We start from the raw sequence: 56257 nt of genomic DNA on the forward strand, positions 1-56257 counted from the left end.
GGGGCCACCCCCGCGCGGACCAGCCCCCACGGGGTGGCCAGCCGGTCGAACATGTCCACCCGTACGTCCAGATCCGCGTCGAGCAACGCGGCCGCGGCGTAGAAGCCCGACGGCCCGGAACCGACGATGACCACGCGGTACGGGCGGTCGGTCATCGCAGCTCCGTCCCCGCGCGGCCCAGGCGCCGCGCCATCTCCTCTTCGACCAGCTGCCGGCGTCGCCGCTTCTTGATCCGCAGCAGGATCAGCACGGTGCCGCCGTGGGCGAGACCGAGCACGACGAGGACGATGCCGAGCTTGAGCGACACGGCATAGAGCGGCGCGAAGCCCGGTAGCTCGGCCGACGCGACGAGTGCGACCGTCCCCAACGAGACGAGGTAGAACAGCACGTCGAGCAGGCGCGACACGGCATCCGCGACGCGATCGTCCTGCAACACGTCGTCGAGGAACGGGCGACCCGCGCGGCGCAGTGCCCGCCCCACGACGACGGACACCGCTACCCCCAGGACCAGCACGGCGATGACGCTCACCATGGTCGACGCCTCCCCGACCGGTGCGACCTACAGGTATGAGGTAACCCGTCGAGGAGTCTGTTACTCCCTGGCGTCCCGCGCATCCGTCGATCCGGTCGTCGCGCTCCGTGGTCGCAGCGTCAGTCGGCGCACGACGACGGCGGTCACGCCGGACAGGCTCAGGACCGCGAGCAGGCCGGGTGCGCCGACGCCGCTCTCGGCGAGCCCGTCGGCCGGCAGGGCCTGGATCTGGCTCGCTGTGGTGACCGCGCTGGCGGGCTCGCCGCCGAGGTAGGCCGGTGCCCCGGCGCGCAGACCGCCGAAAGCGGAACCGAGCAGCGTCGCCGGGTCGTACTGGGCCGGGGCGGGGCCGACGGCCGAGCGCAGGAACGACGAGGGGAGCCCGCCGAAGGCCGAGCCGAACGCGGGTGCGGCGGCCGCGGCCCGCTCGGCAGTGAGCGCCGGCGCGACGGTGGACACCGGGGTCGGGGCGACCGTGGCGGGCGCCTCGGGGCCGGGGTCGACCGCGGCGTCAGCGGTGTCGGCGGCCCGCCGCGCGGCCTCGGCGACGGGACGCAGCGGCGGTGCGGCCTGGGCGGCGGCCGCGGCGGCCGGGGCGGCGACCTCGACGTTCACGCGGCACAGGACCCCGCCCGCCGAGCGGCGGATCGGGTCCATGCCGGCTTCGACCGGCACGAGGAAGGGCAGTCCGAGCGCAGGGGTCACCCGGATCTCCTGGCCGGGCTCGGCCTGGACGGTCTGGCCGCAGCGGGCGGGGACCGGCTCGTCGGCGGCCGGGTCGGGGGTGGGTGCGGGGGCGGCGACGGCGTTCCCGGCGCCGATCGCCGTCGCGCCGACCAGCAGGCCGCCCACGAGGCCGGTCATCAGGGCCGTCCGCCAGGCGCGGGGAGCACGAAGGGACATCGATGGACCTTCCTCGTCACGGGGAGCCGCAGCGTCCGCGACTCAGCCCGGCGAACGGGGGAGTCCGAACGTCGCCACGGAGTAGCTGTGTGCCCCTCCAACGACGCGCTGGCAGACAGGTGACGATTTCTGTCGTCCTGTCTCACCCGGGCGCTAGGGTGCGAACCCAGCGATCGCGCGCAGGGAGGTCGAGTGACTCACGTCGAGGTCGATGCCAGGCATCGTCGGTGCCCGGTCTGCTCCGCCTGGGGTGGGCACCGGGACGCGAGGGCGTCCGGCGACGCCGAGCGGGAGACCCTGCTTCGGGCGCTGGGTGTGATCGACGAGGCCCGGGACCGGCTCGACTCCCTCGAGGCGGAGCTGTTGGACGCCGCACGGCGATCGGGCGCCCCGTGGCGTGAGATCGCCGGAGCGCTGGGGCTGTCGACCCCGCAGGCGGCCTTACAGCGCGCCAGTCGTCACCGGCAGCGCGGCACGCCCACCTCGGACGTAGCCTAATCTACAACGTGTAGGTAATGTCGGTCCGGGTTCCGCCGAGGAGGGGAGTGGACATGGCACGCATCGCCGTGGACTACCGGAGATGCAACGGGCTCGGGATCTGCGAGTCCGTCGCACCTGACTTCTTCGAGCTGCAGGAGGACGGCAGCCTCACGCTGCTCGAGGAGAAGGTCGGGCCCGACGAGCTCGGCGAGATCCGCGAGGCCGTCGCCGGCTGCCCGACCGACGCCCTTTCGCTCGAGGACGATGAGCCGTGAGCGCCGACTCGATCCCGCGCGAGCTGCCTGCCGTCGTCGAGCGACACGGACAGGTCGTCGCCGCCGGCGATCAGCAGGCGATCCTCAACGACTTCCGGTCCGACCGGATCGGCCAGCTCGTCGCCTCGGCGGCGCTGCCGGAGGACCTGGTGTCGAGCGAGCTGCTCTCCCTGGAGCCGCAGGACGACGGGCTGTTCGCGGCCCACATCCGCTACACCGCGGCCGACGGCCGCGAGACGGTCCTGCGCTCGCGGTGGATCCGGATGCCGGAGGGCTGGCAGGTCACGCAGGTCCGCAACGTGCCCCCGACGCCGCCGCGACTGCCGGCCGAGGGCCCGGCGGCCGACGGGCTCGACGCCCCGCACTGGGAGGGCCTCGCCGCCGGCGAGCTCCGCCTCCAGCGCTGTGCCCGGTGCGAGTCGTGGATCTGGGCCCCGCGGCCGATGTGTCCGCGATGCCACAGCATGGAGTTCGCTTGGCCGACCGTCGAACCCGCCGGCACCGTCTACAGCTGGACCCGCACGTGGCAGCCGTTCGCGCCGGAGGTCAGCGGGCACCTGCCCTACCTCGTGCTGCTGGTCGAGCTGCCGCAGGCCGGCCGCCGGCGGGTCCTCGGTGTCGTCGCCGGCGGTGACGTCGAGGACGTCGCGATCGGCCGCGAGGTCAAGGGCGAGATCGACACCCCTGGCGCGGACGGGCAGTGGCCACTCCTGCGGTGGCGGCTGACGTGAGGGCGCCGCGACGAGGGACGGAGAGGCGATGACGCGGTCGATCCGGGGCGAGACGGCGGTGGTCGGCGTCGCCAACACCGCGTACCACAAGCGCGGGCAGAGCGGCCGGTCGTCGACTCAGCTGACGCTCGAGGCGATCCTCGGCGCGGCGGCCGACGCCGGCATCGACGTGCGCGACATCGACGGCTTCGTCTCCTACGCGAACGATCTGAGCGAGGGCCTGGCCGTCGGCGCCGCTCTCGGCGTTCGCGAGCTGCGCTGGTCGACGATGGTCTGGGGCGGCGGGGGTGGCGGTGTCGCCGCCGCCGTCAATGCGGCCGCGGCCGCGGTTGCGAGCGGCCAGGCGGAGTGCGTCGCGGTCTACCGAGGTCTTTCCGAGTCGGACGTCGGGCGGCAGAGCTACATCCAGGGGCACCTGCCCCCGCTCCTCTCGGCGCACGGGATCCTCGCACCGGCGCAGATCTGCGCGCTGCGGACCCAACGGATGCTCGAGGTCGACGGCGTGCCCGCGTCCGCGCTCGAGGCGCTCGTGGCCGCCGACTACCATCACGCCCAGCAGAACCCGGACGCCGTCGCGTACGGCAAGCCGCTGGACCACGAGACCTATCGCGACTGCCGCCCGGTCAGCGAGCCGCTGCGCCTGTTCGACTGCTCGCGGGAGAACGACGGCGCGGGCGCGGTCATCGTGACCACCGTGGAGCGGGCCCGCGAGCTCGCGCAGCCGCTGGTCCCGATCCTCGGCGGCGTCCAGGGCGCCGCCTCGGGCTGGAGCGAGTCGGTCGAGAACGACGAGCCCTACACGGGCGCCGGGTTCCATCCCGCGCTCGTCGCGCGGCTGTGGGACGACGCCGGGATCAAGCCCGGTGAGGTCGACGTCGTGCAGGTCTACGAGAACTTCTCCGGGCCCGCGGTCGCGTCCCTCATCGACGTCGGCCTGTGCCCGCCCGGCCCGGACGCGGGGTCGGTCATGACGCTCGAGAACCTCATCGCCCCCGGCGGGCGTCTCCCGATCAACACCGCGGGCGGCAACATCGCCGAGGGGTTCGTGCACGGCATCGGCCTGGTCGTCGAGGCCGTGCGCCAGATCCGTGGCAGCTCACCGAACCCGGTGCCCGGTGCGGACGTGTCCCTGCTGCTCGGCGGCCCGCAGGCGCCGCTGGTCGGCGCCACGCTCTTTGGCTCCGAGCGCACGCTCTAGTCCCGTTCCTCCCGAGACCAGCTCCGACCCACCTCCTGGAGGCGATGGATGACGTCCACGGCCACTGACCTCGACCGCACCCGCTTGTTCATCGGTGGGCGCTGGGTCGAGCCGCACGGCGCCGCGACCCACCAGGCTCTCGAGGCGGCCACCGGGGAACCGCTGGGCGTCGCCGCGATGGGCGACGAGGCCGACGTCCATGCTGCCGTCCACGCCGCCCGCGAGGCCCTGGATTACGGCCCCTGGGGCCACACCGACGCCGCCGAGCGGGCCACGATCATGCGCCGGTTCGCCGACGCGCTGGCGGCGCGCGCGGAGTCGACGAGCGCGCTCGTCAGCCGCGAGAACGGCATGCCGATCCGGATGTCCGCTGCGGTCAACGGCATCGCGCCGGTGGCCCTGCTCAAGCAGTACGCGAAGATCATCAAGGACCTGCCGCTGGAGTCCACGCGGCCGAGCCGGGCCGGAGCGACGATCGTCCGCCGCGCCCCGGTCGGGGTCGTCGGGGCGATCACCCCCTGGAACTATCCACAGGTCCTGGCGATGATGAAGATCGCTCCGGCCCTCGCGGCCGGGTGCAGCGTCGTGCTCAAGCCCTCACCGGAGACGGCCCTGGACTCCTATGTGCTCGCCGAGGCGGCCGAGGAGGCGGGCGTGCCGCCCGGGGTCCTCAACGTCGTGCTGGCCGGCCGGGAGGCCGGTGCCGCGCTCGTCGTGCACCCGGAGGTCGACAAGGTCGCCTTCACGGGGTCCACGGAGGCGGGCCGGTGGATCGGCGCGGAGTGCGGGCGCCTCGTGCGTCGCTGCACTCTCGAGCTCGGCGGCAAGTCGGCGGCGATCGTGCTCGACGACGCCGACCTCGACGTGTTCGTCGCCGGGTTGCCGGGGGCCTCGTTGATGAACAACAGCCAGACGTGCACCACGCAGTCCCGCATCCTGGCGCCGCGCTCACGCTACGCCGAGGTCGTCGACGCCGTCGCCTCCTTCGCGCGGGGCCTGACGGTCGGGGATCCGCTCGACCCGGCCGTCACGTGCGGACCGATGGCGAGCGAGCAGCACCGCGAGCGGGTCCTGGGCTACGTGGAGGTCGGCCGAGCGAGCGACGCCCGGCTCGTCGCGGGCGGGGGGCGCCCCGCGGGCCTCGACCGCGGATGGTTCGTGGAGCCGACCGTCTTCGCCGACGTCGACAACCGCGACCGCCTCGCCCGCGAGGAGGTCTTCGGCCCGGTGCTTGCGGTGATCCCGTACGAGGACGAGCAGGACGCCGTGGCGATCGCCAACGACTCGGAGTACGGGCTCGCCGGGTCGGTGTGGACGGCGGACGAGTCGCGCGGCATCGACGTCGCCCGCCGGGTCCGCGCCGGCACGATCGGGGTCAACTACTACGACCTCGACCTCGGGGCGCCGTTCGGCGGGATGAAGGACTCCGGGATCGGGCGCGAGCTCGGACCCGAGGCGCTCGACAACTACCTGGAGTACCAGTCGCTCTATGTGAGCGCGGCGCAGCTGCCGGCGTGAGCGAGGCGTCGCTGGTTCAGTGCCCCGACATCCCGCCGTCCACGGTGACGGTGGACCCGCTCATGTAGCTCGACGCGGGCGAGGCCAGGAAGACCACGGCGGCGTCGATCTCGGCCTGAGTCGCGAGCCGGGGGATCGGCGCCTCGCCGACGAAGCGCGCGAGCACGTCCTCGGGCATCTCCTCGGTCATCTCCGTGGCCACGAACCCCGGCGCGACCGCGTTGACGCGGATGCCCCGGCGGCGCGTCCACTGCCCGGCCAGGTCGCGGGTGAGCCCGAGCAGGCCGGCCTTGCTCGCCGAATAGCCCGCCTGGGGCAGCACCGAACCGATCAGCCCGAGCACGCTCGAGACGTTCACGATGCTCGAGCCCGGCCCCATCACCCGCGCGCACGCCCGCGCCGACCAGTAGGCGCCGGCGAGGTTCACGTCCAGTACGCCGCGGAAGCCGTCGGGCTCCTCCTTCAGCGCGGGCACGACGCTGCTCACCCCGGCGTTGTTGACGAGCACGTCGACCCGGCCGAGGCCGTCGACCGCCGCCGCGGCGAGCCGCTCGCAGTGCTCCGGGTCGGTCACGTCGGTGGGCACGGCGAGCCCCCGTCGCCCGGTCGCCCGGACGGCCTCGAGGGTCTCCTCGAGCCGGTCGACCCGCCGGGCCCCCAGCACCACGTCCGCCCCGGCCTGGGCGAGGGCGCGGGCGAACCCCGCACCGAGCCCGGAACTGGCGCCGGTCACCACCGCGACGCGGCCGTCGAGACGGAAGAGATCCAGGACGTTCACCGGCTGGTCCACACGTGCCTCCCTTGCTTGACCGCCAAAACCTATAGGAATAAGGTGACAGACGTCATCGACCATCGGTGCGCCCCTCGGTGTCCGTTGAGCGTGACACCCCGCCCGACGTCATGGCGGCGAGAGAGTTCGCCGACCGGGTGGTGCGGGGCCCACCACGTCAGAGAGGACGCCTGCGTAGATGAGGCTCGAGGGCAAAGTCGCTGTGATCACCGGCGGTGGCTCGGGGCTGGGGCGTCAGTCGTCCCAGCTCTTCGCCTCCGAGGGCGCGAAGATCGTCGTGTTCGACATCGACGGCGAGCGCGCCGACGGCACCGTCAAGCTCGTCGCCGAGCAGGGCGGCCAGGCCGTCGCCGTCGTCGGCGACGTGCGCAAGGAGGCCGACGTCAAGGGCGCGGTGGAGACCGCCGTCGCCGAGTTCGGCAAGCTCGACATCATGTTCGCCAACGCGGGCATCGTGTCCCGCGGCGGCGTGCCGACCGTGCTCGGCGGGGAGACGCTGGAGTTCCAGGACTTCCCCGAAGAGGACTGGCACAACGTCATCGACACCAACCTCACCGGTGTCTTCCTGTGCGCCAAGCACGCCGTGCCCGCGCTGCGTGCCAACGGCGGCGGGACGATCATCGCGACCTCCTCGGCGGCCTCGTTCGCGGCGTACCACAGCATCTCGCCCTACTCGGCGAGCAAGGCGGGCGTGAACGGTCTCGTGCGTGGTCTCTCGCTCGACCTCGGCAAGTACGGCATCCGCGTCAACGCCCTCGCGCCGACGCACGGCATGTCGCCGAACTTCCTCATGGGCCCCGGCACCGACGTCATCGGGAAGTCCTACGAGCAGATGCAGGAGGACATGGAGGGCAAGTGGGACCCGGGCGTCTCGCCGATCCCGCTGAAGCTCCCCCGGCCGCCGGCCATCACGGACAACGCGAACGTCGCGTTGTTCCTGGCTTCGGACGAGTCGGCGTACATGTCGGGTGTCGTCATCCCGGCGACCGACGGCGGCACGCTCGGACGTGTCGCGATCCAGTTCGAGGAAGACACCCCGCACCCCTGGTCCACCCAGGACTGAGCCGGGCCCGAACGTCCGAGGAGGCGGTCGTATGACCTCCCACCTGCAGGTCGACCGAGAGGCCTGTGCCGGTCACGGGCTCTGCTACGGCACGGCCCCCGACATCGTCGACTGCGACGACCAGGGCGATCCGATCGTCCTGGCCGACCCGGTCCCCGCCGACGAGGAGGAGGCCGCGCAGCGCGCGGTGGAGATGTGCCCGGAGCGGGCGCTGACCCTCCAGAAGGACTGACGCCTCACTGGTCACACCCGGCCCCGGGTCGGCGCCACCGTCAGGTGGTGACCGTCCCGGGGCCGACGTGTGAGGATCTCATCTGGTCAGGAGCTGTCAGTAGTTACCTTAAGATGTTAGATTCTTGGGTGTCCGGGGCACTCCCGGGGGACGGACCGGTGATCACGCCGCCCGTCCGCGAGCCGCCGGCGTCCCGTCCGGTCGGCGGCCGGCTGTCCACGTCCGGAGGTTCACGAGATGACCACCGCGAAGCGGGAGTCCCGCGACGACCGCATCCGCCGCGCGCTCGACCACCTGCGCGACGGCACCACCGACGAGTTCGCGGAGACGAACCCGTTCACGTCGGGGGAGTACACCGACCCGGAGGTCGCGCGCCAGGAGCGCGAGCACATCTTCGGTCGCGTGCCGTCGATCGTCGCGCACGGGTCGGAGGTGCCGAACGCCTACGACTTCATGACGCTCCAGATGCCGCGCAACAAGGTCATCATCGTGCGGCAGCCCGACGGCGGCGTGAAGACGTTCGTGAACCTCTGCCGGCACCGCGGTGCCCTGCTGGAGAAGGAGCAGTCCGGCAAGTGCCGGATCTTCTCGTGCCCGTACCACCGCTGGTCGTATAACCCCGACGGATCGCTGCGCACCGTCACGCTGGGCAACACGTTCGGCGAGATCGACCGCAGCAAGCAGGGGCTCATCGAGATCCCCACCGAGGAGCGGCACGGGTTCATCTGGGTGGTGGACCGCGCGGCCGAGACGATCGACGTCGCGTCCTGGCTGGGCGAGGAGATGGACCAGATCCTCGCCGAGTACAAGCTCGACGACCTCGTGTGCGTGCGCGGTGAGGGCTTCGAGGAGACCACCAACTGGAAGCTGATGCAGGACGCGTTCCTGGACGGCTACCACATCCAGTACGCCCACCCGAACACCGCAGCGAAGCACATCCACACCAACGTCATGGCGTTCGAGGACTTCGGGCGGCACTGCCGCTTCGTGGCGCCGCGCAAGACGATCGACCGGTTCCTCGAGGAGGACTCGGCCGGGGTCGACCTGTCGAACTACGTCACCGAGACGCACTTCCTGCTGCCGAACTCGACGCTGCTCAAGCAGCCCGACCACTTCGAGCTCCTGACCTTCCGGCCCCACCCGAGCGACCCGGGCCAGTGCGTGATGGAGATGCGCCTCATCGTGCCCAAGGTCGAGGACTCGGGCCTCGAGGAGGGCAAGTGGTCGAAGCTCTGGGACAAGAACTGGGAGATCCTGCTCGCGGTGCTCCACCAGGAGGACTTCCCGCTGCTGCGTGACTCGCAGTCGGGCATGTGGAGCGCCGACGCCGGGGACATGGTGCTCGGCCGCAACGAGATCGCCAACCAGGTCTTCCACCGCGAGAAGCGCCGGATGGTCGAGGCGGGAGAGCGCGGAGAGCGTCCGTGCTGACGTACTCCTGGCGCCCCGGCGGGCTGTCGCAGGCGGAGCGCGCCGAGCTCACCGAGCTCGCACGCGCGGCCGCCGAAGAGGACGCCGAGGCGGGGTTCTCCCAGCTCGACGTCGCCGAGCCGGAGGAGCGCCCGGGTGTGCGGCGCCACGAGTTGCTGGTCCGGCGTCTGCCCCGCGAGACGGGGCGCGACGTCGGGCTGGCGACCGAGATCCCCGAGGAGGATCTCCCGCTCGTGGGCTACCTGCGTCTCACGGTCTCCGAGGAGGACGGGGGCGGTGAGGTGCAGTACGCCGTGCACCCGGCGCACCGCTCCCTCGGGGTCAGCACGGCCCTGTTCGAGTCCCTGGGGCTCGAGTTCCCCGGATGGTCGGGCACGGGCGCGAACCACCTCACGGTCTGGGCCCACGGCAACCATCCGGCCACCCGCCGCATGGCGCGCCGCTTCGGCGCCGAGACCACCCGCCGGCTGTGGAAGATGACGCGGCCGTTCTGGGGCGATCTCGCCGAGGAGCTCCCCGGGGAACCGCTCCTCGAGGGGGTCACGGTGCGCGCGATGGCGCAGGACACCGACGCCGACGGCGTGAAACGGCTCGTCGAGCGCGCGCGGGGCGTGCGCGGCGTGGGCCGCTGGACGGTCACCGACGCCGACCACTTCGCCGAGGAGGGCGGCTTCGATCCCGAGGACGCCTTCGTGGCCGAGCAGGACGGCGAGGTCGCGGCGGTCGTCGTCGTCGCGCCGCCGCCCCCGCCGGACCAGCGGCGCCTCGCCACGGCGCGTGTGCGGTTCATCGGGACCGACCCCGAGCACGTCACGCCCGACGCCCACGAGGCGCTGGTCCTGCACGTGCTGCACCAGATGCGTAGCCGGGGCTTCTACGCGGCGTCGGCCTACATCGACGCGGCGGACGAGGACCTGACGAAGGTGTTGCTCGCCGCCACCGTCGAGCACGAGCACTCAGACGTCTGTTACCGCGTCGGCTGATGGGCGACGCGGCGCCGTTCCCGCTGCCGAACTCCTCGACCGACCTCACGGGCCAGGTGGCCCTGGTGACCGGCGCGTCGGGCGGCCTCGGGCGGCGTTTCGCCCGCTGTCTCGCGGCCGCCGGAGCCTCCGTGGCCGCCGTCGCGCGCCGTCGTGAGGCCCTGGACGAGCTCGCCGAGGAGATCACCGCGGCGGGCGGGCGGTGCCTCCCCGTCGTCCTCGACATCGCCGACGACGACGCCCCGGTCACCGCGCTCGACCGCGCCGAGGCGGAGCTCGGCACCGTGACGATCCTCGTCAACAACGCCGGGATCCCGGACCCCGGCCGCCCGCACAAGGTCGCGACGGACGTCGTCGACCAGGTCTGGGGCCTCAACGTGCGCGCCCCGTTCCTCTTCTCCTGCGAGTTCGCGCGACGCGTGATGGCCCTCGGCCTGCCGGGGCGGATCGTGAACCTCTCGTCGATGGGCGCCTACGACTACGACGGCTCCGCTCCGGGGGCGATGTACTCGACCTCGAAGGCCGCGGTCGTGCGTATGACCGAGACCCTCGCCGTGGAATGGGCCCGGAAGGGGATCAACGTCAACGCCATCGCGCCCGGCCTGTTCCGCAGCGAGATGAGTGACGGGATGATCGCGCGCATCGGCGATCCCTCGCCGTCCCTGCCCCGGCGCCGCATCGGCGACCCCGCGCAGCTCGACAGCACCCTGCTCTTCCTCGTCGCCCCGGCCTCGGAGGCCGTCACCGGCACCGTCGTCAAGGTCGACGACGGTCAGCACGGCCGCTGACCGGTCCCACCGTGTCGGAGCCGGGGAGCGGGTCTCAGCGCACCTTCGTGTACTGCCCGGGGATGTCGGCGTAGTCGTCGCGCAGCTGCCGCTTCGCGATCTTCCCGCTGGCCATGCGCGGCAGCGGCTCAGGGCGCTCGATGACGTAGCGCGGCACCTTGAAATCGGCGAGGTGCTCATCGCAGTGCCGGATGAGGTCGGCGACATCGAGGCCGTCGGGAGCATAGACGATCGCCGCCGGGGTCTCCCCGAACTTCTTGTCCGGGGCGCTGAGGACCGCGACCTCCGCGACGCCCTCGTAGCGCTGCACGACGTTCTCCACCTCGGAGGGGGAGAGGTTCAGACCCCCGGAGATGATGAGATCCTTGAGTCGGTCGACGTAGGTCAGCGATCCGTGCTCGTCGAGCTTGCCGAGATCGCCGGTGTGCAGCCAGCCGTCACGCAGGGTGTTGTCGGTAGCCTCGGCGTTCTGCCAGTAGCCGGTGATGACGCCCGGCCCCTTGACGACGATCTCCCCGGGCGTGTCGACGGGCTGGTCGTTGCCGTCCTCGTCGACGACTCGGATGCGGCTGAAGATGGAGCTGCCGCCACACTTGCCGGGCGCGCTCTTCGCCCCGGCGCGGGTGTTGATCGTGACCTTCCCGCCGCCCTCGGTGAGCCCGTAGATCTGGCGGAGGACGACACCCTTGTCGAGCCAGGTGTTCAACAGTTCCGGGGTGACCCGCGCGCCGCCGACCGCGGCGATGTCGAGGTGCGTGAGGTCGGCGTCGGCGAAGCCGGGCTGGGCCGCGATCTGCTCGAAGATGATCGGCGGGCCGTTGAGCACCTGCACCTGGTGCTCCGCGAGGGTCCGCAGCGCCTCGGCCGGCTCGAACTTCGGCTCCAGGTACATCGTGCCGCCGTGCATGACGGCCTTGACGATGCCCCACAGCAGGCCGGCGGCGCTGCCCAGCGGGAGGACCATGGCGAGGCGGACGCCCCCCTGGCCGTAGGTCGGCTCCATGAGCGACCACTCGTGGATCATCCCGCCGATCGTCCCGTGGGTGAACACCGCGCCCTTCGGGGCGCTCGTGGTGCCGCTGGTGTAGACGATGATCGCCGGGTCGTCGGCCTCCGCGTGGTGGGGCTCGCTGACGTCGTCGGCGCCCTGGCGCAGCGGCTCGAGGTCGGTCTCGAACGTCAGCAGCGTGAACTCGTGCCCGTCGTCGGCCACGCGCTTCATCGTGCCCGCGTGGGCCTCGTCGGTCAGCACGACGGTCGGCGCCGAGTCGCCCACGAGCTGGGTGAGCTCAGAGACGACGAGCCGGTTGTTGTACGGCGCGACGATGGCGCCCGCCTGCAGCCCGCCGAGCACGGCGGCGCAGTAGGCGAGAGTGTTGCCGGCGATGACGCCCACGCGGTCGCCCGACCGCACGCCGCGCTCCCCGAGCAGGCGCGACACGCGCGTCACCCAGCTCTCCAGGTCGCGATAGGTGACGACGTCCCCGCGCTGGTCGACGGCGGGGTGGTCGCCCGCGGTTCTCGCCCACCAGCGAAGAGCGTCGTTCACGGTTCCTGTCGTCATCGAGAGGCCTCCCCAGCAGCAACGGGTGCGATCGCCGGTCCTGGGACGTGGTGGACGCCATGCCAGCGGGACGGGACGCCCTTAATCTAAACTCTTACGGTAAGCGGAGACAAGCACCGTCGGCGGGTCCGGATCGTCCGGTTCCGCGTGGGAGGGGGTGGGCTCGTGGCGTCAGATCGTGCCGACGCCACGCACGAACGCCCGCGCGGCCTGCTCGAAGAGCTCGTCCTCGGTGAACGAATTGGCGCGGAGGGCCTCGGTGAGCCGCGGATGCGCGTCGGGCTCGACCGTGGCGAACACCTCGGTCTGGTCGGCCGGGCGCATCGAGTCGATCATGATAGTGCCCAGCGTGAGCTTCTCGAGCCCATCGAGCAGCAGCACGCGACGCTCCTTCGGGACCTGTTGGCCGCGGTCGAGCAGGACCGCGGCGTCCTCGTAGAGCGCGACCATGACGTCACGGGGCAGGAACTGCAGCAGGACGGGGGCCGCGCGCCGGTGCTCGAGGATCGCCGCCCGGAAGTTCACGGCGAGCTGGACGAACCACTCCTCCCAGCTCCCGTCGCCGTCGAGTGCGGGCAGCCGGGTGGAGCGGACCATGGCCCGGGCGACCTCGGCGAGCAGCTCGGCGCGGTCGCGGTAGTGGTAGTACAGCGAGGGCGTGCGGACGTGCAGCTCCTCGCCGAGCCGCGGCAGGCTGAAGGCCTCGAACCCGTCACGCTCCATGATGCGCAGGGCTGCCTCGACGATGTTCTCGCGGCTCAGCAGCGGTGTGGTCGGGCGAGGCATGCGATCAAGTATCACGCATCCGTCCATCACGTGACCTCAGGAGGAAGCCGATGACGCTCGACCCCCGCACCCCGGTCATCGTCGGGGTGGGCCAGATCGACGGGCGCTCCGTCGCGGTCGACGAGGGCGCCGGACTCCGGGCGCCCGAGCCCGCGGCGATGATGGCCGAGGCGGCCCGAGCCGCGGCCGGTGACGCCGGCGCCGAGAGCCTGCTCGCGCGGATCGACTCGGTGCGCGTGGTGTCGCTGCTGTCCTGGCGCTACCGCGACCCCGGCCGTCTGGTGGCGTCGCTGGTCGGCGCGCAACCGCAGCACACGATGCTCAGTGCGATCGGCGGGAACGAGCCACAGGAGCTGGTCACGGCGGCGGCCGGGGACGTGGCCGCGGGTCGGGCCGACACGGTGCTCGTCACCGGGGCGGAGTCGTGGCGCACGCGGATGGCGTGGAGAGCCCAGGGCGGCAAGCCCCCGTGGACGCGGCAGGACGACGACGTCGTACCCACCGAGCAGGGCGAGCAGACGCAGCTGGCCTCCGACGGGGAGATCGCGCTCGGGCTGACCATGCCGGTGCAGTTCTACCCGCTGTTCGAGCAGGCCCTGCGGATCGCGGGGGAGCGCTCCGTCGACGAGCAGCTCGACCACGCGGCCGGGCTCTGGTCGCGCTTCAGCGCGGTGGCCGCGCAGAACCCCCACGCGTGGACCCGCGAGGAGCGGTCCCCCGAGGAGATCCGCACACCGGGACCGGACAACCGCTGGATCGGCTGGCCCTACCCGAAGCTGATGAACTCGAACAACAACGTCGACCAGGCGTCGGCGGCGCTCGTGTGCTCGGTCGAGGCCGCCGAGCGGGCGGGCGTCCCGCGCGACCGGTGGGTCTTCCCGCTGTCGTCGGCCCGCGCCCACGACACGCTCGCGGTCACCGAGCGCCCGGCGCTGCACCGGTCACCCGCGATCCGTGCGGCCGGGCGGACCGCCCTGCAGCTCGCCGGTACCGGCCTCGACGACCTCGCCACCATCGACCTCTACTCGTGCTTCCCGTCGGCGGTGCAGGTCGCCGCCGACGAGCTGGGGCTGCCGCTCGACGACCCGGCGCGGCCCCTGACGGTGACCGGCGGCCTGACGTTCGCCGGCGGGCCCTGGAACAACTACGTCGGGCACGCGATCGCCACGACCGTCGCGCGCCTGCGCGAGGCGGGAGACGCGGTCGGGCTGGTCAGCGCCAACGGCGGGTTCCTCACCAAGCACGCGATCGGCATCTACGGCACCCGCCCGCCCGCCGACGGCTTCCGCAGCGCCGACGTGCAGGACGACGTCGACGCCGAGGGCTCCACGCCGGCCGCGTACGACCACGAGGGTCCGGCGACCGTCGAGTCCTGGACGGTGATGCACGCCCGCGAGGGCGAGCCCGAGCGCGCGTTCGTCGCCCTACGCACCCCCGAGGGCGCGCGGACCTGGGCGACGACGCAGCGCACGGAGGCCCTGGCGACGCTGCTCGGCACCGATGTCGCGGGCACCAAGGTCACCGTCGGCGCGGACCGGGACGTCGATCTCGGAGGCTAGTGCGAGGCCGGGCGACGCCGACGAGAGGGCGGCACCGGTCGCGGCGGGACGACGTCGTCCGCAAGGATCTACGTGTTGTCGGTGTGTACGTGGAGGCGAGATGTCGAGGTCGGAAGCCCCGGTACTGGTCGACGAGCGCGGCGAACGCGTGCCGCGGGCCACGGAGATGACGCCGACCGGCGAGCCGATCGACGCGGAGAAGGCACACGAGCTCACCCACAGTGAGGACGCCGAGGAGGGCCCCCGCGCCTTCGCCGAGAGGCGGGCACTCGCGTGGTCGGACCGCTGAGCGCCCGCCGCGCGGTGACCCCCGAGAAACCTCGGGTCGGCGCGGCTCACCGCGGCGGCGCCGGGGAGCCGCTCGTCCTGTTGCACGGGCTGATGATGTCGTGGCGGGCGTGGCGGTCCGTGATCCCGACACTGGAGATGCATCACCGTGTCTTCGCCCCGACGTTGCCCGCGCACCGAGGCGGACCCGACGTCGACCCGACGGCGTGGAGCGTCGCGACCATGGCCGGGCTGCTCGAGGACTGGCTCGACGCCGAGGGCATCGGGACGGCACACCTCGCGGGCAACTCCCTCGGTGGTTGGCTCGCCCTCGAACTCCTGCGTCGCGGCCGGGCCCGAAGCGTGGTCGCCTTCTCGCCCGCCGGCGGGTGGGGTGAACGCCGCGACCTCGTCGCGCTGCACGCCGCGGTGCGGGCCGGGGCGCGGCTCGGGCGCAACGCGGCCGTCCGCGCGTCGGTGGCCTCGCCGCAGACGCGCCGGCTCGTGCTGCGGACCCTCTTCGAGCACGGCGAACGCCTCACCGCGCGGCAGGCCGGGGCGGTGCTCGAGGACCTGGCGCGCTGCCGGGCGATCGAGGGGGTCATCGCGGCCGGGCGGCGGGACGGTCCGATCCGGGCCGTGCGGGGGAGCGGCGCCCGGGTGCGGGTCGCATGGGGGGAGCAGGACAGGATCCTGCCGTTCGCGCGCTACGGCCGTCCGCTGGTCGAGCGCATCCCCGAGGCCGAGGTCCTGCTGCTGCGCGGCGCGGGGCACGTCCCCATGTACGACGACGCGGACGCCGTGGCCCGGACGATCCTCGAGGTCACCGACCGGCGCAGATCCTCACCGACCGCCACGACACCACCGCCCTCGCAGGAGGCGACATGACCGAGCCGAGCTGTGTCCGCCGGGTGCTCGACACCGTCGAGCGATGGGTCGAACCACCGTTGACCACCCTCGTCAACCACGAGTCCGTGGTCGTGGGACTGGCGCTCGCCCACACCGCGCGGGCCCACGTCGAGCGCACCGCCGAGACCGCGTCACGGCGGCTGCTGCACCTGTACAACCTGCCGGCGGGCAGCGACATCACGCGCCTGCTGCAGCACATGGCCGCGGTGGAGCGCGAGGTCCGGCGCCTGAACAACCGCATCGACGACCTGCTCGAGGACCGGCTCGAGGAACGCCGATGAGCGTGCTCGACGACCTGCGGACGGGCTTCGACGAGCTCGGACGGCGAACCTGGAACGGCCTGCGCCACCTCGGCGGGCTCGACCAGCCGCCGATCGCGCCGACGCCGGCCACCGAGGTGTGGCGCCGCGACAAGGTCACCGTGTGGCGCTACGACGGCCGGTCCCCCTCGGACCGGCCCCCGGTGGTGCTCGTCATGAGCCTCGTGACCCGGTCCTACGTCTTCGATCTCATGCCGGGCGCGAGCCTCGTGGCCCGCCTGCTCGCCGCCGGCCAGGACGTGTACCTCGTCGACTGGGGCGTCCCGGACGCGGTCGAGGCTCAGAACACGTTCGCCACGTACTGCGACGAGTACCTGCCGCCCATCGTGGAGCGCATCGCCCGGGACTCGCCGACCGGGGACGTCGTGCTGTTCGGGTACTGCCTCGGCGGGCTGCTTTCGGCGCTGGCCGTCGCGGGTCACCCGGACCTGCCCGTCCGCGGCCTCACGCTGATGGCCACGCCCGTCGACTTCGCCGAGCTCGGACCGATGTCGCGCATCATGCACCAGCACCGAACCCGCCCCGCCGACCTGCTCGACGAGACCGGCAACGTGCCGGCGGCGGCCCTGCACGACGGGTTCCGGCTCACGCTGCCGACCACGCCGCTGGCCACCATGGCGAGCCTCTGGGACAGCCTCGCCGATCGCCGGGCGCTGCAGGCCCACCAGGCGTTCGTGGGGTGGTCGAGCGACCACATCCCCTTCCCCGGGGCGTTGTTGCACGAGCTCGTCGAGCACACGATCCGCGGCGACGCGCTGCTGCGCGGCGCGATGCCCGTCGGTGACGTGACCCTCGACCTGGCCGACGTGCGGGTGCCGGTGCTGATCGTCGTCGCCGACCGGGACACGCTCGCCCCCGAGGCCTCGACCCGGGAGCTCCCGGGCCTGCTCACCGGCGCGGACGTCGAGGTCGCGCGGTTCCCGGTGGGGCACGCGGGCCTGCTCGTGGGCCGTCAGGCGGTGAAGGGTGTGGTCCCGCGGGTCGTCGCGTGGCTCGACGAGCGACGCGACGACCCCGGGTGCTCGATCAGCCCACCATCTCGCCCGTCACGGCCCTGATCTCCACCGGGATCGCGTTGAGCGCCACCGTGCCCGAGAGCGGGTCGAGCACGGTGTCGTCGGAGAGCACGTTGCTGTTGGAGCCCGGGCGGCGCTTCGCCACCCGCAGCCGCGAGCGCGGCTCGTCGTGGCCCCAGCCGTGGGGCAGGGAGCACACACCGGGAGCGACGCTCTCGGTCACCGACACGTCGACCCGGACCACCCCCGCGCGCGAGGTGACGTCCGCGTCCCCGCCGTCGGCGACGCCGAGGCGTGCAGCGTCGTCGGGGTGCAGGTGCAGCGCGCTGCGCCGCTCGCCCTTGGCCAGGGACTCGATGTTGTGCAGCCAGGAGTTCTTCGACCGCAGCTCGCGGCGACCTACGAGCAGCAGGCCGGTGTGCGGTGCCTCGTCGAGCGTCGCCGCCAGGCGCGGCAGGTCGGCGAGGATCCACTCCGGCGCCAGTTCGACCGTGCCCGACGGCGTGCGCAGCGCATGCTCCAGCCGACTCTGCAGCGGGCCGAGGTCGATCCCGTGGGGCGCCTCGCGCAGCCGCTGCAGGGACAGCCCGTCGGGGACGCGGCCGTAGCGGTCGCCGTAGGGCCCGGTCCGCAGGCGCAGGTCGATCAGGCGTGACGGCCCCGTGCCCTCGAGCGCGCCGACGACCTCGTCGGGGTCGAGTTCCTGGGACCGGGCGGCCCGGCGGGCCATGTCCTCGGCCAGGGCCCGGTCGGCGGCGTCGGTGTCGACGTCCGGGCCCTCGCCGGCGGCGATCCCCGCGAGGCGCAACAGGATGCGCCATTCCTCGAGCAGGCCGTCGGGCAGCTCGCGCGCCGGCGGGGAGAAGTTCGCGACGTTGCGCAGCGCGTACTGGTAGAGCACGAGGTCGAAGTGCTCGCGGGTGAGCGCCCCCGGTGCGGGAAGCACGACGTCGGCGCGTGCGGTGGTCTCGTTGAGGTAGGGGTCGAGACAGACGAGGACGTCGAGGGCGTCGAGCGCCTCCTCCACGGCGTCGGTGTTCGGGAACGATCGGGCGGGGTTGCCGGCGAGCACGACCAGCGCGCGCACGCGGTCCTCGCCGGGCGTCAGGATCTCCTCGGCCAGGCAGGCGACCGGCAGCTCGCCCAGGATCTCGGGGAAGCCGCGCACCCGGCTGTGCCAGGCCCCGAAGGTCGCCGGCTTCCCGCGTCCCGGCGCGCGGGTCGTCGGCGAGCCCGCCGCCGGGGTCGTGAACATGGTGCCACCAGGGCGGTCCAGGTTGCCGGTGAGCACCCCGAGCAGCTGGATCGCCCAGGTCGTCAGCGTGCCGAACGACGTCAGCGAGCTGCCCAGCCGCCCGTAGACCGCGGCCGACGGGGCCGCGGCCAGCCGGTGCGCGAGGTCCTCGATGGTCGCCGCGGGCACGCCGCAGTGACCGGCGACGCGGTCGGGGGCGAACGGCGCCACCGCCTCGCGGGTCGCTTCGAGACCCGACACGCGACCCTCGGTCAGTCCGAGCGACACCAGGTCGTCACGCACCAGCACGTGCACGGCCGAGAGCAGCAGGAGGGCGTCGCTGCCCGGACGGGGGGCGACGTGCACGTCGGCCGCCTTCGCGGTGGTCGTGCGCACCGGGTCGACCACCACGAGCTGCCCGCCGCGCGCCTGCATCGCCTTGATGCGCCCGCGCCAGTCCGGGGCGGTCGCGACGCTGCCGTTGGACACCAGCGGGTTGCCGCCCACGACGAGCAGCAGGTCGGTCCGGTCGATGTCGGGCACCGGGATCGAGCCCATGTGCCCGTAGAGCAGGCGCGCGACCACCTGGACCGGCATCTGGTCCATGGTCGACGGCGCGTAGCGCTGCCGGCTGCCCAGCGCCGCGACGAACTGCCCCTGGTAGAGCGGGTAGGCCACGTTGTGGCCGGTCGGGTTGCCGATGTAGGTGGCCACCGCGTCGCGGCCGTGACGCGCCAGGATCGGCGAGAGCAGCTCGTCGACGCGGGCGAACGCGGTGTCCCAGCCGGTCGGGACGAGCTCGCCGTCGACACGGATCATCGGCGCGGTGAGGCGGTCGGGGTCGTCCTCGACCCGCCCCAGCGACGCGCCCTTCGGGCAGAGGTAGCCGTGGCTGAACACGTCGTCGGGGTCGCCGCGGACGTCGGTCACGGCGCCGTCGTCGTCGAGCTCGATCTTCAGGCCGCACGTGGCCTCGCAGAGCGGACAGGTGCGGTAGGCGGTGGTCACGGCGACTCGGGGGTGAAGACCACGGGCAGCGAGGCGAACCCGCGGACCTGGCTGGGGACCACCACCGGCGGGTTCGCGGGATCGGGACGCAGGTCGGGGAGCCGCCGCAGCAGTTCCTCGAGCGCCACCGTCAGCTCGATGCGGGCGAGGTGCGAGCCGATGCAACGGTGTGGACCGGAGCCGAAGGCGAGGTGCCGGTTCGGAGTACGCGTGACGTCGACCGTGGTCGGGTCGTCGAACTCGCGGGGGTCGCGGTTGGCCGAGCACAGCATGACCAGCAGCTGGTCGCCCGCACGTACGGTGACGCCGCCGAGCTCGACGTCTCGGGTGGCGCGCCGCCCCGCGGCCACGGCGGCCTCGATGCGGAGGATCTCCTCGACGGCCGAGGGCACGAGCGAGCGGTCGGCGAGCAGCCGGGCGCGCTGGTCGGGGTTCGCGGCGAGGTGCACGACGGCCCACCCCAGCGAGCCCTGCACCGTGTGCAGGCCGGCGATGAGGAGCAGGAAGAACATGCGGGCGAGCTCGTCGTCGCTCAGCGGCCGGGTCTCGCCCTCGAGGGTCAGCTGCGAGCCCAGGATCTCCGCGGTGACGTCGTCGCCGATCTCCCCGGAGCGCCGGGCCGCGATGACCTCCCCGAAGTAGGCGAACATCGAGTACGCCGCCTCCTGGCGGGACGCCGCCGCCTCCTCGGAGGTCGTGTCGGTGGGGCGCCCGTTCATGGCGATGTCGGTGGCCTCGGTGAACAGCGGGGCGTCCTCGAGCGGCCAGCCCATGAGCGCGAGGAACATCCGGGCGGGGAGCTCGTGGGCGAACTCGGGGATGTAGTCCGCGCGCCCGCGCCCGGCGAAGCCGTCGATCAGCTCGGTGACGATCTCCCGGATCCGGCCCTCCAGCGCCCGCATGCGGGCCGGGTTGAACAGTGGCTGGAGAGCCTGCCGATAGGCGGTGTGGTCAGGCGGATCGATCTCGATCGGGATGAACTTGCCCTGGCCGGCGTCGACGAGGTTGTTGGGGAAGCTGGAGAAGACCTCCGGGTGCCGGAGGACCTCCTGGACCTCGGCGTAACCGCAGACGAGCCAGTGCCCGCCGTGCGCGGTGGAGTAGACGACGGGCCCGCGGGCGGCGAGCGCGGCGACCTCCTCCTGCATCCGGTCCACCGGGGCCGTGACGGTCGGGTCGTAGACGTCGAAGTCGACGACGAGGTGCTCGGGCACCTCGGTGGCGGTCGTGGTGGTGGTGGTGGTCATTGGTCCTCGCCGGGCGTGGTGGTTATCTAACGAACATAGATTTCACGAGGCATGCGGAGGCACGGGAGCGAACTCCGGGCTCGCACGGGGTCAGGGGCCGCGGTCGTGGCCGTCGTGGCGGCGCCCGGCGCCCGTGGTCGTATCGGCGCTCCGTCCCCGCGCGCGGAGGACGACGACCGCACCACCGACGACCGCGGCGATCACCAGCACGGCGAGCACTGCCCAGAGCATGGCTTCGGCATGGTCGTTGACGATCGGTCGTCCCTTCTCAGGCGCGGGCGAACGGTGAGAGGACCGTCAGGTCCGGAGGCGCGGCGAGCAGGCCCTTCAGGGCCCGCCCGACGTCGGTCATCGTCTCGCTGCGCATGTGCTCGTCGAAGGCCGCGTGGTCGCGGTAGCGCTCGTAGCACCACACGACGTCGTCGTTGCCCGTGTCGAGGTGCAGGACGTATTCGAGCGTCCCGTCCTCGGCGCCCGCGGCAGTGACCGCCGGTCCGACGGCATCGACCAGCGCGCGGCGCTGGCCCGGACGGGCCTGCATCCGGGCGAGCACCGTAACGGCGTCCTCGTCGCCCATCGTCAGGCCGCCGGGGCGTCGGTCTCGGCCGTGAACGTCAGCGGCAGCGCCGCCACCCCCCGTACCTGGCTCGCGTGCGAGACCGGCGGATTGTTCGGGTCGATGCGGTAGTCGGGGATGCGACGGTGGATCTCCGAGAGTGCGATGTTGAGCTCGACGCGCGCGAGGTGGCTGCCCAGGCACCGGTGCGGACCCGCCCCGAACGAGAGGTGGCGGTTCGGCGAGCGCTCGACGTCGATGTCCGCCGCGCCGTCGAACTGCGCCGGGTCGCGGTTGACGCCGGAGAGGATCACCACGAGCTGGTCGCCCTCGCGAATCTTCACGCCGCCGAGCTCGACGTCGCGGGTCGCGCGGCGACCCATCGAGATCGCGGCCTCGATCCGCAGCAGCTCCTCGATGGCGGTCGGCAGCGACTCGGGGTCGTCGATGATCTTCTGGCGCTGCTCGGGTCGGTCGGCGAGATACATGATGCTCCACGCCAGGGTGCCCTGGACGGTGTGCAGTCCGGCGATGAGCAGCAGGAAGAACATGCTGTAGAGCTCGTCGTCGCGCAGCAGCCGGGTCTCGCCGTCGATCTCGATCGGTGTGTTGATCACGGCGGCGGTGACGTCCTCGGGGTCCTCGCCCTCGCCCGCGCCCTCCGCGCGGCGCTTCGCGATGACCTCGGCGAAGTAGCCGTAGAGCCGCTGGCCGGCCTCGGCCTTGGCCGCGTCGGACTCTTCGTCGCTCGCGCCCGGCCTGCCCATGAGCACGGTGTCGACGCTCTCGGTGAACATCGGCCCGTCCTCGATCGGCCAGCCCATGAGCGCCAGGAACATGCGTGTCGGCAGCTCGTGGGCGAACTCCGAGATGTACTCGCAGCTGCCGCGGCCCGCGAACCCGTCGAGGAGCTCGCTGGTGATCTCGCGGATCTGTGGCTCCAGGGCGCGCATCCGTTTCGGGTTGAACAGCGGCTGGAGCGCGTGGCGGTAGGCCGTGTGCAGTGGGGGGTCGATCTCCAGCGGGATGAAGCGGTCGGCCCCCTGCTGGAGGATGTTGTTCGGGTAGCTGGAGAAGGTCTCCGCGTCCCGGAGCACCTGGTGCGCCTCGTCGTAGCCGGTCACCACCCAGTGCCCACCGTGGGCGGTCGAGAAGGCGACCGGACCGACCTCGTCCCGCAGGGCCGAGACCTTCTGCGGCACGGTGTCCACCGGCATCGCGTTGGACTGGTCGTGGATGTCGAAGTCCACCACGAGGTGCTCGGGAACCTCTTCGAGCGTGGTGGCCATCGAGATGCGCTTCGACACGGGCTCTCCTCCCGACTTTACCGACAGGTCTTAGATATTTATGTCAACGGGTCACGTCGCCCATGGGTACGGGGCGGTCAGGCGTCCTGAGGGCCGAGGGAGGGGTGCAGCATCATCCCGTAGGCGGCGGCCTGCATCCCGCCCGCGCGCGACGACCACTCGCTCTTCGTCACGGTGTAGGCGAACAGGCCGTCCGGCCCGAGCTCGGTGCCGACACCCGACTCCTTCCGGCCTGCCATCGGGGTGCGCGCCACATCGATGGCGCCGGCGTCGTTGATCCACACCAAGCCGGCCTCCAGGCGGTCGGCGACGGATCGTGCCCCGTTCTCGTCCTGGCTCCACACCGAGGCCGCGAGACCGTAGCGGGAGTCGTTGGCCTTCGCGACGGCATCCTCGACGCCGTCGTACGCGATGACGGACAGCACGGGACCGAAGATCTCCTCGCGCGCCACCCGCATGTCGTTGGCGACGTCGCGCAGCACGGTCGGCCGGTAGTAGTGCCCCCCGTCGGGGACGCCGGTCGGGCGTGCTCCGCCCGCGGCGACCTTGGCGCCCTCGGTCACCGCGGACTCGACGAACGTCTCGATCTTCGCGAGCTGGTCGGCGCTGTTCACCGGACCGACGTCGGTGCCGTCGCCGAGCGCCGGACCGACCGTCAGCCCATCGGCGTAGGCCGCCGCCGCGGCGACGGCCTCGTCGTAGAGGTGAGACGGGACGAGCATCCGCGTGGTGGCCACACAGACCTGCCCGGCGTGCATCATCGACGAGAAGACGGTCCCGCGGACCGCGAGGTCGAGGTCGGCGTCGGGGAGCACCACCGCGGGCGACTTCCCGCCCAGTTCCATCATCACCGGGGTGAGGTTGGCCGCGGCACTGCGCATGATGTCGCGGGCGACCGCCGAGCTGCCGGTGAAGGTCAGGACGTCCACGTCGGCGTGCCCGGCGATCGCCCGCCCGGTCTCGGCGCCGCCGTGGACGACGTTGAGCACGCCGGGCGGGATGCCCACGGCCTCGCAGGCCCGGGCCAGTTCCTGCACGCCGACCGGCGTCGTCGGCGCCGCCTTCATGACCACGGCGTTGCCGGCGAGCGCGGCGGGCGCGAACTTCCACACCGCTTCGTACATCGGGAAGTTGTAGGGCACGAACGCGCCGACCACGCCGAGCGGCTCGCGCGTGAGGCGCCACTGGCCCGGGAGCGGTTCGTGCTGGTCGAACACCTGCGGCGCCGCCAGCAGGCCCTCCATGTCCGCGAACGAGCGCAGGTTCATGACGGGGCCGTAGACCTGCAGGGCACCGCAGAGCTTCGCGGCCGTACCGGTGTCGGTGGCCAGCGAGACCGTCAGCTCGCTCATTCGCATTTCGAGGTGCGCCGCGACCGCGCGCAGCTTCTCGGCGCGCTCCGCCACCGGCATCCGGCGCCACGGACCCTCGGCGAACGCACGCCGCGCCGCCGCCACCGCTCGGTCGACGTCTTCGGTGGAACCGTCGGCGAGCCGAGCGAATGCCGCGCCCGACGAGGGGTCCTCGACGTCGAGCCAGCGGCCGGACGCCGCCGGCTCCCAGCGCTCCCCGATCCGGTGGAGCAGGTCCTCGGTCACAGGGTTCGTCCTCCGTGGTGATCTGGGCAACACCTGAAAACTTACGGCCGAAGGTTTTCGATGGTCAAGGAGTAGCCGACCCGCTTCCTTCCGTGACCTACAACATTTAGGTTAGGCGTGTTCGAGTGGAGGGAGCCGACGATGGCCTACGTGGTGGCCGAGCCGTGTGTCGACGTGCTGGACCGGTCCTGCATCGAGGAGTGTCCGGTCGACTGTCTCTACGAGGGCGGGAGAATGATGTACATCCAGCCCGACGAGTGCGTCGACTGCGGCGCGTGTGAACCGGTGTGTCCACAGGAGGCCATCTTCTACGAGGAGGACCTCCCCGAGGGCATGGAGGCCTTCGCCGAGGCCAACGCCGACTTCTTCTCCGAGCTGGGCTCGCCCGGTGGGGCCGGGTCGGTCGGCAAGAGCGAGCGCGACGTCGCCCTGGTCGCCGACCTGCCCGCCCGCACCGAAGCCTGAGCCGATCACCGAGCCGATCACCGAGCCGATCACCGAGCCGATCACCGAGCCGATCACCGAGCCGATCACCGAGCCGATCACCGAGCCGGTCACGCCGTCGGCGGGCGGCGGCCGGCGACCCGCGTCGTGCGCTTCGGCCGCGACGCCCCCGACTTCCCGCCGACCCGTGACCCGCTGTCGCCGTTCTTCCGCACGGGCCGCAGCCGAGCGGCCCGCGCCGACGGGGCCGGCACCTCCTCCGGTGCGCCGTCCGCGGTGTCGTCCGCGGTGTCGTCCGCGGTGTCGTCCAGAGCGGTCGACGGCTCCTCGATGGCCTCGCTCGCCGTGCCCGCACGCCTGAACCCGATCGGCTCCCGGGCCTCCTCCGGGCTCTGCTCGGGGCTCTGCTCGGGGCTCTGCTCGGGGAGCGGCCGGGGACGCGGCGACGGTCGGACCGTCACTGGGCGGGCCGGCGAGATCGCCGGCAGCGGGCTGGTCTCGGGGCTCGGGTCGGGAGTCGGCTCGGGGGTGGGCGTCGGCCGTCGGAGCGGGGTCGTCGGCTCCGCAGCGGCGACCGCCGCAGGGTCCCTCGGCGCCGGGGCGTCGGGCTCCTCGTCCCGCGGCTCCTCGTCCCGCGGCTCCTCGTCCCGCCACGCGTGGCGGCCTCGCGACGGAGCCGGTGACGAGATGTCGGGCGCGTGTTCGCGCACCACCACGGCACGCTCGGGCGGCGTCGCGGGATCCGCCTCCTCGGCGACCTGCTCGGCTCGGGGCGCGCCGGTCCGCACGCTCGAACGGATGCGGCTGCGCCCCCGATCCGTGCGCCACCGCGAACCCGTCGGGCCCCCGGCGGCAGCATCGGCCACCGTTCGCGCCGCGCGGCGGCCGACGACCAGTCCGAGAGCGCCCGCGATGGTGAGGACGACGGCCGGCAGCCCATAGCTGATCACGAGCTGGGTGCGACCGGCCTCGACGAACAGCGCGGTCGCCCACGTGTAGCCGAACCCGATGGCGAGCAGGAGGCCGGAGATCGCGTTGATCGCGCGCGAACCGAGGTGGTCGGCCAGCGTGGACGTCAGGCGTTCCGTCGCCGGCCGGTGCGCCACACGGGCCGTGGCGGTCGCCCTCTCCCCAACGGTGTCCGTCATCCGAACCCCTTCCCGCCGGGCCTCGACGCCGTGGCCCGGATCACGTGGGAGCGGAGGCTAGCGGAGGCTCGAGACGATGAGACAACCGGCGTCGATTGTCACGTCTTCCGCAAGGGCTGCGCCAGGAAGCCGGGCAGCGCGAAGTCGCGGAGGAGCGTGCGGGTCTCGGCCCACTGGGTCTCGGTCGGCTCCGGGCCCAGCGTGGCGATGAAGGTGGCCTGAACGTGGATGAGCCACGACATCGCCGTGGTCATGTCGACGCCGTCCCGCAGCTCGCCACGATCCCGGGCCCGCTCCAGGACCGGCTCCCATATGCGCCGGGAGAGGCGGTGCGCCGTGTCGGAGCGCACCAGGCGCTCGGCGCCACCGCTGTCTCCTCCGGCGAGCAGCTCGATGACGACCCGGTCCTGGCGCCCGCGGTCGATGAGGAACAGCAGTCCCTCGAGCAACCGGGTCTCGAGGTCGTCGAACCGGGCCAGGTACTTCTCGGCCCGCTCCATCAATCGCTCCGAGCGGCGCATCGTCACCGCGACCGAGAGCGCGTCGCGGTCCGCGAAGTAGCGGTAGAGCGTCGGCCGGGAGAGGCCGGCGCGGCGGGCGACGTCGCCCATCGACGTCTTCGCGACGCCCCAGTCCGCGAAACACGCCTCGGCGGCGTCGAGCAGTGCGTCGCTCGTCGACCTCGTCGCGACGTCCTGCTGCGGTCTCGACACGATCAGCCGTCTCCCTCCCCGCGCTGCGACCCCCGCCGACGCGTGACCGTCCATGATGCCCACCTCCGGCCCGCCGGCGTGCACGTCAGGGCCGGTGCGGCGATGAGCCCGGTCACTCGTGCCGCGGTGTCCACGCTGCGCTCCGCATCCTCGGTGGCGAGCCTCGGGTCCGCCATCAGGAACGATGGCGAAAAACATGACCCAAGTCACAACCCGTAACGCGAGACGGATGACGTCGTTTGTCTCGATGACAAGCCACGCAGTGACGGTCCCGACACGGCCGTCCCGTCCGTCGATCAGACGCCGGCGATCCCGGCGCCGACGGACGGCGTGCGCTCAGGCAGTGCAGAAGACCCAGCGGCCGCGCGCGCGTCAGCGCCGGCCGCGAACGCCACCGGCGTGCACGGTTCACGGCCTCCTGCGGAGACGCTCCCCACCGTCTCCTCCGCGGGGGCGACCGGTCGGAAGGAGATGCGCGCGGCCATGCTGTTCCGCCAGAACCCCGAGGTGTCGTCGTGACGGCGCCCTCGGCGGTCCAGAAGGCGACGAAGCCCGTCGGCGGCTTCATCGCCTTCACCCTCGACACGTTCGTCGCGATCTTCAAGCGACCGTTCCAGTGGCGGGAGTTCATCCAGCAGACGTGGTTCGTGGCCAGCGTCAGCCTGGGTCCCGCGATCCTCCTGGGGATTCCGTTCGTCGCGCTCGTGACCTTCCAGTTCAACCTGATCCTGGTCGAGATCGGCGCGATCGACCTCTCCGGCGCGGGCTCCGGGTTCGCGACCATCACCCAGATCGGGCCGGTCGCCACCACGTTCATCATCGCCGGGGCGAGCTCCACCGCCATCTGCGCGGACATCGGCGCCCGGAAGATCCGTGAAGAGCTCGACGCCATGGAGGTGCTGGGCATCGACGTGGTGCAGCGCCTCGTCGTACCCCGCGTGCTGGCAACGGCGCTCAACGCGTTCCTGCTGAACGGCGTCATGATCCTCATCGGGCTCACCGGGGGCTACGTCTTCGGCGTCTTCCTCCAGGGCGCGAGCCCCGGGCAGTACATCGACTCGCTACGCCTGCTCGTCGGCTTCCCCGACCTGGTGCACGGCGAGATCCGCGCTGTCGTGTTCGGCGTGGTGGGGGCGCTCGTCGGCTGCTACCGCGGCATGAACTGCGCGGGCGGTCCACGCGGCGTCGGCAACGCGGTGAACGAGACGGTCGTCTACACGTTCCTCGCCCTCTTCCCGATCAACATCATCCTCACCCAGGTGCCGTACTCCCTGGGCATCGTCGGAGGCCACTAGTGAGCAACGCGACCGGCAGAGGAGTGACTGTCGCACGCCGCGTCGCCGGCGCCCCGCTGCGGCTGCTCGACGACCTCGGTCACCAGGCCGCCTTCTACGGGAGCTCGATCGGCTGGACCTACAAGGCCGTCGCCCGCTACAAGAAGGAGCAGGTCCGGCTCATCGCCGAGGTCGGCATGTCGTCCGGCGCTCTCGCGGTCATCGGCGGGTCGTCGGTCATCTCCCTGTTCATCACGCTGTTCGCCGGCGTGACCGGTGGCGTGCAGACGTTCGACGCGCTGCAGGACCTCTCGCTCGAGGCCCTCGGCGGCTTCGCGTCCGCGATCATCAATCCGCGGCTGCTGACGCCGATCGTCGCCGGGGCCGCCCTGGCCGCCACGGTCGGCAGCGGCTTCACCGCCCAACTGGGCGCGATGCGGGTCGCCGAGGAGATCGACGCTCTCGAGGTCATCGGCGTCCGGTCGCTGCCCTACCTCGTGACCACGCGCCTCGTCGCGGGGATGATCACCATCGTCCCGATCTTCGCGATGTCGATGGTCGGCGCGTGGGTCGGCTGGAAGCTCACGCAGGTCCAGTTCTTCGGGCTCTCCGAGGGCACCTTCAACCACTACATGGACACGTTCATGCAGTGGCAGGACATCCTCTACTCGTTCGCCCAGGCGGTCGGCATCGCCGTCGTGGTGATCCTGATCCACACCTACTACGGCTACACCGCGACGGGTGGCCCCGCGGGCGTGGGCGAAGCGGTCGGCAAGGCCGTCCGCACCTCCCTGATCGCGGTGCTGGGCGTCGAGCTGTGCATCTCGATGGCCCTCTACGCCGACTCCGACGCCTTCCGGATCTCCGGATGAGCGCGCCGGGCGGGACTGATGCGGGCCGGAGGATCCCGGTCCACGAGCCGTCGACCTGGGACCGGACCAAGTACAAGCTCTACGGCGTCGTCCTCCTCGTCGTCGTCGTCGGGTTCGTGTCGATCTGCGCGGCCGTGTACGCGAAGGCGTTCGAAGACGTCGACACCGTGACCCTCGACGCCGAACGCGCGGGCCTGCAGATGTACCCCGGGAATCGGGTGCAGCTGCGCGGCGTGGACGTCGGCGAGGTCGACTCCGTCGAGGCCGTCGGCACCGGCGGCGTGCGCCTGACACTGAGCATGTTCCCCGACCAGATGGCCAACATCCCGGCCAACGTCGGAGTCCAGCTCAACCAGCAGACCGCTTTCGGCGCCAAGACCGTGAACCTCCTGGACCCGGACCGGCCGGCGGGCGAGACCCTCCGGCCCGGTGCCCGGCTCGCCACCGACGCCATCACCGTGGAGGTCAACAACCTCTTCGACCGCCTCGACACGGTCCTCGCGGCCGCCCGCCCCGCTGACGTGAGCGCGATCCTCGGGGGTCTCGCCAACACCCTCGACGGGCGCGGCGGGGAGCTCGGGCAGACCGCCGAGGAGCTGTCGGCCTACCTGCGCCGCTTCAACGGGAACCTGCCGCAGCTGCAGCGCGACTTCGCCAAGGGCGCCGACGTCGCGAACCTCTACGCCGACGTCGTCCCCGACCTGCTCGGGACCCTGGAGAACGTCCGAACCCCGAGCCGCACCCTCGTCGAGCAGCAGGCCCAGCTGGACAGCTTCCTGTTCGCGCTGACCCGATTCGGGCACGTGGGCAACGCCTTCTTCGCGCGCAACGCCGACGGCATCGTCAACACCGCCGCGGATCTGCGCTCGATCACAGGCCTGCTGGGCGAGTACTCGCCACAGATCCATTGCTTCGTCAGCGGCCTCGCCGAGACCAATCGGCGCTTGCTGACCCAGCAGGGCAACACGGTGCCCGGATTCGTCGGGAACACGACGATCGAGTACGGCCAGGACGCCTACGCCTACCCGGAGCGGCGCCCGGTGGTCTCCGCCAGCGGCGGCCCGAACTGCAACGGGCTGCCCTACATCGCCGGTGACGACGTCCCCGCCTCGCTGTCCCGACCCGTGGACGGGGGCGGCGAGGAGACCGGTGGCAACCGGATCCGGACCGCACGGGACCCGCTGGTCGTGACGCTGTTCGGCCCGCAGGCCGCACTGCCCCTGACCACTCCGCCGGTCGCTCCCGGCAACGCCCAGGGCGACCCGGACGGCGTGGAACGCCCCCAGACCCCCGAGGGAGGCAACTGATGGCGCGGCAGTCCGCGCTCGCGATCCGCGGGCCGCTCACCAAGACCGTGCTGTTCGTCGTCGGCACCCTGCTGGTGCTCGGTCTCATCGCGATCGAGCTCGGCGCCGGTGGCGGCTTCCGCGGCCGGGTCGAGTACAAGGCGCTGTTCACCGACACCTCGGGGCTCGAGGCCACCGACTCGGTGCGCATCGCCGGGGTGAAGGTCGGCGAGGTCAGCGACGTCGAGGTCGTGGACAACGTGCGCGGCCTGGTCACCTTCGCGGTGGACCAGGACGTGCCGTTGCCCGGGGGGATCCAGGTGGCCATCCGGTACCTCAACCTGACCGGCGACCGCTTCCTCGAGCTCAAGGACGGCCCGGGCGAGATGCGCCCGCTCGTCGAGGACGCCGTCATCCCGCCGTCGCAGACGTCGCCGGCGCTCGACCTCGACACCCTGCTCGCCGGGTTCTCGCCGCTGTTCGAGGGCCTCGCCCCCGACCAGATCAACAGCCTCTCCACCGAGATCGTCTCGGTCCTCCAGGGGCAGGGCGGGACGATCGAGAACCTCCTGCAGCGGGTCGCGTCGCTGACGAGCACGCTGGGCGACCGCGACCGGCTGATCGGGGACGTGATCAACAACCTGAACACCGTGCTCACCACGCTCGACGAGCGCGGCCCGCAGGTGAGCGCCACGATCAAGAATCTCGACCAGCTCGTCACCGGCCTGGCCGGTCAGCGGGGGCGCCTCGGCGAGGGACTGGACTCGACGCGGAACCTCGTCAACGGCGTCGACACGCTGCTGACGCGGCTGCGCGGCCCGCTGGACGACATCGTCCCGCAGATCGACCGGCTCTCGGGCAACATCGTCGAGCAGCAGGCCGGCTTCGACGCCTCCCTCCGCGACCTGCCCGGCGGCTACCTGCGGGTCAGCCGCCTCGGCTCCCGCGGCAGCACCTACAACCTGTTCATCTGCTCGCTGCGGGTGAAGACCACCGGGCCGACCGGCGCGCCGGTCTACTCCCCGTGGTTCGGCCCCAACCCGGACCTTGAGCGCTGCCAGCCCAACGTCGCCCCGCTGGAGACGCCCGAGCAGAGCAGGGAGCTGGGCCGATGAGAGTCCGTTTCCGCGAGAAGAACCTCACGGTCATCGCGATCGTCGGCATCGTGGGCGTGCTGGCGGTGCTGTTCGGGAGCTTCCAGATCGCCGCCCTGCCGATCGTCGCGGGCACCTCCTACGAGGCGGCCTTCACCGACGCCGGCGGGCTCAAGGCCGGCGACGACGTCAAGGTGGCCGGGACGCAGATCGGCGAGGTCACCGACGTCGAGATCGAGGACGGCCTCGCCCTGGTGTCGTTCACCGCGAAGGACGTGGTGCTCGGTGACCAGACCCACGCGCGGGTCTCGACGCAGACGCTGCTCGGCGAGCGCTTCCTCGGGCTCGCCCCCCGCGGTGTCGCCGAGATGTCGAGCGGGGACCGCATCCCGCTCGAGCGCACCGAGTCGCCCTACAGCGTCAGCCAGGCCATCGAGGACCTGACGTCGCGCACCTCCCAGATCGACAACCAGCAGGTCGGCGCGGCCCTCGACGCGTTCTCCGAGACGTTCCGGGACACCCCCGACGACATCGGCCCCGCGTTCGACGGGATCCAGCAGCTCTCACGGGTGCTCTCGTCGCGCGACGAGGCCCTGCAGCAGCTGCTGGCGCGGGCGGAGAACGTCACCGGGCTGCTGCGTGACCACACGCAGAACGTCACCTCGATCATTCAGCAGGGCAACCTGTTGCTGGGCGAGCTGCAGGCTCGGCGCGAGACCATCCGCGCTCTGCTGGCGGAGACCATCCGGGCCGCCGACCAGGCCTCGGCGTTCATCACCGAGCAGCAGGACCAGCTCAAGCCGGCCCTCGACGAGCTCAACCAGGCCATCGCCGTCCTGCGCCGCAACGAGGGCAACATCGTCTCCGCGGTCCAGCGGGTCTCGTCGTTCATCACCGGCCTCGGCGAAGGTCTCTCGACGGGACCGCAGTTCAGCGGCGTCGGCGACCTCGGCGCCGTGCCCGGGACCGTGTTCAACCCCGCCCAGTTCTTCACCGGCCTGAGCCTGCCGAACGCAGCCAACCCGACCGGGGGCCTCCCGACGGGCGCGGTGCCGGACGTCGGCGGGCTCCTCGGTGGGGGACAGAGCCAGGGAGGTGGCCGGTGAGCGAGCGGCTCACGGAGCGGCTCCGCTCCACGAACCGGGTCACGACGATCGTGGCCGCCCTGGTGGTGGTGGCCCTGCTGGCCGTCACGGCCGCGGTGGTCCTGACGCTGACCTCGGACAAGACGGGCGTCGCGTACTTCCGCAACGTCAAGAACATCTACCCCGACGACCGTGTGCGGATCGTCGGCGTCGACGTCGGTCAGATCACCGCGATCGAACCCGAGCCGGACCGGGTCAAGGTGACCTTCAGCTACGACAGCAGCTATTCGCTGCCGGCCGACGTGAAGGCCGCGGTCATCTCCCCGACGCTGGTGTCGACCCGCTTCCTGCAGCTGGCGCCGGTGCTGCGCGACGACAGCGAATCCCCGGAGTTCCCCGACGGCGGGACCATCCCGCTCGAGCGCACGGCCTCGCCACTGGAGTTCGACGACCTCAAGGCGCAGATCTCGTCACTGGCGAAGTCGCTCGGGCCGACCGCGCAGGACCCCCAGGGGGCGCTGTCGCGATTCCTGGACGTGGCCGCCGCGAACGGCCGCGGGCAGGGCGCGAACTTCAACCGGACGGTGCGCGAGGCCTCGGCCGCCCTGCAGACCCTCGCGGACGGCCGGGAGGACTTCTTCGGCACCATCCGCAACCTGCAGGTCTTCGTCAGCGGGCTGGCCGCGATCGACAGCCAGATCGTCGAGTTCAACCAGCGCCTCGGCGACGTCAGCGGGCTGCTCGACGACAACAGCGGCGAGCTCGCGGCGGCGCTGGCCTCGGTCGACCGTGCGGCCGGTCTGGTGGACCAGTTCCTGCAGACCAATCGCGAACCGCTCGTCACGACGGTGGACCAGGTCGGCCAGCTCACCCGCACCCTCGCGTCTCAGCGGGACAACCTCGCCCAGGTGCTGCACGTGGGGCCGAGCACGCTGATGAACCTCTACAACATCTACAACCCACAGTCCCGGGCACTGCGCGGCACGCTCGTCGTCGACAACCTGCAGACACCCGCGGACCTCGTGTGCACGGCGATCGCGAACACCACCCAGAGCCCGCTGCAGGCACAGAACCAGTGCGGACAGACCCTCGGTCCGACGCTGAACATGCTGCGCCAGCAGCAGCCGCCGATCGGCGTCAACCCGCTGCGGAGCCCGGGTGTCTTCCCCGTCCCGCAGCCGGGCGTGCCCGAGGGCAATCCGGACCGACCCGCGACGCCGCCGGCGAACCCACTCGACGGGCCACTGATCAGTGGAGGTGGCAACTGATGCGCTGCAGGAGAACCTGCTCGCTGCTCGTCCTGTTCCTGGTCGCCGCCCTGGCCGTCACCGGCTGCCGGTACGACGGGATCAACGACCTCGCGCTGCCCGGCACACAGGGCGGCGAGGACGGCTCCTACGAGGTGTCGGTCGAGTTCGACAACGTCGGCAACCTCGTACCGAACAACCCGGTGCGTGTCGACGACATCGACGTCGGGGTCATCCGCGACATCCGGCTCGAGGGGTGGCGGGCGCTCGTCACGCTCTCGCTCAACCCCGAGGTCGAGCTCCCCGCCAACACGATCGCGCAGGTGGGGCAGGTGAGCCTCCTCGGCGCGAAGTACGTGGAGCTCTCCCGCCCTCGCGCCGAGCCGGCGCGCGGGCGCCTCGAGCGCGGTGCGCGGATCCCCGTGATGCGCACCGGGCGCTACGTCGAGACCGAGGACCTGCTGGCCACGGTCTCGACGCTGCTCAACGGCGGTGGCTTCGCCCAGCTCAAGACCATCACCACCGAGCTGAACCGGGCCCTCGACGGGCGTGCGCCCCAGTTCCGCGAGCTGATCGACCAGACGAACACCCTGATCACCGGGCTCGACCGTCAGAAGGGCGACATCATCCGGGCGATCGAGGGGCTCGACCGCCTCTCCGCCCGCGTCGCCGAGCAGGACCGCGCGCTGCGCGGCGCGCTCGAGGACATCCCGCCGGCGCTCGCGGTGCTCCACCAGGAACGCGAGAACCTGCTGCGATCCCTGGACTCGCTCGGGCGGTTCGGCACCACGTTCCGCGACGTGGTCGACCGCAGCAGCAGCGACCTCGCCGCGAACGTCCAGAACCTCGTGCCCGTCGTGCGGGGCTTCGCCGACGCCGGCGGCGACCTCGTGAAATCGCTGGACCTCCTCGGCACCCTGGTCTTCCCGCTCAGCCGGATGAAGGACATCTTCCGCGGGGACTACGTCAACTTCTGGCTCACGCTGGACCTGACCCTCGGAACGCTCGACAGGAACTTCCTGACCGGCACCCCCCTGCAGGGCAAGCTCGGCGGCCTCGAGCGGGTGCTCGCCGCGGGCACCGGGGCGTCGACGGGCACGATCAACCCCCTCGTGCCCCCGGGCTCCGGGCAGCCTGGGGCTGCGAGCACCGAGCCCGGCGCACCCCAGGGCGGCCAACCGCCGCCGCAGGGTGGGCAGGCACCCGAGGAGCAGGCCCCCGCCATGCAGGCCCCGGCCGGGCAGGGCAGCGGGCAGCCCGAGCAGCCGGACGACGACCAGGGCGGTTCCTCGCTCCTCGGACCCCTGGGGGGCGGCTCGTGACCCGTTTCGTCCGCAACCAGCTCGTCGTCTTCACCGTCCTGACCGTGGTGGCCTTCTCGCTGATCATCTTCAGCTATGTCCGGGTCCCGGCACTGCTCGGATTCGGACGGATGACGCTGACCGCGGAGCTCCCCGTGACCGGCGGGCTCTACCCGAACGCCAACGTGACCTACCGGGGTTACACGGTCGGCCGGGTGACCGACGTCAGGCTCGTTCCCGGCGGTGTGCACGCGGTGATGCAGATCGACGAGGAGTACGCACCCCAGGTCGACAGCCGCACCGAGGTCCACAGCGTGTCCGCCATCGGTGAGCAGTTCATCGACTTCGTCCCGACCGCCGGGGACGGGCCGCGCTACGCCGACGGGGACACGGTGCCGCGGGCGCGGACCTCGGTGCCGCCGTCGGTGGCGTCCGTGCTCGACAGCACGAACGGTCTGCTCACCGCCGTGCAGCCGGGCTCGTTGCAGACCGTGCTGACCGAGGGCGGTGCGGCGTTCCGCAACCTCGGGCCCGACCTCGGGAGCCTGTTGGACAACACGCGCCTGCTCGTGGAGGAGGCCCAGGCGAACTACGGGCCGACCGAGGCACTGATCCGTGACGCGGAGCCCTTCCTCGACTCACAGATCGCCAGCGGACAGGACGCCCGGTCGTGGACCCGCGATCTGCGCGGCTTCACCGCGGAGGTCCGCAACAGCGACGCCACGATCCGCAGCCTGCTCGAGACCGGGCCACCGGCGGCGAACCAGGCCACCGACCTGCTCTCCCAGCTCAGCCCGGTGACCCCGCGGCTGCTGGCCACGACCGACACGCTCGCCCGGCTCGCTGAGGCGTACAACGCGCCGATCGAGCAGGTCCTGGTCGTGTACCCCATGTTTGCCGCAGCCGGCCAGACCTTCGTCCCCGACAACCGCCTCGGGGCGTTCAACTTCAACCTGTCGACCACGGTGAACCAGCCGAACTGCACCTACGGCTGGGTTCCGCCGGGGAAGCCGGGTGGGGCCCGCGACTCCAACCAGCTCGGCGACATCCCGCTGCCCCCGAACAGCTACTGCAAGATCCCGCAGGACGACCCGCTCCAGGCACGCAGCGCACGCCAGCTGCCGTGTTTCGAGCCCGGCTCGCCCCCCGGGCGCCGGGCGGCGCTCATCCAGGAGTGCCGGGGCAGCGGCTACGACCCCGAGGGCACCGGTCCCGAGATCGCGAACGTGCCCGGCCCGAACATCACCGTCCCCGACGGATCGGGCCAGGCGATGGCAAGCCCGCTGGGCGCGCTCGGCGCCCCCGAGACACCCGCACCGGCATCGGAGGAGATGACATGGCAAGGACTGATGCTCGCTCCGACGGGAGCGTGAGCACGGTGAGCACGACCTGGGACGGGTGGGACGACGTCGCCGTCGACCTGCCGCCGCAGGGCACCGCGCGTCCCGCCGACGAGGTCGACCAGGACGACGAGGGCAGCAAGGGCAGCAAGGGCAGCAAGGGCAGCAAGGGCAGCAAGGGGGAGGAGGCCCCGACGACCTCCACCGCGACCGCGACGACCACCAAGGCCGGGCGGCGCTTCCGGCTGGTCGCGACGACCGCGGTCGTCCTCGTCGTGGCGGCCCTGGCCGCCGCGGTCACCGCGGGTGTCCTGTTCGCGCAGGGTCGGACCCTCGAGGCCAACCGTGAGGGCGCGCTGGCGGCGGGCCGCCAGGCCGCCGTGAACCTGACCTCGGTCAACTTCACCACCGCCGAGGCGGACGTCGCTCGTGTCCTCGACAGCGCGACCGGCGACTTCGCGGCGCTCTTCGAACAGAACCTCGACTCGTACACCGGGATCGTCAAGGAGGGCCGCGTCGTCTCCACCGGCGAGGTCGCCGGGGCCGCGCTGCAGACGGTCGGCGGCGACACCGCGCGGGTCCTGGCCGCGGTCAACTCCAAGGTCCAGAACAGCCAGCTCCCCGCCGGGGAGACCCGCAACTACCGCATGGCCATGGACATGGTCCTCGGCGAGGACGATGTCTGGCGCGTCGCGAAGATGGAGTTCATCCCGTGAGCACCTCGGTGACGGACCGCAACGACGAGACCGCTGACGCGGTCGACGACCAGCCGACCGCCACGAGGACCGCGTCGGGCGGCCTCAAGAGCGTCCTCGGCCGAGCCGGTGGCGCCGTGCGTGCGGCCGGCCGGCTGCCCGGCCGAACGTGGTCGGCCGCGCGGGACGAGCCGCGCCGCGCGGCGCGCCTGACCGGAGTGATCCTGCTCGTGCTGCTGGTCGCGGCCGGGACCCTCGGCTGGTTCGCGTGGCAGCAGCGCGGTCTCGACGCCGCCCGGGGCGAGGCCACGGTCGCGGCCGAGCAGGGCCTCTCCTCACTCCTGTCCTACGACTACCGGACCGTCGGACAGGACGTGGAGGCTCGCCAGGCGCTGACCACCGGGCAGTTCCGCGACGAGTACGGCGCCCTCGTGCGCGACGTCGTCACCCCGGCCGCGGCTCGGCAACAGGTCGTCACGCAGACCAGCTCGGCCGGTTCGGCGGTCGAGAGCGACGCCGGTGAGGACCGCGTCACCGTCCTGGTGTTCCTCAACCAGACCTCGACCGTGGCCGGCCAGGCCGACCCGGTGTTCAGCGGCAGCCGGGTGCGCGCCGAGATGGAGCGCATCGACGACCGCTGGCTGATCGCGCGGGTCACCCCCGTCTAGTTCCCGTGTCCCGTCGCCGGCGCCGGAGAGGGCGTCGGCGACGCGGCCCCGAGCAAGGAGGTTCCCGTGCCGGGAGTCGATGTGGAGATCGCGAACCTGTCGAAGTCGTTCGGCAGCTCCAACATCTGGTCGGACGTCACGATGACGCTGCCGGCCGGGGAGATCAGTGTGCTGCTGGGCCCGTCGGGTACGGGCAAGTCGGTGCTGCTGAAGTCCATCATCGGGCTGCTCAAACCCGAGACGGGCTCGATCCACATCCACGGCACCGAGCTGATCACCTGCAAGGCCGCCGAGCTCTACGAGATCCGCAAGCTGTTCGGGGTGCTGTTCCAGGACGGCGCGCTGTTCGGGTCCATGGACATCTTCGACAACATCGCCTTCCCGCTGCGCGAGCACACCCGCAAGGGCGAGTCCGAGATCAAGAAGATCGTCATGGAGAAGCTCGACCTCGTGGGCCTCGCCGGTGCCGAGGACAAGCTGCCCGGCGAGATCTCCGGCGGGATGAAGAAGCGCGCCGGGCTGGCCCGCGCGCTCGTGCTCGACCCCGAGATCATCCTGGTCGACGAGCCGGACTCCGGGCTGGACCCGGTGCGCACCGCGTATCTCAACCAGCTCCTGGTCGACCTCAACGCCCAGCTCGACGCCACCATCATGGTCGTGACCCACCACCTGGGCACCGCCCGCTCGTTGCCGGACAACATCGGGATGCTGTTCCGGCGCAACCTGGTCATGTTCGGCCCCCGCGAGGTGCTGCTGACCAGTGAGGAGCCGGTGGTCCAGCAGTTCCTCCAGGGCCGCCGCGTCGGGCCCATCGGCATGTCCGAGGAGAAGGACTCGGCGCAGATGGAGGCCGAGATGGAGGAGGCGCGCCGTAAGGGTGGCGTGACCGAGTCCGACGAGACCTTCATCGACCCGCAGACCCTGCCGTCCGAGGGCCTGCCCGAGCGCAAGGCGGTGCAGCGGCGCAAGGATCGTGTCATGCAGAGCCTCCACGAACTGCCGCAGAAGGCGCAGCAGGCGATCCTCGAGGACCTCACCCCGGAGGAGCAGCAGCGCTACGGGTACGCCCGTGAGGACGGCGACCTCGACGAGACCCGACCGTTCCACCGTCCTCAGATCTACTGAGCGGGCCGGTGGAGCACAGCCGCCCCGTGACCGTTCCTCCGGAACCGAGCGGCGGCGTGCAGCGTGACATCCTGTCCGCGGCACGCCGCTGCTTCGCCCGGTACGGGGCCTCACGCACGACGATGGGAGACGTCGCCCGGACCGCCGGCGTCTCCCGCCCCACCCTGTACCGCTACTTCGGCGACCGCGACGAGCTCCTCGTGTCGGTGCTGGCGCTGCAGGTCAGGGCCGCGGGCAAGCGGGTCGCCGGCATCCTGTCGTCGAGCTGTCGCCTGGAGGAGAAGCTGACCGAGGGCCTCGGCGAACTGGTGGAGCGCGGACGCCGCGACCCGGTCCTCGCCGGGATGATGCGTGACGACGGCACCTCGCCGTCGCCGGGCGTCGAGCACCTCTGGCAGGTGGCGCTCGGCCTGACCGCCGAGATCTGGTTCGAGACGCTCGACGCGGCCCAGCGCCGCGGCGAGATGCGCGCCGACCTCTCCGTCGACGACGCCTGCCGCTGGCTGGCCGAGGTGCAGTTCATGATGGTGCAGACCCAGGACGGCGAGCGGCCGCTCGGCCGCGACGCCCGCGAGGTCATCGCCACCTTCATCGCCCCCGCGCTGACCCCCTGATCCCGCTCACTGCGGGGTCCACTCCTCGAGGACGCCCTCGGCGAGCAGGCGCTCGATCTCGGTGTCGTCGAGTCCCAGCACCCGGCGCGCGATGTCGCGCGTGTGCTCGCTCTGCTGCGGCGCGGGGCCCACGCGCGGCGCCGGCAGGTGCCGCGAGAGGCCCTCGGCGCCGTGCGCGGGCAGCGGCTCGTCGAACGGTGGCTGCGCCTGGGTGACGAGGAAGCCCCGCGCGGTCAGGTGCGGGTCGTCGCGGAACTCGGGCACGCGCAGCATCGGGCCCGCCGCCACGCCGTGCGCCTGCAGGCGCTCCGCCGCCTCGCCCGGCGTGAGGCCGGCGGCCCAGGCCGCGACCGCCGCGCGGAGCTCCTCGCGCGCGGCCACCCGGCACGCGGCGGTGGCGTAGCGTGGGTCGTCGCGCCACTCCGGGTGCCCGATCGCGGTCGCCAGGCCGGCGAAGGCCTCGTCGCCGTCGACGTCGACGACCAGCCAGTCGTCGTCGCCCCCGGTCGGGACGACGCCCCGCGGCGCGTCGCCGACGCGGTCGTTGCCCTCGGCGTCGACCGAGCCGGGCTGCAGGCCGGCCGCGACGAGCAGGCCCGCCATCTGCGACAGGATGATCTCGGCCTGGGCGATCTCGACGGCCCCGCCGCGGCCCGTGCGCTCCCGCTCGACGAGCTTGGCCACCGCGGCGAGGGCGGCGAGCCGGCCGGCGACGTGGTCGGGGTAGATCGTCATCGCGTCGGAGAACGATTCGCTGTCGTCCGGGTAGCGCCACAGGCCCGACAGCCCGGTGCTCGACCGCACCAGCGGCCCGTAGCCCATCCGCCGCGACCACGGTCCGCTGGCGCCGAACGCGCTGCTGGCCACGGTGACGATGCGGTCGTTGACCGCGCGCAGGGCCGCGTCGTCGAACCCGAGCGACGCCATCGTGCCGGGCTTGAAGTTCGACAGGACGAGGTCGCTGTCGGCCACGAGGCGCAGGAAGAGCTCCTTGCCCTGCGCGGAGCGCAGGTCGATGCCGATGCTGGTCTTGTTGCGGTTGCCCCACGCGAAGCTCGGGGTCATCGAGCGACCGTCGACCGACTGGCGGCTGCCGTCGGGGAACGCCGCGCTCTCCACCTTGATCACCTCGGCGCCGTGGTCGGCGAGCAGGCGGCTCACCTCGGCGCCGGCGACGATCACGCCGAGGTCGACGACGCGGATCCCGGCCAGCGGTTGGTCCGGGTCGGGGGCGCCGGACGGGACGACGGCGACGGTCGCGCGCGGCGACCACTGCGCCCGCACCTCGCCCGTGTGCTCCCCGAGCCCCGGGGCGCGCCGGCGCCGTCCGAGGCGGCCGTGCTCGTCGCCGAGCATCCCCGCGGGCACGGTCGCCTCGACCCCGGGCGCGATCTCGTCGGTGACGAACGATCCGCGGGCGGCGAAGTGGTCGAGCCCGAGGACCTCCTCGAGCGGGTAGACCCCGGCTGCGGGCACGCCGTGCTCCTCGCCCTCGGCCTCGATCTGGGCGCGGGTGCGGGACGCGAACAGCTTCTCGATCAGCGGGTCGATGCGGTCGCGGGCCTCGTAGCGGTCTTTCATGCGCCCGAAGCGCTCGTCGGCGAACTCCTCGGGCTCGCCGAGCCAGCGCCACATGCCGCGCCACTGCCGCGGGGCGAGCACGCAGTAGCGCGCCCAGCCGTCCGCGCAGCGGGCGATCGGGTAGAGGTGGCGCATGTCGGGGCGCCCGCGGTGCTTCGGCGACGAGGAGAGCCCGCCGCGTGCGCTGCCGCTGATGCCGAAGCCGGGGTCGAGGGTCTGCGCGACGCCCTCGAGCACGGAGAAGTCGACGACGTCGCCGTGCCCGCGCCGCTGCGCGGCCCAGTGGTGGAGGACCGCGAACCACGCGGCCTGCAGGGCGGCGCTCTCGAGCGCGAGGTGCTCGGGGGGCAGCAGCGGGGGGCGCCCGGGCAGGCCGGAGCGCGCGAGCACCCCGCCGACCGCGGTGTGGACGTCGGCGCTGCCCCGCCAGCGGGCGCGGGGCCCGGTGGCGCCGAAGTCGGTCACGCTCATGACGACCAGGTGCGGCGCGTGCGCCAGGAGCGCGTCCGGATCGACCGTCCCGCCGTGGAGCACGAGGTCGGCCGCGGCCGCGAGTTCGAGCAGCTCAGCGTGGTCGTCGACCACCACTCCGCGCTTGCTGCTGTTGCGCACGGCGTGGTCGATCGCGACGCCGCGGACGGCCGTCCCCGATCGCCGCGAGGCGCCGCCCTCCGGCGGTTCGACCAGCACGACATCGGCACCCAGCTCGGCGAGGACCCTCGCCGTGATCTCGACCGCGGGCCCGCCGAGGTCGAGGACGCGCAGGCCGTCGAGTGGGCCCGTCGCCGCCGCCGTCACAGCCCCCGTCACTGGGAGGAACGCCCGAGACGGCGCCGCCAGTCGTGCGCGCCGAGGAAGCGCGCGATCTTCGCCTGGGTGCGGCTCTTGCTCGCCACGTAGGGGTACCAGTGCGGCTCGGCCCTCATCCGCACCCGCTCGGAGACGACGGACTGCTCCCGGCAGTACTTGAGCAGCCCGTGGGCGCCGCCGAAGCGGGACCCGACGCCCGACTGCTTCCAGCCGCCCATCGGCAGCGGCAGCTGGAAGGCGGCCATGAGGACGTTGTTGATGTTCACCGCGCCGGCCTCGAGGCGCTCGGCCACGCGCTCGGCGCGGTCGGCGTCGCGGCTGAACACACTGGACGACAGCCCGTAGGGCGAGTCGTTGGCCAGGCGCAGCGCCTCGGCCTCGTCGTCCACCCGCATCACGGGCAACGTCGGGCCGAAGGTCTCCTCGCGCATGCAGGCCATCGTGTGGTCGACGTCGACGAGCACCGTCGGCTCGTAGAACAGGCCGTCCTCGCGGCGCTTCCCGCCGGTCAGGGCCGTCGCCCCCTTGGCGAGGGCGTCGCGGACGTGGCGCTCGACGATCTCGATCTGGTTCTCGGTGGCGATCGCCCCGATGTCGGTCTCGTAGGCCCCGGCGTCGTCCATCCCGGTGCGCACGGCCGACACGCGATCGACGAGCTTGGCGACGAACTCGTCGTACACCGCCGCCTCGACGTAGATCCGCTCGACGGAGATGCACGCCTGCCCGGCGTTGTGCAGCCCGCCCCAGACGGCCGCCCCGACGGCGCGGTCGACGTCGGCGTCGGCGAGGACGACCATCGCGTCCTTGCCGCCGAGCTCGAGGCTCGCCGGAATGAGGCGCTCGCCGGCGCGGGCGGCGATCCGCCGCCCGGTCGCCGTGGAGCCGGTGAAGCTGATCATGTCGACCTCGTCGACGACCGCGGCGCCGGTGGGGCCGTACCCGTTGACGACACCGAGCACCGGTGGGGCGCCGATCTCCTCGCGCCACGCGCGGACCAGCTCGGTCCAGGACAGCGGGGTGACCTCGGAGGGCTTGCTCAGGACCGCGGCGCCCGCGATCAGCGCGGGGATGGCGTCCATGGCCTGGGTGCCGATCGGCCCGTTCCACGGCGTGATCACGCCGACGAGCTGATGCGGGCGCGGGCGGACCTTCAGGCGCTTGGTGGCCGAGGCGGGACCGTGCGGCAGCGAGGAGCGCGGCGCGAGGAACTTCGCGGCGTGGCGCGTGTAGTAGTTGGTGATCTCGGTGGCGATCAGCGTCTCGAACGCGGCGTCGCCCCAGGACTTGCCGGACTCGAGTTGGGCGAGCGAGACCAGCCGGTCCTGATGGTCGAGGATCCAGTCCAGCCAGCGCAGGACGTACCCCGAGCGCTTCTTCGGCCCGAGCTCCTCCCACGCCGGCTGCGCCGCGCGCAGCACCGCCGCTTCGCGGGCGACGTCCTCGGCCGTCGCGACCGGCAGCGTGTCGACGACGCTGCCGTCGGCGGGGCAGTGCACCTCGAGCCGCGGCGGGCCGGCGGTTGCCGTCGAGACGATCTCCTGCTGCTCTGTCGTCACGTGTCGCCCTCCGACGGTGGTGGGACCTCCGAGCGTCGGGCACGATGTTATCTAAAGCCTTTCGGTGAGGACAAGGAGGTTGCCGCTGTGGAGAGCGATCTGCTCGATCGGGACCACGAGGACTACCGCGGTACGGTGCGCGAGTTCGTGCGCCGGGAGGTGGAGCCGCACCTCGACCGCTGGGAGGACGAGCGCCTCATCGACCGTGACGTGTGGCACGCCGCGGGCAAGCAGGGCCTGCTCGGCCTGCAGGTCCCGGAGCGCTTCGGGGGCGCGGGGGTCGACGACTTCCGGTTCCGCTTCGTCGTCTGCGCGGAGCTCGCCCGCGTCGGGGCGTCGTCGTTGCAGTCGGGATTCGCGACCAACGACGACATCGTGCTCGGCTACCTCCTCGGCCTGGCGACCGAGGAGCAGCAGGCGCGGTGGCTGCCGGGGTTCGCGACCGGCGAGACGATCGCGGCGATCGCGATGAGCGAGCCCGGCGCGGGCAGCGACCTGCGCGGCATGCGCACCTCGGCCCGCCGTGAGGGGGACGAGTGGGTCCTCAACGGCTCGAAGACGTTCATCACCAGCGGGATGCTCGCCGACCTGGTGGTCGTCGTGGCGCAGACCGATCCGGACGCGGGCGGGCGCGGCTTCACGCTCTTCGTCGTCGGGAACGACACTCCGGGCTTCCGGCGCGGGCGCAAGCTCGACAAGGTCGGGCTTGCGGCGCAGGACACCGCCGAGCTGTTCTTCGACGACGCCCGCGTCCCGGACGCCGACCGGCTCGGCGAGGTCGGCGACGGTCTGCCGTCGCTCATGCGTAACCTGCCGCGCGAGCGACTCGGCATCGCCGTCGCCGCCCAGACCTCGGCCGAGGCCGCTCTGGACTGGACGCTCGAGCACGTGCGCACCCGCGAGGCCTTCGGCGCCCCGCTGGCGGGCATGCAGACGATCTCCCACGCGGTCGCCGAGATCGCCACCGAGGTCGAGGTCTGTCGCGCGTACATCGACCGCTGCATCCGCGCGCTCGACGCGGGGACGCTCACGGCGGTCGACGCGGCCAAGGCCAAGTACTGGGCCACCGAGATGCAGTGGCGCGTGGTCGACCGCGGCGTGCAGTTGCACGGCGGGTACGGCTACATGCTCGAGTACCCCATCGCGCGCCTGTTTCGCGACGCCCGGGTGCAGCGCATCTACGGTGGCACGAACGAGGTGATGAAGGAGATCGTCGGCCGCGACCTCGCCCGCGCGGTACCGACGGCGTGATCGGCCGGCCCGCGCAGGTCGTCCAGGCCGACTCCGGCCGCGACCCGGCCGAGCTCGCGCCGGCCCTGGGCCGCCGTTCACGACCCGCCCCGCCGCGGACCGTCGCACCACCCTTCGGGCGGCTCGAGCATCGCGCGCGGTTCGACGAGGGCGTCTGACCGCCGATCTCGGGCGCAGGGCTCGACTGCCGCCGAGCCGCGGTCCCGTTGGACGGGCCCTCGCTGCGGCATCGTCACCATTGATCACTGGTCTCGTTATCAATGGCACGGAAGACGATGGCAAGGGGAGTGGGGTATGGAGGTCGACCCGCGGGACTGGCCCGAGGTCGTGAGCCACCGGCGGACGCCGCCGGGACGGCACGTGGGGCGGCGGTTCCTGCTGGTGCTGGTCCCGGCGCTGATCGCGGTGGGCGCGCTGGCGCTCGGCGCGGTCACCGGTGCGGTGCCGGTCGCGCTGGCGATGGAGGGCTCGCAGTCGCTGAAGATCACCGCCGAGCGGGTCGGTACCGAGGCGTTCGGGACGTTCCCCTCGTTCGTGCAGGACGACGACGGCACGCGGCGGCCGGTGGTCGTCGTCGACCTGCGTCGAGTCCGGCTGGCGGGGCTCTGCGCCTCGAGCAGCGTCGACACCCCGGTGGGTACCTATACGTTCCGAGCCACGACCCCATCCGACCGCGAGGTCACCGCGGACAGCTTCCAGTTCGCGCTGCAGAGCGTCGACGGGCTCGGCGCGCTGGGGCGCCGGATCGAGCTCAACCACGAGCGTGCCGCCGAGGACGGCACCCCGATCGACGCGTCGACCGGCGGGCTCCCGCTCACCGCCGAGGGCCTGGCGGTCGACCTGAGCGCGACCGCGCGGTGGGCGACGGTCGACCAGCTCGCGCTCAGCGGCGCGGACGTTCGCGTGGGGCGGGAGGAGCGCCCGTGCCCCTGACCGCCGCACACCGCTCGTCCCGCCCGGTCCGTCGGCACGGGTGGCGCAGTCGTCCGCTCGCGGGTGCGGTCCTGACGATGAGCTCGGGCGCGTGCCTGCTGCTGATCCCCGGCGGGTCGCTCGCCGTCGTGCTGCTGCCCGGTCTCGCCGGCACCTCGGGCTTCCTGTTCGGGTGCGCGCTCGTCGTGCTGGGTCTGTTCCTGCTGCTGCAGCCGCGCAGCCACGCCTTCGCCGGCGTGGCCGCCGTGCTCGTCGCGGTGGCCTCGCTGGTGACCACGAACGTCGGGGGCCTCGGTCTGGGACTCGCGCTCGGCGTGGTCGGCGGGGCGCTCGGGTTCGCGTGGTCGCCGGTCGGTATCGCGTCGGACGGGGATGCGACGCGCCCGATCGCCCGCCCCGGGCGGACTCGCCTACGGTGGCCGTCGCGATGACCGAGTACCGGATCGACGAGCTCGCGCAGGCCGCCGGCAGCACGGTGCGCAACGTGCGGTCCTACCAGGAACGCGGTTTGCTGCCCGCGCCGCGACGCGTGGGTCGCGTCGGCGTCTACGGCGATGCCCACCTGGCGCGCCTGCACCTGATCGGCCGCCTGCTCGGGCGCGGCTACACGATCAGCAACATCACGGAACTTGTCACCGCCTGGGAGCGCGGACGCGATCTCACCGGGATCCTCGGCCTCGAGCAGGCGGTCTCGGGCATCTTCACCCGCGAGCTCCCCGACACGATCACCCGCACGGAGCTCGTCGGCCTCCTGACCGGCGCGCACGGCGAGACCCCGGAGCCCGACGAGCTGGTCGAGACCGCGATCGAGATCGGCCTGGTACACGAGGGCGACGGTGAGCAGGTCTATCGGGTGCCGAGCCCACGTCTGCTCGCCGCTGCCCGCGGTCTCGTCGCCGCCGGTGCGCCGACCGGGGCACTCCTCGCGCTGGGCACCGAGATCCAGAACACCATCGACGACACCGCACGCGGGCTCGTGGAGATCATGACCGACCACCTCCTCGGCGGCCGCGACGCCGACGGGATGCCGACGACCGACGAGATCCCGGCGATGGCCGACTACCTCGACCGCATCCGCCCGCTGACCACCGAGGCCGCCCACGCCGCCCTCGACCAGGCCCTCGACCGCCACCTCGACACCGTGCTCGACGACTACATCGCCCGGCTCGCTCCGCACCTGGGCTCCGGCGACGCCGGCGCCTCGAGCGGCTGATCAGATCATCAGACCGGCGCGACCGCCAGTTCCGGGTGCGCGTCCCGGATGCGCCGACGGGCGATCTTGCCGCTCGCCATCCGCTCGAGCGGCTCGTCCTGGAACACCACGTGGCGCGGCACCTTGTACTTCGCCAGCCGTTTCTCGCACCAGGCGACGACGGCCTCGCCGGTGACCTCGGGATCGGCGTGCACCACGGCAGCCGGCGTCTCGCCGAACTTGGGGTCGGCGGCCGGGATCACGCACACCTCGCGGACGCCGGCCATGTCGGCCACGACGGCCTCGATCTCCGAGGGCGCGACGTTGTAGCCGCCGGTGATGATGATGTCCTTGACGCGGTCGACGATCCGGATGAAGCCATCCGCGTCCCGGATGCCGAGGTCGCCGCTGTGGAACCAGCCGTCGCGCATGACGTCGGCGTAGGCCTGCTCGTTGCGCCAGTATCCGGGCGTGACGCCGGGCCCGGCGACCACGATCTCGCCCGGCTCCTCGGCGTCACAGTCGGTGCCGTCGGGACGCACCACGCGGTGGCGGTTGAACACCGTGCCGCGACCGAACGACTCGGGGCGGGTCAGCGCCTGGTCGGGCGGGTTGATCGACGAGATGCCGCCGAGCTCGGTCATCCCGTAGGCCTGACGCAGTGGGATGCCCTTGTCCAGCCACGCCCGGATCGTCGTCACCTGGGCACGCGCCCCGGCGATGGTGACGAGCTCGAGGGAGGACAGGTCGGCGTCGGCGAAGTCGGGGAGGGCGGCGAGCTGTTCGAACAGCACGGGGACGCCGGCCATCACCTGGATCCGCTCCTCGGCGAGGCGGCGCAGCGCCGTGCGGGGCTCGAAGCCGCGCTCGTAGAAGATCGTGGCGCCGCGGGTCAGCGGGTGCAGGATGTGCCAGAGCAGGCCCGGCGCCCCCGACATCGACAGCAGGTAGATGATCCGCGCGCCGGGGCGCAGGGCGGGCTCGGCGACCGCGAAGTCCGCGATGAGGTTGAAGGTGCTGCGGTGGGTGAACACCACGCCCTTCGGCCGTGACGTCGTCCCGCTCGTGTAGACGATCTGGGAGACGTCGTCGGGGCCGGCGTCCGGGCGCTCGACGGGGTCGCCGGCGACGGTCCGCAGCCCGCTGAACTCCCCGAGCGCCTCGACGGTCACCGGCGTGCCCTCCGCGGCGGCGTGGATCCGGTCGCGGTGATCGACGTCGGTCAGTGCGAAGCGCGGCTCGGCGTCGGTGAGCAGGTAGCGCAGCTCGTCGGGCGTGAACCGGTTGTTCAGCGGGACGACGACCCCGCCGAGCTTGAGCGCCCCGATCGCGGCGACCACCCACTCCAGGCTGTTCGCGCCGATGATGCCGACGCGCTCACCGGCCCGGAGGCCGGCGGCGGCGTGGCGACGGGCGGCCGCGTCGGTCCAGCGATCGAGTTCGGCGTAGGTGACCGTGTCGTGGCCGTCGAAGACGATCGCGGGACGGTCCGGCGCCTGCTGCGCCCACGCGGACAGGCCGTCGGTCACGAGCTCGGTCACGGCGTTCTCCTGGATCGGTAGGCCTCGGCGCGGTCTGGCGAGGAAGAAACTTAAGGACGTAGATTTAGACGTGTCAAGCGCCACATCCGACATCCCGGACAGGCGATCTCCGGACGAGGAGGACCTCCGATGCCCCGGCCCGGCACCGCGCGCGACGAGCGCATCCGCATCACGCTCGACCATCTTCGAGCGGGCACGACAGACGAACTCGCCGACGTCGTGCGGTTCGGCCCGCGGGACTTCACCGACCCGGAGATCGCCCGCCGCGAGCGGGAGCGGGTCTTCGGGCGGGTGCCCTCGATCGCCGCGCACGCCACCGAGGTCGCGGCACCCGACGACACGTTGCGGTGCGTCATGCCGAACCACGAGGTCGTCCTGACGCGGCGCGAGGACGGCTCGCTCGACGCGCGGGCCGTGACCGGAGGAGCAGAGCTCCCGGTCGAGGAGCGCCACGGCCTGATCTGGCTGGTCGACCACCCCGGCGCGGAGATCGACGTCGCCGAGTGGCTCGGCGCGGAGATGGACGCCGTGCTCGCGGGCTACCGGCTCGAGGACCTCGTCCTCTACCGCGGGGACGGCTTCGACGAGCCCGCCAACTGGAAGCTCATGCAGGACGCGTTCATCGACAATTACCACATCCAGTACGCCCACCCGCGGACCGCGGCGAGGCACGTCCACACCAACGTCCAGACCGTCGAGGACTTCGGCCGGCACGTCCGGATGTGCAGCCCGCGCAAGTCGATCGACCGCTGGCTGGCCGAGGACCCGGGCGACCACGACCTCGCCACCGACGTCATCGACGGGCACTTCCTGCTGCCCAACAGCACCCTGCTGCGCCAGCCCGACGACCACTACGAGCTGCTGACCTTCCGCCCGCACCCGACCGAACCCGGCCGGTGCCGCATGGAGATGCGCCTGCTCGTGCCGACCCTCGAGGCCAGCGGGATGAGCCCCGAGCGCTGGACGCGGCTGTGGGAGAAGAACTGGTCGATCCTCGTGGCGGTGCTGCTCGACGAGGACTTCCCGATCTTGCGCGGTTCCCAGTCCGCGCTCGCGAGCGCGGACGCCGGTGAGATGCTCCTCGGGCGCAACGAATCGGTGAACCAGATCTTCCGCCGCGAGCTCGGAGTGCTCCTGGCGTGAACTTCGGGTGAAACAGCGATACACTCGACGTCACCTGTCTCGTCACTCGCTCGTTACCTCGACGAAGCGCCGGTGCTGAGAAAGGTCCGTCGATGGGTCGTCGTGGTCCCTGGGGGTTCGTCGTGGTCCTGCTGGGAGCGGTCCTCGCGGTGCCCCCCGCCCCGGCGGTGGCGGATCCGATCGTGCCGCCCGGGGTGTCCGAGGCGGTCGCCGCGCTCGCTGCGGCCAACGCCCGCGCGGCCGAGGCCACCGAGGCGTCGCTGGAGGCGGCCGAGCAGCTGCGGGTGCGCCGCGGCGAGGCCGACCGCACCCGCCGCGAGGCCCGCAGCGCCCGCGCGGCCGCCGACGAGGCCCGCGCCGCCCGCGAGGTCGCCTTCGTCGAGGTCGACCAGCTCGCCCGCGCCGCCTACCAGGGCGGGCAGCTCGACCCGCTCGCCGCGCTGCTGGCCAGCGAGTCCCCGCAGGCCTACCTCGAGCGCACCACCCTGCTCGACACCATCGCCACCGAGAACCAGCGCCACGTGCAGCGCTTCCTCGACGCCACCACCGCCGCCGAGACCGCCGAGCGTGACGCCGGGTCCCGCGCCCGCGACGCCGAGCGCTCCACCGCCGACGCGGCACGCACCGCCGACGACGCCGACCGACGGCAGGACGACGCCGACCGCGAGGTCGCCGCGGCCCAGGACGCGCTCGCCGACGCCGACCCGGCCACGCTGGCCGCGCTGCGCGGCGGGGGCACCACGAACTTCCCCACCACCATCCCCGGCTCGGGGATCGCGATCGAGGCGCTGCGGGTCGCGCTGACCCAGCAGGGCAAGCCCTACCTGTGGGGCGCCACCGGGCCGCGCACCTACGACTGCTCCGGGCTGGTGCAGTGGGCCTACCGGCAGGTCGGGGTCGGGCTGCCCCGGGTGAGCCGCCAGCAGGCCCTGGTCGGCATCCCGGTGTCGATGCCCGACGCCCGGCCCGGGGACCTGCTGTTCTTCAACGACCCGGTCACCCACGTCGGGTTCTACGTCGGGGACGACAAGTTCCTCGAAGCACCCCAGTCCGGCGACGTCGTCAAGGTCTCCGACGTGCGCTCCAACCTCACCGGCATCCGCCGGATCACCCTCTGACCGTCTCGCGGAAGGACCTGTGATGAGCGCACCCCCGGACCACCGGCTCTCGCCGGTCCTCAACGCCGTCCGCTTCCCGGTGCACCGCTGGGAGCTCCTCGTGGCGGCCGAGACCTACGGCGCAGACCTGCGCACCCGCGTGGCTCTGCGTCGTCTCTCGCAGACCACCTACGTCTCTCGCGAGCTGCTCCTGCGCGAGCTCGCCGCCATCACCGCCGCCGCCGAACGATCGGACCGACACCCCCGGAGCGCCTCATGACCCGCCCCTTGCGCCGCCCTCGCCGCGCACCCGTCACCTCGCACGTCTCCACGCACAGCACCACACGCGAGACCGAGGCGCGCACGTTCTGCCGTGCCTGCGGCGCGATCGTGTACCGGTGCGGCCTTCCCGACGGGTCGGTCGTGGTCCTCGACCCGCTCCCGCGCGAGGGCGGGCCGTTCCTCGTGAACCCGTACACCGCGGCGGTCGTCGCCGTCCGCACGCCGTCGCAGTGCCGCGGCGAGGGGTTCTTCCAGCACCACGCCGTCTGCGACGCGCCGTTCCTGCCTGCGCCCCGCAGCGCGTGACCCGACCGTTCCGCTTCGGTCTGGTCGAGTCCGGGAGCACGCCGTGGTCCGAGTGGCCGTCGCTCGTGCGGCGCACCGAGGACGCAGGCTATGCCGTCCTGCAGGTTGCGCACCACGCGAGCCTCCCGTCGCCGCCGCCCCTGACCGCGCTGGCCACCGCCGCCGCGTGGTCATCGGCCCTACGGCTCGGGACGCTCGTCCTCGACGCCACCGCAGTGTCGGTCCCCGAGCTCGCCCGGGAGGCGGCGTGGCTGGCCGCCATCAGCGGCGACCGCCTGGAGCTCGGGCTCGGCGCGGGCTGGATGGCCGCCGACCACGAGGTCGCCGGGCGACCCCAGCCGCCGCCGGGTGAGCGCCTCGACGTCCTCGCGGAGACCCTCGCCGCGTTGCGCGCGTGCTGGGCAGGCGAGCCCGCGACGTACCGCGGCACGGCTGTCACCGTGGAGGGGCTCGCGAACGGGGCGGGCGCCCGCGGCGTCCCGGTGCCGCTGCTGGTCGGGGGCGGGGGCCCGCGGGTGCTGCGCCTCGCCGCCGAGCACGCCGACATCGTCAGCATCGCCCCCGACATGCGTTCCGGGCGGATCGGCTCGGCCTCAGCGCGCACGGCGACCCTGCCCGCCGTCGCCGAGCGCGCCGCGGCTGTCCGGGAGCACGCCGCCGGGAGGCCCATCGAGCTGCACACCACGCTGACCGCGGTGCTCGCCGAGGACGATCCCCGCGTGCCCCGGGTCGCGCGTGCCTACGACGTCGCGCCGGAGCAGGTCCGTGAGGTCCCGAGCGTGCTGGTCGGCACACCGGACGCGATGGCCGAGCAGCTGTGCGCCCTGCGGGCGGCCACCGGGATCAGCTTCGTCAGCGTTCCCGCCGACCACCTCGACGCCGTGGCGCCCGTGGTGGGCGCCCTGGCCGGCCGTTAGAGGCGCGCGACGGCGCTGCCCGCGCCGTGGTGCAGCGTGAGGACCTCGTCGCAGCCCTCGACGAGGCACTGTCGGAACAGGTCGGGGTCGGTCACCGAGGCGCGGTCGACCGTGACGCCGATGCACCCGACGTCCTCGTACGTCACCATGACCGCCATGACGGCGCACCCCGGCAGGGGGCCGAAGCCGTACATGCGCTCGATGCGCGCTCCCGCGATGTGCGAGCCCGCGGCGACCCCGGGGACGTTGCTCGCCTGCAGGTCGTTGCTCTTGGCCATCGAGCCCGACAGCCCGGCGATGACCGGCCCGGGCAGGCGCGCGACGGCGGGGGAGAGCGTGCCGATGATGTTGGCGGCCGGCTCGTCACGCGCGGCCCGCATCACGGTGCGGACCTCCTCGATGCGCTTGGCCGGGTCGACGGTGCGCACGGGGCCCGCGACCTGGACGGTGGCGATGTTGTTGCCGGTGTCGACGTCGCCCTTGCTGCGCAGCGAGACCGGCACGGTGGTCGGGATCGCGTCCACCATGTCCGCGCCCAACCGCTCGTGGTAACGGCGGAAACCGCCGAGCACGGCGGCCAGGAAGGCGTCGTTGAACGAGCCACCGGCGGCCTTGCCGGCGGCGCGCAGGTCCGCGAACGGCACGTCGACGGCCGCCAGCGCCCACTGCCGGCTGCGGGCGGCGAGCAAGGGTGACGGGCCGCCCTCGGTGGGACCGAGCACGCGTGTCAGCGACTCGACGTAGGCGGCGCCGTCGCGGACCGACGTGACGGGGTCGGCCAGGGCCGACGCGATGCCCGCGCCCGCGTCGCGCAGCAGCGTGGGAACGGCGGTGAGGTCGTGGCGGAGCTGGGCGCCGAGCGCGCCCCACGGCGTCACGGTCTCCGGCGGGGAGGGCGGGGGCGCCGACTTGTTCGGGTCGTGTGCGCGTCTCCGGGAGTGCAGACGGGTGAGCAGGGCCATCGCGCCCATGCCGTCGGTCATGGCGTGGTGGAGCTTGAGCAGGAACATCGCGCGGCCGTCGGGCAGGCCCTCGAACAGCACCGCCTCCCAGGGCGGGCGGTGCCGGTCCAGCGGCGTCATCCCGACCTGAGCGATCGCCTCGTAGAGCTCCGGCCACCCGCCGCCGTCGGGGATCCGCTGGCGCCGCAGGTGGTAGTGCAGGTCGAAGTCGGGATCGTCGCTCCACCGTGGGGCGCCGAGGCCCAGTGGCGGTTCGACCACGCGCTGGCGCAGGCGCGGGGCGACGCGCACTGCCCACTCGTGCGCCGAGACCAGACGGTCCCAGTCGGGCACGCGGTCGAGCTGCTCGCCGACCATCGCCGTCATGCAGAGCGACGGATCGACCTCCGAGCGCCACATCGACGTCTCGAATGCGCTGAGTGGAGTACTGCCACCCCGACCCGGGATGGCGTCGCTGTCGTCTGCCGTCGTGGTCATGCTGCCGACCCCCGAGCCTGCGGTGGCGTGTCAAAAACCTTAAGGTTGTAGGGACTATGCCATGGATCATTCGGCGTGTGGAGGGCTCGTGACGGCAGGCGTGACATCGAGCGTGGGAGGGAAGAGCGCGCTGACCGTCGAGCGCCGCGGGCCGGCGAGCGCGCGGTCCCGTGTGGCCGAGCGCGCCCTGGCGCCGATGATGCGCCGGCTCTTCGAGCAGATCGGCAGCGCGGCGGCCAGTCCCGAGACCATGCGAGCGTTCGCCGCGTCCGCCGACCGGATGATCGGGCGCTTCCCCGTTCCGCGGGGCTCCCGTGTGTCACGGACGCGCGTCGGCGGGGGCGCCGCGGAGTGGGTGCGCGGTCCCGGCGTCGCCGGGACCGGCGACGCCGTCCTGCTCTACCTGCACGGCGGCGGCTGGTTCATCGGCGGCCCGTCCAGCCACCGGGCGCTCGTCGCCCGCCTCTCGTCCGCCGCGGGGAACCCGGCGCTGTCGGTCGACTACCGGATGGTCCCCGAGGTCGCCTTCGACGAGGAGATCGCCGACTGCCTCGCCGCCTACGAGGGTCTGCTCGCGCTCGGCGTCCCCGCGGGCCGGGTGGTCGTGATGGGCGACTCGGCCGGGGGGCACCTCGCGTTCGCGACGGCGCTGCGTGCCCGCGACCGGGGCCTGCCACTGCCCGCCGGCGTCGTGAGCCTGTCCGGGGCGCTCGACCTGGGTCTCGGGGGACGGGGCGGCGATCCGGACCACGACCCGCTCGGTGCCGTGGCGGCGTTCGAACGCCTCGTCGCCGGGGTCCTGGGCGGTGCCGATCCCGCCGACCCGGCCGTCTCGCCGGTGCGCGCGGACCTCACCGGTCTCCCGCCCGCGGTGCTCACGGCAGGCTCCACGGAGGTGGTCGCGCCGGACGCCGAAGCGATGGCAGGTCGGCTCGCCGACGCGGGCGTCGAGACGGTGCTGCAGCTCTGGGAGCGCCAGCAGCACGTGTTCCAGTCCTTCGCGCCCGCGATCCCCGAGGCGACCGCCTCGATCCGCGACCTCGGCCTGCGCGTGCGGTCGTTGGTGCGAGGCGCTGGTCCCACGGTGCGCGCGGCGTGAGCGCCGTGACGTCAGCGACCTCCGTCATGCTCCCCGGCGACGGCGTCCGGCTGGCGGGGGACCGGTGGGAGCCCTCCGGCGATCCCCGCGGGACGGTGCTGCTGCTGCACGGAGGCGGCCAGACCCGGCACTCCTGGCAGGACACCGGCGCGCGTCTCGGCGAGGCCGGGTGGGCGGCGGTCGCGGTCGACATCCGCGGACACGGCGACAGCGACTGGGCGCCCGACGGCGACTACAGCCTCGACGCCCTGGTCGGCGACCTGGAGGCCGTGACCGAGGACCTCGGCGAAGCCCCGGTCCTCGTCGGCGCATCCCTCGGCGGCATGACCTCGCTGCTCGCGCTCGGGGAGCACCCGGACCTCGCCCGCGCGCTCGTCCTCGTCGACGTCGCCCCGACCACCGAGCAGGCCGGCGTCGACGAGGTCACCGACTTCATGCGGTCGGGCACCGAGGGCTTCGCGTCGCTGGACGAGGCTGCCGACGCGGTCGCCGCCTACAACCCCGACCGGCCGCGGCCCCCGCGCCCGGAGGGCCTGCGTCGTAACCTGCGCCGGCGCGGCGGTCGGTGGTACTGGCACTGGGACCCGCGCCTGCTCGATGGCCGCCAGACCGACCTGGCGACGCGGGAGGAGAACGCCCGGCGGGCGTACGAGGCGGCGCGGTCCCTGCGGGTGCCGACCCTGCTCGTCCGGGGCACCCAGTCGCGGGTCGTGAGCCCCGAGGGCGCCCGCGAGCTGGTCGAGCTGGTACCCGGTGCCCGGCACGTCGACGTCGCCGGCGCCGGGCACATGGTCGCGGGCGACGACAACGACGTCTTCGCGGACGCGCTGACCGACTTCCTGGACGACAGGCTGGCCGGGTAAAACCTTAAACTGTTAGATTACGCCGAGGTGGCACGAAAGGAGCTCTCCGATGCGTGACGCGGTCATCGTCGAGGCGGTACGGACGCCGGTGGGGAAGCGGGACGGCGGCCTGTCCGGGGTGCACCCGGTCGACCTCTCGGCCCACGTCCTGGAGGGTCTGGCCACCCGGGCGGGCGTCGACCCGGCCGTGGTCGACGACGTGGTCTGGGGCTGCGTGTCGCAGGCCGGGGAGCAGACCCTCGACATCGCGCGCAATGCCGCGCTCGCGGCCGGCTGGCCCGAGACCGTGACGGGCGTGACCGTCGACCGGCAGTGCGGGTCGTCGCAGCAGTCCGTGCACTTCGCCGCGGCGGGTCTCGTCGCCGGGCAGTACGACGTCGTGGTGGCCGGCGGTGTCGAGTCGATGTCGCGGGTGCCGATGGGCAGCTCGTCGCAGGGCGCCGGCCCGTTCGGGCCGCGCTTCCACGCCCGCTACGGCGAGCAGTCGCCGAACCAGGGCGTCGGCGCTGAGATGATCGCGCAGCGGTGGGGGTTCACTCGCACCCAGCTCGACGAGTTCTCCCTCGCGTCCCACGAGAAGGCCGCCGCCGCCCAGGACGACGGCCGGTTCGACGCTCAGCTGCACCCGGTCGTGCGGCCGGACGGCACGGTCGCCGGCGCGGACGAGGGTGTCCGGCGCGGCGGCACGCTCGAGAAGCTCGCCGGTCTCAAGACCGTGTTCCGCCCCGAGGGCGGGGTGGTCACCGCGGGCAACAGCTCGCAGATCTCCGACGGCGCCGCGGCCCTGCTGATGACCACCAGCGAGAAGGCCGCGCAGCTCGGCCTGCGCCCCTTGGCCCGGGTGCACACCGCGGTCCTCGCCGGGGCCGACCCGGTGATCATGCTGACCGCCCCCATCCCGGCGACGGTGAAGGCCCTGGAGCGTTCGGGCCTGCGCCTCGACGAGATCGGCGCGTTCGAGGTCAACGAGGCGTTCGCCCCGGTCCCGCTGGCGTGGCTCGCCGAGCTCGGGGCCGACGCCAAGGCGCTGAACCCGAACGGCGGCG

The 56257-nt window shown here is 72.6% G+C and carries 57 protein-coding genes (1 of these 57 cut by a window edge); 40 read left to right on the forward strand and 17 right to left on the reverse strand.

Annotated elements, in window-relative coordinates; translation table 11 throughout:
- Positions 1-151 precede the first annotated feature (151 nt).
- Together AC2A1K_RS19265 and AC2A1K_RS19270 are read right to left on the reverse strand one after the other, a co-directional pair.
- Positions 152-532, reverse strand: coding sequence for a hypothetical protein (locus tag AC2A1K_RS19265; RefSeq protein ID WP_483897925.1), 381 nt, complete (start codon positions 530-532; stop codon positions 152-154).
- Positions 533-592: 60 nt separating this feature from the next.
- Positions 593-1396 carry a hypothetical protein gene (locus AC2A1K_RS19270; RefSeq protein ID WP_483897926.1) on the reverse strand — a complete coding sequence of 268 codons (804 nt, stop codon included), beginning with the start codon at positions 1394-1396 and terminating at the stop codon, positions 593-595.
- A gap of 590 nt (positions 1397-1986) precedes the next feature.
- Here AC2A1K_RS19270 and AC2A1K_RS19275 point away from each other — a divergent pair.
- From AC2A1K_RS19275 to AC2A1K_RS19290, 4 genes are read left to right on the forward strand one after another with little or no spacing between them, the layout of a single operon-like run.
- A complete protein-coding gene (locus AC2A1K_RS19275; RefSeq protein WP_483897927.1) occupies positions 1987-2190 on the forward strand; it encodes a ferredoxin in 204 nt (67 codons plus the stop codon).
- Positions 2187-2921: a Zn-ribbon domain-containing OB-fold protein gene (locus tag AC2A1K_RS19280; RefSeq protein ID WP_483897928.1), complete on the forward strand. Its 735-nt coding sequence runs from the start codon at positions 2187-2189 to the stop codon at positions 2919-2921. Before AC2A1K_RS19275 ends, AC2A1K_RS19280 begins: the two co-directional genes overlap by 4 nt.
- A gap of 28 nt (positions 2922-2949) precedes the next feature.
- Positions 2950-4119, forward strand: a complete 1170-nt coding sequence (locus AC2A1K_RS19285; RefSeq protein ID WP_483897929.1) for a thiolase C-terminal domain-containing protein — start codon at positions 2950-2952, stop codon at positions 4117-4119.
- 48 nt (positions 4120-4167) lie between these two features.
- Positions 4168-5637, forward strand: a complete 1470-nt coding sequence (locus AC2A1K_RS19290) for an aldehyde dehydrogenase (protein ID WP_483897930.1) — start codon at positions 4168-4170, stop codon at positions 5635-5637.
- 16 nt (positions 5638-5653) lie between these two features.
- Here AC2A1K_RS19290 and AC2A1K_RS19295 read toward each other — a convergent pair whose 3' ends face one another.
- Entirely contained in the window at positions 5654-6415 is a 762-nt protein-coding gene (locus AC2A1K_RS19295; protein ID WP_483898026.1) for an SDR family NAD(P)-dependent oxidoreductase, read from the reverse strand.
- Positions 6416-6605: 190 nt separating this feature from the next.
- On the opposite strand from AC2A1K_RS19295, the gene AC2A1K_RS19300 reads away from it, so the two are divergent.
- The 5 genes from AC2A1K_RS19300 (at position 6606) to AC2A1K_RS19320 (ending at position 10924) form a co-directional block, all read left to right on the forward strand.
- The gene (locus AC2A1K_RS19300; protein ID WP_483897931.1) at positions 6606-7490 is read left to right on the forward strand and encodes an SDR family NAD(P)-dependent oxidoreductase; all 885 of its coding nucleotides are present in this window, start codon (positions 6606-6608) and stop codon (positions 7488-7490) included.
- A gap of 31 nt (positions 7491-7521) precedes the next feature.
- The gene (locus AC2A1K_RS19305; RefSeq protein WP_483897932.1) at positions 7522-7722 is read left to right on the forward strand and encodes a ferredoxin; all 201 of its coding nucleotides are present in this window, start codon (positions 7522-7524) and stop codon (positions 7720-7722) included.
- A 237-nt stretch (positions 7723-7959) separates the two neighbouring features.
- On the forward strand, positions 7960-9153 hold the full coding sequence (locus AC2A1K_RS19310) for an aromatic ring-hydroxylating oxygenase subunit alpha (RefSeq protein WP_483897933.1): 1194 nt from the start codon (positions 7960-7962) through the stop codon (positions 9151-9153).
- The gene (locus AC2A1K_RS19315; protein WP_483897934.1) at positions 9147-10136 is read left to right on the forward strand and encodes a GNAT family N-acetyltransferase; all 990 of its coding nucleotides are present in this window, start codon (positions 9147-9149) and stop codon (positions 10134-10136) included. Before AC2A1K_RS19310 ends, AC2A1K_RS19315 begins: the two co-directional genes overlap by 7 nt.
- The gene (locus AC2A1K_RS19320) at positions 10136-10924 is read left to right on the forward strand and encodes an SDR family NAD(P)-dependent oxidoreductase (protein WP_483897935.1); all 789 of its coding nucleotides are present in this window, start codon (positions 10136-10138) and stop codon (positions 10922-10924) included. The genes AC2A1K_RS19315 and AC2A1K_RS19320 overlap by 1 nt, the downstream gene beginning before the upstream one ends.
- Before the next feature lie 34 nt (positions 10925-10958).
- On the opposite strand, the gene AC2A1K_RS19325 is transcribed toward AC2A1K_RS19320, so the two are convergent.
- A complete protein-coding gene (locus AC2A1K_RS19325; protein ID WP_483897936.1) occupies positions 10959-12488 on the reverse strand; it encodes a class I adenylate-forming enzyme family protein in 1530 nt (509 codons plus the stop codon).
- Between the two features lie 171 nt (positions 12489-12659).
- The gene (locus tag AC2A1K_RS19330) at positions 12660-13274 is read right to left on the reverse strand and encodes a TetR family transcriptional regulator (protein WP_483897937.1); all 615 of its coding nucleotides are present in this window, start codon (positions 13272-13274) and stop codon (positions 12660-12662) included.
- A gap of 50 nt (positions 13275-13324) precedes the next feature.
- Here AC2A1K_RS19330 and AC2A1K_RS19335 point away from each other — a divergent pair, with 50 nt between their 5' ends.
- The 5 genes from AC2A1K_RS19335 (at position 13325) to AC2A1K_RS19355 (ending at position 17387) form a co-directional block, all read left to right on the forward strand.
- Positions 13325-14833, forward strand: a complete 1509-nt coding sequence (locus AC2A1K_RS19335) for an acetyl-CoA acetyltransferase (protein ID WP_483897938.1) — start codon at positions 13325-13327, stop codon at positions 14831-14833.
- Between the two features lie 100 nt (positions 14834-14933).
- Positions 14934-15122 (forward strand): hypothetical protein, encoded by a 189-nt coding sequence (locus tag AC2A1K_RS19340; RefSeq protein ID WP_483897939.1) that lies wholly within the window; start codon positions 14934-14936, stop codon positions 15120-15122.
- On the forward strand, positions 15107-15988 hold the full coding sequence (locus AC2A1K_RS19345; RefSeq protein WP_483897940.1) for an alpha/beta fold hydrolase: 882 nt from the start codon (positions 15107-15109) through the stop codon (positions 15986-15988). Before AC2A1K_RS19340 ends, AC2A1K_RS19345 begins: the two co-directional genes overlap by 16 nt.
- Positions 15985-16290 carry a hypothetical protein gene (locus AC2A1K_RS19350; protein WP_483897941.1) on the forward strand — a complete coding sequence of 102 codons (306 nt, stop codon included), beginning with the start codon at positions 15985-15987 and terminating at the stop codon, positions 16288-16290. Before AC2A1K_RS19345 ends, AC2A1K_RS19350 begins: the two co-directional genes overlap by 4 nt.
- On the forward strand, positions 16287-17387 hold the full coding sequence (locus AC2A1K_RS19355; protein ID WP_483897942.1) for an alpha/beta fold hydrolase: 1101 nt from the start codon (positions 16287-16289) through the stop codon (positions 17385-17387). The genes AC2A1K_RS19350 and AC2A1K_RS19355 overlap by 4 nt, the downstream gene beginning before the upstream one ends.
- Here the strand turns inward: AC2A1K_RS19355 and AC2A1K_RS19360 are convergent.
- The 6 genes from AC2A1K_RS19360 to AC2A1K_RS19385 form a co-directional block, all read right to left on the reverse strand.
- Positions 17356-19587, reverse strand: coding sequence for a molybdopterin-dependent oxidoreductase (locus AC2A1K_RS19360; RefSeq protein ID WP_483897943.1), 2232 nt, complete (start codon positions 19585-19587; stop codon positions 17356-17358). The two genes, AC2A1K_RS19355 and AC2A1K_RS19360, sit on opposite strands and share 32 nt — an antisense overlap.
- A complete protein-coding gene (locus AC2A1K_RS19365) occupies positions 19584-20834 on the reverse strand; it encodes a cytochrome P450 (RefSeq protein ID WP_483897944.1) in 1251 nt (416 codons plus the stop codon). The genes AC2A1K_RS19360 and AC2A1K_RS19365 overlap by 4 nt, the downstream gene beginning before the upstream one ends.
- Before the next feature lie 90 nt (positions 20835-20924).
- Entirely contained in the window at positions 20925-21065 is a 141-nt protein-coding gene (locus AC2A1K_RS19370; RefSeq protein ID WP_483897945.1) for a hypothetical protein, read from the reverse strand.
- A 37-nt stretch (positions 21066-21102) separates the two neighbouring features.
- On the reverse strand, positions 21103-21411 hold the full coding sequence (locus AC2A1K_RS19375; RefSeq protein WP_483897946.1) for a putative quinol monooxygenase: 309 nt from the start codon (positions 21409-21411) through the stop codon (positions 21103-21105).
- Positions 21412-21413: 2 nt separating this feature from the next.
- Complete coding sequence (locus AC2A1K_RS19380) at positions 21414-22697, reverse strand: cytochrome P450 (RefSeq protein WP_483897947.1); 1284 nt, start codon at positions 22695-22697, stop codon at positions 21414-21416.
- Positions 22698-22774: 77 nt separating this feature from the next.
- Positions 22775-24295 (reverse strand): aldehyde dehydrogenase family protein, encoded by a 1521-nt coding sequence (locus AC2A1K_RS19385; RefSeq protein ID WP_483897948.1) that lies wholly within the window; start codon positions 24293-24295, stop codon positions 22775-22777.
- Between the two features lie 141 nt (positions 24296-24436).
- Here AC2A1K_RS19385 and fdxA point away from each other — a divergent pair, with 141 nt between their 5' ends.
- Positions 24437-24760 (forward strand): ferredoxin, encoded by a 324-nt coding sequence (gene fdxA / locus AC2A1K_RS19390; protein WP_483897949.1) that lies wholly within the window; start codon positions 24437-24439, stop codon positions 24758-24760.
- 89 nt (positions 24761-24849) lie between these two features.
- Here the strand turns inward: fdxA and AC2A1K_RS19395 are convergent, their stop codons facing one another.
- Together AC2A1K_RS19395 and AC2A1K_RS19400 are read right to left on the reverse strand one after the other, a co-directional pair.
- A complete protein-coding gene (locus AC2A1K_RS19395; RefSeq protein WP_483897950.1) occupies positions 24850-25887 on the reverse strand; it encodes a hypothetical protein in 1038 nt (345 codons plus the stop codon).
- A gap of 98 nt (positions 25888-25985) precedes the next feature.
- Positions 25986-26600, reverse strand: coding sequence for a TetR/AcrR family transcriptional regulator (locus tag AC2A1K_RS19400; protein WP_483897951.1), 615 nt, complete (start codon positions 26598-26600; stop codon positions 25986-25988).
- 515 nt (positions 26601-27115) lie between these two features.
- Here AC2A1K_RS19400 and AC2A1K_RS19405 point away from each other — a divergent pair.
- From AC2A1K_RS19405 to AC2A1K_RS19460, 12 genes are all read left to right on the forward strand, one after another.
- The gene (locus AC2A1K_RS19405) at positions 27116-27895 is read left to right on the forward strand and encodes an MlaE family ABC transporter permease (RefSeq protein ID WP_483897952.1); all 780 of its coding nucleotides are present in this window, start codon (positions 27116-27118) and stop codon (positions 27893-27895) included.
- Between the two features lie 23 nt (positions 27896-27918).
- Positions 27919-28746 (forward strand): ABC transporter permease, encoded by an 828-nt coding sequence (locus tag AC2A1K_RS19410; protein ID WP_483897953.1) that lies wholly within the window; start codon positions 27919-27921, stop codon positions 28744-28746.
- Complete coding sequence (locus tag AC2A1K_RS19415; RefSeq protein WP_483897954.1) at positions 28743-30053, forward strand: MCE family protein; 1311 nt, start codon at positions 28743-28745, stop codon at positions 30051-30053. The genes AC2A1K_RS19410 and AC2A1K_RS19415 overlap by 4 nt, the downstream gene beginning before the upstream one ends.
- Complete coding sequence (locus AC2A1K_RS19420) at positions 30053-31147, forward strand: MCE family protein (RefSeq protein ID WP_483897955.1); 1095 nt, start codon at positions 30053-30055, stop codon at positions 31145-31147. The genes AC2A1K_RS19415 and AC2A1K_RS19420 overlap by 1 nt, the downstream gene beginning before the upstream one ends.
- Complete coding sequence (locus AC2A1K_RS19425) at positions 31144-32232, forward strand: MCE family protein (protein ID WP_483897956.1); 1089 nt, start codon at positions 31144-31146, stop codon at positions 32230-32232. The genes AC2A1K_RS19420 and AC2A1K_RS19425 overlap by 4 nt, the downstream gene beginning before the upstream one ends.
- A complete protein-coding gene (locus AC2A1K_RS19430; RefSeq protein WP_483897957.1) occupies positions 32229-33479 on the forward strand; it encodes an MCE family protein in 1251 nt (416 codons plus the stop codon). The genes AC2A1K_RS19425 and AC2A1K_RS19430 overlap by 4 nt, the downstream gene beginning before the upstream one ends.
- Positions 33479-34780 (forward strand): MCE family protein, encoded by a 1302-nt coding sequence (locus tag AC2A1K_RS19435; protein WP_483897958.1) that lies wholly within the window; start codon positions 33479-33481, stop codon positions 34778-34780. Before AC2A1K_RS19430 ends, AC2A1K_RS19435 begins: the two co-directional genes overlap by 1 nt.
- Positions 34777-36132: an MCE family protein gene (locus AC2A1K_RS19440; RefSeq protein ID WP_483897959.1), complete on the forward strand. Its 1356-nt coding sequence runs from the start codon at positions 34777-34779 to the stop codon at positions 36130-36132. The genes AC2A1K_RS19435 and AC2A1K_RS19440 overlap by 4 nt, the downstream gene beginning before the upstream one ends.
- Positions 36133-36137: 5 nt before the next feature.
- A complete protein-coding gene (locus AC2A1K_RS19445) occupies positions 36138-36815 on the forward strand; it encodes a hypothetical protein (protein WP_483897960.1) in 678 nt (225 codons plus the stop codon).
- On the forward strand, positions 36812-37462 hold the full coding sequence (locus tag AC2A1K_RS19450; protein ID WP_483897961.1) for a hypothetical protein: 651 nt from the start codon (positions 36812-36814) through the stop codon (positions 37460-37462). Before AC2A1K_RS19445 ends, AC2A1K_RS19450 begins: the two co-directional genes overlap by 4 nt.
- A 66-nt stretch (positions 37463-37528) precedes the next feature.
- Positions 37529-38587, forward strand: a complete 1059-nt coding sequence (locus AC2A1K_RS19455; RefSeq protein WP_483897962.1) for an ATP-binding cassette domain-containing protein — start codon at positions 37529-37531, stop codon at positions 38585-38587.
- A 56-nt stretch (positions 38588-38643) separates the two neighbouring features.
- Positions 38644-39201 carry a TetR/AcrR family transcriptional regulator gene (locus AC2A1K_RS19460; RefSeq protein WP_483897963.1) on the forward strand — a complete coding sequence of 186 codons (558 nt, stop codon included), beginning with the start codon at positions 38644-38646 and terminating at the stop codon, positions 39199-39201.
- Positions 39202-39207: 6 nt separating this feature from the next.
- Here the strand turns inward: AC2A1K_RS19460 and AC2A1K_RS19465 are convergent, their stop codons facing one another.
- Together AC2A1K_RS19465 and AC2A1K_RS19470 are read right to left on the reverse strand one after the other, a co-directional pair.
- Positions 39208-41580, reverse strand: coding sequence for a CaiB/BaiF CoA-transferase family protein (locus tag AC2A1K_RS19465; protein ID WP_483897964.1), 2373 nt, complete (start codon positions 41578-41580; stop codon positions 39208-39210).
- 8 nt (positions 41581-41588) lie between these two features.
- Positions 41589-43148: an aldehyde dehydrogenase family protein gene (locus AC2A1K_RS19470; protein ID WP_483897965.1), complete on the reverse strand. Its 1560-nt coding sequence runs from the start codon at positions 43146-43148 to the stop codon at positions 41589-41591.
- Between the two features lie 87 nt (positions 43149-43235).
- Between AC2A1K_RS19470 and AC2A1K_RS19475 the strand changes: the two genes are divergently transcribed.
- The 5 genes from AC2A1K_RS19475 (at position 43236) to AC2A1K_RS19495 (ending at position 46545) form a co-directional block, all read left to right on the forward strand.
- A complete protein-coding gene (locus tag AC2A1K_RS19475) occupies positions 43236-44399 on the forward strand; it encodes an acyl-CoA dehydrogenase family protein (RefSeq protein ID WP_483897966.1) in 1164 nt (387 codons plus the stop codon).
- Positions 44396-44557: a hypothetical protein gene (locus AC2A1K_RS19480; protein WP_483897967.1), complete on the forward strand. Its 162-nt coding sequence runs from the start codon at positions 44396-44398 to the stop codon at positions 44555-44557. Before AC2A1K_RS19475 ends, AC2A1K_RS19480 begins: the two co-directional genes overlap by 4 nt.
- Positions 44558-44693: 136 nt before the next feature.
- Positions 44694-45332: a DUF6230 family protein gene (locus tag AC2A1K_RS19485; RefSeq protein WP_483897968.1), complete on the forward strand. Its 639-nt coding sequence runs from the start codon at positions 44694-44696 to the stop codon at positions 45330-45332.
- Positions 45323-45763, forward strand: coding sequence for a DUF6114 domain-containing protein (locus tag AC2A1K_RS19490; RefSeq protein ID WP_483897969.1), 441 nt, complete (start codon positions 45323-45325; stop codon positions 45761-45763). The genes AC2A1K_RS19485 and AC2A1K_RS19490 overlap by 10 nt, the downstream gene beginning before the upstream one ends.
- Complete coding sequence (locus tag AC2A1K_RS19495) at positions 45760-46545, forward strand: MerR family transcriptional regulator (RefSeq protein WP_483897970.1); 786 nt, start codon at positions 45760-45762, stop codon at positions 46543-46545. Before AC2A1K_RS19490 ends, AC2A1K_RS19495 begins: the two co-directional genes overlap by 4 nt.
- 8 nt (positions 46546-46553) lie before the next feature.
- Here AC2A1K_RS19495 and AC2A1K_RS19500 read toward each other — a convergent pair whose 3' ends face one another.
- Positions 46554-48065, reverse strand: a complete 1512-nt coding sequence (locus AC2A1K_RS19500; protein ID WP_483897971.1) for a class I adenylate-forming enzyme family protein — start codon at positions 48063-48065, stop codon at positions 46554-46556.
- A 129-nt stretch (positions 48066-48194) separates the two neighbouring features.
- Here AC2A1K_RS19500 and AC2A1K_RS19505 point away from each other — a divergent pair, with 129 nt between their 5' ends.
- The 5 genes from AC2A1K_RS19505 to AC2A1K_RS19525 all read left to right on the forward strand — a co-directional run bounded on the left by AC2A1K_RS19505 (position 48195) and on the right by AC2A1K_RS19525 (position 51810).
- Positions 48195-49208, forward strand: coding sequence for an SRPBCC family protein (locus tag AC2A1K_RS19505; RefSeq protein ID WP_483897972.1), 1014 nt, complete (start codon positions 48195-48197; stop codon positions 49206-49208).
- 92 nt (positions 49209-49300) lie between these two features.
- Positions 49301-50326, forward strand: a complete 1026-nt coding sequence (locus AC2A1K_RS19510) for a C40 family peptidase (protein ID WP_483897973.1) — start codon at positions 49301-49303, stop codon at positions 50324-50326.
- 22 nt (positions 50327-50348) lie between these two features.
- Positions 50349-50585, forward strand: coding sequence for a hypothetical protein (locus AC2A1K_RS19515; RefSeq protein ID WP_483897974.1), 237 nt, complete (start codon positions 50349-50351; stop codon positions 50583-50585).
- Positions 50582-50893 carry a hypothetical protein gene (locus AC2A1K_RS19520; protein ID WP_483897975.1) on the forward strand — a complete coding sequence of 104 codons (312 nt, stop codon included), beginning with the start codon at positions 50582-50584 and terminating at the stop codon, positions 50891-50893. The genes AC2A1K_RS19515 and AC2A1K_RS19520 overlap by 4 nt, the downstream gene beginning before the upstream one ends.
- Entirely contained in the window at positions 50890-51810 is a 921-nt protein-coding gene (locus tag AC2A1K_RS19525; RefSeq protein ID WP_483897976.1) for a TIGR03621 family F420-dependent LLM class oxidoreductase, read from the forward strand. Before AC2A1K_RS19520 ends, AC2A1K_RS19525 begins: the two co-directional genes overlap by 4 nt.
- Here the strand turns inward: AC2A1K_RS19525 and AC2A1K_RS19530 are convergent.
- The gene (locus tag AC2A1K_RS19530) at positions 51807-53249 is read right to left on the reverse strand and encodes a wax ester/triacylglycerol synthase domain-containing protein (RefSeq protein WP_483897977.1); all 1443 of its coding nucleotides are present in this window, start codon (positions 53247-53249) and stop codon (positions 51807-51809) included. The genes AC2A1K_RS19525 and AC2A1K_RS19530 overlap by 4 nt on opposite strands.
- A gap of 112 nt (positions 53250-53361) precedes the next feature.
- Here AC2A1K_RS19530 and AC2A1K_RS19535 point away from each other — a divergent pair, with 112 nt between their 5' ends.
- The 3 genes in view from AC2A1K_RS19535 to AC2A1K_RS19545 are tightly spaced (at most 49 nt apart) and all read left to right on the forward strand, a layout consistent with a single transcriptional unit that may run on beyond the window.
- On the forward strand, positions 53362-54348 hold the full coding sequence (locus tag AC2A1K_RS19535; protein ID WP_483897978.1) for an alpha/beta hydrolase: 987 nt from the start codon (positions 53362-53364) through the stop codon (positions 54346-54348).
- On the forward strand, positions 54345-55211 hold the full coding sequence (locus AC2A1K_RS19540) for an alpha/beta fold hydrolase (RefSeq protein WP_483897979.1): 867 nt from the start codon (positions 54345-54347) through the stop codon (positions 55209-55211). The genes AC2A1K_RS19535 and AC2A1K_RS19540 overlap by 4 nt, the downstream gene beginning before the upstream one ends.
- 49 nt (positions 55212-55260) lie before the next feature.
- Positions 55261-56257, forward strand: the 5' portion of a protein-coding gene (locus AC2A1K_RS19545) for a thiolase family protein (RefSeq protein WP_483897980.1). 152 nt of this gene lie beyond the right edge of the window; the window shows 997 of its 1149 coding nt (coding positions 1-997); the start codon lies at positions 55261-55263; its stop codon lies off the right edge, out of view.

Source organism: Actinomycetospora sp. 2LY8.5, from assembly GCF_057180585.1.

Excerpts from the sequence above, each read along its gene's own strand:
- AC2A1K_RS19265 (WP_483897925.1), bottom strand. The coding sequence starts at position 532 with ATGGTGAGCGTCATCGCCGTGCTGGTCCTGGGGGTAGCGGTGTCCGTC.
- AC2A1K_RS19270 (WP_483897926.1), bottom strand. The coding sequence starts at position 1,396 with ATGACCGGCCTCGTGGGCGGCCTGCTGGTCGGCGCGACGGCGATCGGC.
- AC2A1K_RS19275 (WP_483897927.1), top strand. The coding sequence starts at position 1,987 with ATGGCACGCATCGCCGTGGACTACCGGAGATGCAACGGGCTCGGGATC.
- AC2A1K_RS19285 (WP_483897929.1), top strand. The coding sequence starts at position 2,950 with ATGACGCGGTCGATCCGGGGCGAGACGGCGGTGGTCGGCGTCGCCAAC.
- AC2A1K_RS19290 (WP_483897930.1), top strand. The coding sequence starts at position 4,168 with ATGACGTCCACGGCCACTGACCTCGACCGCACCCGCTTGTTCATCGGT.
- AC2A1K_RS19300 (WP_483897931.1), top strand. The coding sequence starts at position 6,606 with ATGAGGCTCGAGGGCAAAGTCGCTGTGATCACCGGCGGTGGCTCGGGG.
- AC2A1K_RS19305 (WP_483897932.1), top strand. The coding sequence starts at position 7,522 with ATGACCTCCCACCTGCAGGTCGACCGAGAGGCCTGTGCCGGTCACGGG.
- AC2A1K_RS19310 (WP_483897933.1), top strand. The coding sequence starts at position 7,960 with ATGACCACCGCGAAGCGGGAGTCCCGCGACGACCGCATCCGCCGCGCG.
- AC2A1K_RS19320 (WP_483897935.1), top strand. The coding sequence starts at position 10,136 with ATGGGCGACGCGGCGCCGTTCCCGCTGCCGAACTCCTCGACCGACCTC.
- AC2A1K_RS19325 (WP_483897936.1), bottom strand. The coding sequence starts at position 12,488 with ATGACGACAGGAACCGTGAACGACGCTCTTCGCTGGTGGGCGAGAACC.
- AC2A1K_RS19330 (WP_483897937.1), bottom strand. The coding sequence starts at position 13,274 with ATGCCTCGCCCGACCACACCGCTGCTGAGCCGCGAGAACATCGTCGAG.
- AC2A1K_RS19335 (WP_483897938.1), top strand. The coding sequence starts at position 13,325 with ATGACGCTCGACCCCCGCACCCCGGTCATCGTCGGGGTGGGCCAGATC.
- AC2A1K_RS19340 (WP_483897939.1), top strand. The coding sequence starts at position 14,934 with ATGTCGAGGTCGGAAGCCCCGGTACTGGTCGACGAGCGCGGCGAACGC.
- AC2A1K_RS19350 (WP_483897941.1), top strand. The coding sequence starts at position 15,985 with ATGACCGAGCCGAGCTGTGTCCGCCGGGTGCTCGACACCGTCGAGCGA.
- AC2A1K_RS19355 (WP_483897942.1), top strand. The coding sequence starts at position 16,287 with ATGAGCGTGCTCGACGACCTGCGGACGGGCTTCGACGAGCTCGGACGG.
- AC2A1K_RS19365 (WP_483897944.1), bottom strand. The coding sequence starts at position 20,834 with ATGACCACCACCACCACCACGACCGCCACCGAGGTGCCCGAGCACCTC.
- AC2A1K_RS19370 (WP_483897945.1), bottom strand. The coding sequence starts at position 21,065 with ATGCTCTGGGCAGTGCTCGCCGTGCTGGTGATCGCCGCGGTCGTCGGT.
- AC2A1K_RS19375 (WP_483897946.1), bottom strand. The coding sequence starts at position 21,411 with ATGGGCGACGAGGACGCCGTTACGGTGCTCGCCCGGATGCAGGCCCGT.
- fdxA (WP_483897949.1), top strand. The coding sequence starts at position 24,437 with ATGGCCTACGTGGTGGCCGAGCCGTGTGTCGACGTGCTGGACCGGTCC.
- AC2A1K_RS19395 (WP_483897950.1), bottom strand. The coding sequence starts at position 25,887 with ATGACGGACACCGTTGGGGAGAGGGCGACCGCCACGGCCCGTGTGGCG.
- AC2A1K_RS19415 (WP_483897954.1), top strand. The coding sequence starts at position 28,743 with ATGAGCGCGCCGGGCGGGACTGATGCGGGCCGGAGGATCCCGGTCCAC.
- AC2A1K_RS19420 (WP_483897955.1), top strand. The coding sequence starts at position 30,053 with ATGGCGCGGCAGTCCGCGCTCGCGATCCGCGGGCCGCTCACCAAGACC.
- AC2A1K_RS19425 (WP_483897956.1), top strand. The coding sequence starts at position 31,144 with ATGAGAGTCCGTTTCCGCGAGAAGAACCTCACGGTCATCGCGATCGTC.
- AC2A1K_RS19435 (WP_483897958.1), top strand. The coding sequence starts at position 33,479 with ATGCGCTGCAGGAGAACCTGCTCGCTGCTCGTCCTGTTCCTGGTCGCC.
- AC2A1K_RS19485 (WP_483897968.1), top strand. The coding sequence starts at position 44,694 with ATGGAGGTCGACCCGCGGGACTGGCCCGAGGTCGTGAGCCACCGGCGG.
- AC2A1K_RS19495 (WP_483897970.1), top strand. The coding sequence starts at position 45,760 with ATGACCGAGTACCGGATCGACGAGCTCGCGCAGGCCGCCGGCAGCACG.
- AC2A1K_RS19505 (WP_483897972.1), top strand. The coding sequence starts at position 48,195 with ATGCCCCGGCCCGGCACCGCGCGCGACGAGCGCATCCGCATCACGCTC.
- AC2A1K_RS19510 (WP_483897973.1), top strand. The coding sequence starts at position 49,301 with ATGGGTCGTCGTGGTCCCTGGGGGTTCGTCGTGGTCCTGCTGGGAGCG.
- AC2A1K_RS19515 (WP_483897974.1), top strand. The coding sequence starts at position 50,349 with ATGAGCGCACCCCCGGACCACCGGCTCTCGCCGGTCCTCAACGCCGTC.
- AC2A1K_RS19520 (WP_483897975.1), top strand. The coding sequence starts at position 50,582 with ATGACCCGCCCCTTGCGCCGCCCTCGCCGCGCACCCGTCACCTCGCAC.
- AC2A1K_RS19530 (WP_483897977.1), bottom strand. The coding sequence starts at position 53,249 with ATGACCACGACGGCAGACGACAGCGACGCCATCCCGGGTCGGGGTGGC.